Origin of the sequence: Stenotrophomonas sp. SMYL41 (genome assembly GCF_036319965.1) — a bacterium.
Taxonomy (GTDB): Bacteria; Pseudomonadota; Gammaproteobacteria; order Xanthomonadales; family Xanthomonadaceae; genus Stenotrophomonas; species Stenotrophomonas maltophilia_R.
The window spans coordinates 1-57,245 of sequence record NZ_JAWIRX010000012.1 but is presented as its reverse complement, the minus strand read 5'-3'; the positions used below and the strand labels follow the sequence as shown (position 1 = coordinate 57,245).

General features: G+C 67.1%; 46 protein-coding genes, 1 pseudogene and 1 riboswitch (1 of these 48 running past the window's edge). Of the genes and pseudogenes, 25 read left to right on the top strand and 22 right to left on the bottom strand.

All coding sequences use genetic code 11. The features are described 5' to 3' along the window. From V3B30_RS14650 to V3B30_RS14635, 4 genes are all read left to right on the top strand, one after another. Positions 1-143, top strand: the final stretch of a protein-coding gene (locus V3B30_RS14650) for a methyl-accepting chemotaxis protein (RefSeq protein ID WP_262082865.1). 1,894 nt of this gene lie to the left of the window's left edge; the window shows 143 of its 2,037 coding nt (coding positions 1,895-2,037); the start codon falls outside the window, past its left edge; it ends in the stop codon at positions 141-143. Positions 144-243: 100 nt separating this feature from the next. Then, positions 244-6,960 (top strand): Hpt domain-containing protein, encoded by a 6,717-nt coding sequence (locus V3B30_RS14645; RefSeq protein WP_262082864.1) that lies wholly within the window; start codon positions 244-246, stop codon positions 6,958-6,960. Continuing rightward, complete coding sequence (locus V3B30_RS14640; RefSeq protein WP_100473649.1) at positions 6,947-8,284, top strand: chemotaxis protein CheB; 1,338 nt, start codon at positions 6,947-6,949, stop codon at positions 8,282-8,284. The genes V3B30_RS14645 and V3B30_RS14640 overlap by 14 nt, the downstream gene beginning before the upstream one ends. Next, on the top strand, positions 8,281-8,745 hold the full coding sequence (locus V3B30_RS14635) for a chemotaxis protein CheW (RefSeq protein WP_100473648.1): 465 nt from the start codon (positions 8,281-8,283) through the stop codon (positions 8,743-8,745). Before V3B30_RS14640 ends, V3B30_RS14635 begins: the two co-directional genes overlap by 4 nt. 42 nt (positions 8,746-8,787) lie before the next feature. Here V3B30_RS14635 and V3B30_RS14630 read toward each other — a convergent pair whose 3' ends face one another. Beyond that, the gene (locus V3B30_RS14630; protein WP_087923379.1) at positions 8,788-9,525 is read right to left on the bottom strand and encodes a 16S rRNA (uracil(1498)-N(3))-methyltransferase; all 738 of its coding nucleotides are present in this window, start codon (positions 9,523-9,525) and stop codon (positions 8,788-8,790) included. Beyond that, on the bottom strand, positions 9,516-10,907 hold the full coding sequence (bioA, locus tag V3B30_RS14625) for an adenosylmethionine--8-amino-7-oxononanoate transaminase (RefSeq protein ID WP_262082863.1): 1,392 nt from the start codon (positions 10,905-10,907) through the stop codon (positions 9,516-9,518). The genes V3B30_RS14630 and bioA overlap by 10 nt, the downstream gene beginning before the upstream one ends. Positions 10,908-10,984: 77 nt before the next feature. Between bioA and nudE the strand changes: the two genes are divergently transcribed. The 7 genes from nudE (at position 10,985) to gcvH (ending at position 15,773) form a co-directional block, all read left to right on the top strand. Beyond that, positions 10,985-11,548 (top strand): ADP compounds hydrolase NudE, encoded by a 564-nt coding sequence (gene nudE / locus V3B30_RS14620; RefSeq protein ID WP_100473645.1) that lies wholly within the window; start codon positions 10,985-10,987, stop codon positions 11,546-11,548. Beyond that, positions 11,545-12,348: a 3'(2'),5'-bisphosphate nucleotidase CysQ gene (cysQ, locus tag V3B30_RS14615; protein ID WP_100440360.1), complete on the top strand. Its 804-nt coding sequence runs from the start codon at positions 11,545-11,547 to the stop codon at positions 12,346-12,348. Before nudE ends, cysQ begins: the two co-directional genes overlap by 4 nt. Positions 12,349-12,361: 13 nt before the next feature. Then, positions 12,362-13,201: a nucleoside triphosphate pyrophosphohydrolase gene (mazG, locus tag V3B30_RS14610; RefSeq protein WP_100473644.1), complete on the top strand. Its 840-nt coding sequence runs from the start codon at positions 12,362-12,364 to the stop codon at positions 13,199-13,201. Next, positions 13,198-13,527 (top strand): YnfA family protein, encoded by a 330-nt coding sequence (locus tag V3B30_RS14605; RefSeq protein ID WP_100473643.1) that lies wholly within the window; start codon positions 13,198-13,200, stop codon positions 13,525-13,527. The genes mazG and V3B30_RS14605 overlap by 4 nt, the downstream gene beginning before the upstream one ends. A gap of 182 nt (positions 13,528-13,709) precedes the next feature. Continuing rightward, a complete protein-coding gene (locus tag V3B30_RS14600; RefSeq protein ID WP_100473642.1) occupies positions 13,710-14,012 on the top strand; it encodes a DUF962 domain-containing protein in 303 nt (100 codons plus the stop codon). Between the two features lie 159 nt (positions 14,013-14,171). Then, a complete protein-coding gene (gcvT, locus tag V3B30_RS14595; protein ID WP_100473641.1) occupies positions 14,172-15,284 on the top strand; it encodes a glycine cleavage system aminomethyltransferase GcvT in 1,113 nt (370 codons plus the stop codon). 93 nt (positions 15,285-15,377) lie between these two features. Beyond that, positions 15,378-15,773, top strand: a complete 396-nt coding sequence (gene gcvH / locus V3B30_RS14590; RefSeq protein ID WP_100473640.1) for a glycine cleavage system protein GcvH — start codon at positions 15,378-15,380, stop codon at positions 15,771-15,773. A 292-nt stretch (positions 15,774-16,065) separates the two neighbouring features. Here gcvH and V3B30_RS14585 read toward each other — a convergent pair whose 3' ends face one another. After that, positions 16,066-16,365, bottom strand: coding sequence for a hypothetical protein (locus tag V3B30_RS14585; RefSeq protein WP_262082862.1), 300 nt, complete (start codon positions 16,363-16,365; stop codon positions 16,066-16,068). 183 nt (positions 16,366-16,548) lie between these two features. Between V3B30_RS14585 and V3B30_RS14580 the strand changes: the two genes are divergently transcribed. After that, complete coding sequence (locus V3B30_RS14580) at positions 16,549-17,067, top strand: histone (protein ID WP_100473639.1); 519 nt, start codon at positions 16,549-16,551, stop codon at positions 17,065-17,067. 64 nt (positions 17,068-17,131) lie between these two features. Here V3B30_RS14580 and V3B30_RS14575 read toward each other — a convergent pair whose 3' ends face one another. The 3 genes and pseudogenes from V3B30_RS14575 to V3B30_RS14565 form a co-directional block, all read right to left on the bottom strand. After that, the gene (locus V3B30_RS14575) at positions 17,132-17,305 is read right to left on the bottom strand and encodes a hypothetical protein (protein ID WP_262082925.1); all 174 of its coding nucleotides are present in this window, start codon (positions 17,303-17,305) and stop codon (positions 17,132-17,134) included. A 35-nt stretch (positions 17,306-17,340) separates the two neighbouring features. Then, positions 17,341-17,739: pseudogene (locus tag V3B30_RS14570) on the bottom strand (LysR substrate-binding domain-containing protein); the annotation flags it as partial. A 219-nt stretch (positions 17,740-17,958) separates the two neighbouring features. Next, entirely contained in the window at positions 17,959-19,359 is a 1,401-nt protein-coding gene (locus V3B30_RS14565) for a serine hydrolase domain-containing protein (RefSeq protein ID WP_100473638.1), read from the bottom strand. A gap of 337 nt (positions 19,360-19,696) precedes the next feature. On the opposite strand from V3B30_RS14565, the gene V3B30_RS14560 reads away from it, so the two are divergent. The 3 genes from V3B30_RS14560 (at position 19,697) to V3B30_RS14550 (ending at position 22,365) form a co-directional block, all read left to right on the top strand. Beyond that, positions 19,697-20,986, top strand: a complete 1,290-nt coding sequence (locus tag V3B30_RS14560) for an MFS transporter (RefSeq protein WP_262082922.1) — start codon at positions 19,697-19,699, stop codon at positions 20,984-20,986. Between the two features lie 79 nt (positions 20,987-21,065). Next, positions 21,066-21,989, top strand: coding sequence for a hypothetical protein (locus V3B30_RS14555; RefSeq protein WP_099562610.1), 924 nt, complete (start codon positions 21,066-21,068; stop codon positions 21,987-21,989). Between the two features lie 28 nt (positions 21,990-22,017). Further along, positions 22,018-22,365, top strand: coding sequence for a DUF1304 domain-containing protein (locus tag V3B30_RS14550; protein WP_014038168.1), 348 nt, complete (start codon positions 22,018-22,020; stop codon positions 22,363-22,365). 29 nt (positions 22,366-22,394) lie between these two features. On the opposite strand, the gene V3B30_RS14545 is transcribed toward V3B30_RS14550, so the two are convergent. The 4 genes from V3B30_RS14545 to V3B30_RS14530 all read right to left on the bottom strand — a co-directional run bounded on the left by V3B30_RS14545 (position 22,395) and on the right by V3B30_RS14530 (position 26,752). Next, positions 22,395-22,778 (bottom strand): hypothetical protein, encoded by a 384-nt coding sequence (locus V3B30_RS14545; protein ID WP_232289652.1) that lies wholly within the window; start codon positions 22,776-22,778, stop codon positions 22,395-22,397. A 27-nt stretch (positions 22,779-22,805) separates the two neighbouring features. Further along, complete coding sequence (locus V3B30_RS14540; protein ID WP_262082861.1) at positions 22,806-23,285, bottom strand: hotdog fold domain-containing protein; 480 nt, start codon at positions 23,283-23,285, stop codon at positions 22,806-22,808. A gap of 75 nt (positions 23,286-23,360) precedes the next feature. Beyond that, complete coding sequence (locus tag V3B30_RS14535; RefSeq protein WP_262082860.1) at positions 23,361-25,838, bottom strand: acyl-CoA dehydrogenase; 2,478 nt, start codon at positions 25,836-25,838, stop codon at positions 23,361-23,363. Further along, a complete protein-coding gene (locus V3B30_RS14530) occupies positions 25,835-26,752 on the bottom strand; it encodes an alpha/beta hydrolase (RefSeq protein WP_100473634.1) in 918 nt (305 codons plus the stop codon). Before V3B30_RS14530 ends, V3B30_RS14535 begins: the two co-directional genes overlap by 4 nt. Before the next feature lie 153 nt (positions 26,753-26,905). Here V3B30_RS14530 and V3B30_RS14525 point away from each other — a divergent pair, with 153 nt between their 5' ends. Beyond that, a complete protein-coding gene (locus V3B30_RS14525; protein WP_005418411.1) occupies positions 26,906-27,508 on the top strand; it encodes a TetR/AcrR family transcriptional regulator in 603 nt (200 codons plus the stop codon). A 139-nt stretch (positions 27,509-27,647) separates the two neighbouring features. On the opposite strand, the gene V3B30_RS14520 is transcribed toward V3B30_RS14525, so the two are convergent. The 3 genes from V3B30_RS14520 to V3B30_RS14510 form a co-directional block, all read right to left on the bottom strand. Further along, positions 27,648-30,524 carry a TonB-dependent receptor gene (locus V3B30_RS14520; RefSeq protein WP_262082859.1) on the bottom strand — a complete coding sequence of 959 codons (2,877 nt, stop codon included), beginning with the start codon at positions 30,522-30,524 and terminating at the stop codon, positions 27,648-27,650. Positions 30,525-30,905: 381 nt separating this feature from the next. Beyond that, complete coding sequence (locus V3B30_RS14515) at positions 30,906-31,754, bottom strand: hypothetical protein (protein WP_100473632.1); 849 nt, start codon at positions 31,752-31,754, stop codon at positions 30,906-30,908. 116 nt (positions 31,755-31,870) lie between these two features. Further along, positions 31,871-32,764, bottom strand: coding sequence for an Hsp33 family molecular chaperone HslO (locus V3B30_RS14510; RefSeq protein WP_262082858.1), 894 nt, complete (start codon positions 32,762-32,764; stop codon positions 31,871-31,873). A 77-nt stretch (positions 32,765-32,841) separates the two neighbouring features. Here V3B30_RS14510 and mtgA point away from each other — a divergent pair, with 77 nt between their 5' ends. From mtgA to V3B30_RS14495, 3 genes are read left to right on the top strand one after another with little or no spacing between them, the layout of a single operon-like run. Beyond that, positions 32,842-33,585 carry a monofunctional biosynthetic peptidoglycan transglycosylase gene (gene mtgA, locus V3B30_RS14505; RefSeq protein ID WP_262082857.1) on the top strand — a complete coding sequence of 248 codons (744 nt, stop codon included), beginning with the start codon at positions 32,842-32,844 and terminating at the stop codon, positions 33,583-33,585. 57 nt (positions 33,586-33,642) lie between these two features. Then, a complete protein-coding gene (locus V3B30_RS14500; RefSeq protein WP_262082921.1) occupies positions 33,643-34,662 on the top strand; it encodes a glycosyltransferase family 2 protein in 1,020 nt (339 codons plus the stop codon). Further along, on the top strand, positions 34,622-35,053 hold the full coding sequence (locus tag V3B30_RS14495; RefSeq protein ID WP_100473629.1) for a CBS domain-containing protein: 432 nt from the start codon (positions 34,622-34,624) through the stop codon (positions 35,051-35,053). The genes V3B30_RS14500 and V3B30_RS14495 overlap by 41 nt, the downstream gene beginning before the upstream one ends. A 447-nt stretch (positions 35,054-35,500) precedes the next feature. On the opposite strand, the gene V3B30_RS14490 is transcribed toward V3B30_RS14495, so the two are convergent. The 4 genes from V3B30_RS14490 to V3B30_RS14475 all read right to left on the bottom strand — a co-directional run bounded on the left by V3B30_RS14490 (position 35,501) and on the right by V3B30_RS14475 (position 40,928). Further along, positions 35,501-37,474, bottom strand: a complete 1,974-nt coding sequence (locus V3B30_RS14490) for an AsmA family protein (RefSeq protein WP_262082856.1) — start codon at positions 37,472-37,474, stop codon at positions 35,501-35,503. A gap of 82 nt (positions 37,475-37,556) precedes the next feature. Continuing rightward, complete coding sequence (locus tag V3B30_RS14485; protein ID WP_262082855.1) at positions 37,557-38,195, bottom strand: hemolysin III family protein; 639 nt, start codon at positions 38,193-38,195, stop codon at positions 37,557-37,559. Between the two features lie 177 nt (positions 38,196-38,372). After that, a complete protein-coding gene (locus V3B30_RS14480; RefSeq protein ID WP_262082854.1) occupies positions 38,373-39,977 on the bottom strand; it encodes a peptide chain release factor 3 in 1,605 nt (534 codons plus the stop codon). 66 nt (positions 39,978-40,043) lie between these two features. After that, complete coding sequence (locus V3B30_RS14475) at positions 40,044-40,928, bottom strand: M23 family metallopeptidase (RefSeq protein WP_262082853.1); 885 nt, start codon at positions 40,926-40,928, stop codon at positions 40,044-40,046. A gap of 148 nt (positions 40,929-41,076) precedes the next feature. Continuing rightward, positions 41,077-41,195: riboswitch (SAM riboswitch) on the top strand. 77 nt (positions 41,196-41,272) lie between these two features. Here V3B30_RS14475 and V3B30_RS14470 point away from each other — a divergent pair. The 3 genes from V3B30_RS14470 to V3B30_RS14460 are packed head-to-tail and all read left to right on the top strand — an operon-like array spanning position 41,273 to position 44,600. Beyond that, the gene (locus tag V3B30_RS14470) at positions 41,273-42,304 is read left to right on the top strand and encodes a homoserine O-succinyltransferase (protein ID WP_100473625.1); all 1,032 of its coding nucleotides are present in this window, start codon (positions 41,273-41,275) and stop codon (positions 42,302-42,304) included. Beyond that, complete coding sequence (locus V3B30_RS14465; protein ID WP_046432019.1) at positions 42,301-43,536, top strand: O-succinylhomoserine (thiol)-lyase; 1,236 nt, start codon at positions 42,301-42,303, stop codon at positions 43,534-43,536. The genes V3B30_RS14470 and V3B30_RS14465 overlap by 4 nt, the downstream gene beginning before the upstream one ends. After that, complete coding sequence (locus tag V3B30_RS14460) at positions 43,533-44,600, top strand: homoserine dehydrogenase (protein WP_100473624.1); 1,068 nt, start codon at positions 43,533-43,535, stop codon at positions 44,598-44,600. The genes V3B30_RS14465 and V3B30_RS14460 overlap by 4 nt, the downstream gene beginning before the upstream one ends. Positions 44,601-44,656: 56 nt before the next feature. Here V3B30_RS14460 and V3B30_RS14455 read toward each other — a convergent pair whose 3' ends face one another. Both V3B30_RS14455 and V3B30_RS14450 read right to left on the bottom strand, forming a co-directional pair. After that, positions 44,657-45,652 carry an alpha/beta hydrolase gene (locus tag V3B30_RS14455; RefSeq protein ID WP_100473623.1) on the bottom strand — a complete coding sequence of 332 codons (996 nt, stop codon included), beginning with the start codon at positions 45,650-45,652 and terminating at the stop codon, positions 44,657-44,659. A 127-nt stretch (positions 45,653-45,779) separates the two neighbouring features. Further along, on the bottom strand, positions 45,780-47,162 hold the full coding sequence (locus tag V3B30_RS14450) for an L-serine ammonia-lyase (RefSeq protein ID WP_049456519.1): 1,383 nt from the start codon (positions 47,160-47,162) through the stop codon (positions 45,780-45,782). 99 nt (positions 47,163-47,261) lie between these two features. Here V3B30_RS14450 and V3B30_RS14445 point away from each other — a divergent pair, with 99 nt between their 5' ends. Continuing rightward, positions 47,262-47,492, top strand: coding sequence for a glutaredoxin family protein (locus V3B30_RS14445; protein WP_262082852.1), 231 nt, complete (start codon positions 47,262-47,264; stop codon positions 47,490-47,492). An 83-nt stretch (positions 47,493-47,575) separates the two neighbouring features. On the opposite strand, the gene V3B30_RS14440 is transcribed toward V3B30_RS14445, so the two are convergent. The 3 genes from V3B30_RS14440 to V3B30_RS14430 are packed head-to-tail and all read right to left on the bottom strand — an operon-like array spanning position 47,576 to position 49,365. Then, a complete protein-coding gene (locus V3B30_RS14440) occupies positions 47,576-48,148 on the bottom strand; it encodes a YceI family protein (RefSeq protein ID WP_262082851.1) in 573 nt (190 codons plus the stop codon). A 3-nt stretch (positions 48,149-48,151) separates the two neighbouring features. Continuing rightward, positions 48,152-48,724, bottom strand: coding sequence for a cytochrome b (locus V3B30_RS14435; protein WP_100473620.1), 573 nt, complete (start codon positions 48,722-48,724; stop codon positions 48,152-48,154). Then, positions 48,721-49,365, bottom strand: a complete 645-nt coding sequence (locus tag V3B30_RS14430) for a YceI family protein (RefSeq protein WP_100473619.1) — start codon at positions 49,363-49,365, stop codon at positions 48,721-48,723. Before V3B30_RS14430 ends, V3B30_RS14435 begins: the two co-directional genes overlap by 4 nt. 164 nt (positions 49,366-49,529) lie before the next feature. Between V3B30_RS14430 and V3B30_RS14425 the strand changes: the two genes are divergently transcribed. After that, complete coding sequence (locus V3B30_RS14425) at positions 49,530-53,072, top strand: ATP-binding protein (RefSeq protein WP_262082850.1); 3,543 nt, start codon at positions 49,530-49,532, stop codon at positions 53,070-53,072. A gap of 96 nt (positions 53,073-53,168) precedes the next feature. After that, on the top strand, positions 53,169-56,696 hold the full coding sequence (locus V3B30_RS14420; protein WP_262082849.1) for a hybrid sensor histidine kinase/response regulator: 3,528 nt from the start codon (positions 53,169-53,171) through the stop codon (positions 56,694-56,696). Positions 56,697-57,245: the final 549 nt, after the last annotated feature.

Sequence of the window (57,245 nt, the reverse complement as noted above, 5' to 3'; positions counted from 1 at the left end):
TCACCCGCACCATGGGCGTGATCCGGCAGATCACCGGCCAGACGTCACAGGGTGCCGGGCAGACGGCAGAGTCGATCGGCCACCTCGCGCAGCTGGCGGCGGACCTGCGCCGTTCGGTCGCCGACTTCAAGCTGCCGGCGTGACGCGGGCAGGGCGGCGAGCAAGGAACCAGTCGATGAAGCATTTCCATTCCCCACGCCAGAACTCGCGCGGCCACCGCGCGGCGGCGAACGGAGCGCGTCCATGAGCAGTCTGCGCGATGCGATGAGCCACGCAGCGCTGGGCTGGGTCAAGCCCGAGCTGGACGAGACCCTGCGCCAGGTGCGCAACGAGGTCGAGTACTACGCGGAAGATCCCACCGATGCCAGCCGCATGCGCATCTGCGCCGGTTACCTGCACCAGGTGCAGGGCACCCTGCGCATGGTCGAGCTGTATGCCCCGGCGATGGTGGCCGAAGAGCTGGAACAGCTGGCCAACGCCATCGGCGCCGGCCGCGTGGCCGACCGTGACGAAGCCTGCGCGACCCTGATGCGCGGCAGCGTGCTGCTGCCTGACTATCTGGAACGCCTGCAGAACGGCCATCGCGACATTCCGATCGTGCTGATGCCGCTGCTCAACGAGATCCGCGCGGCGCGTGGCGAAGAAGGCGTCAATGACAGCGTGCTGCTGGCCTTTGCGCCGGACAGCGTCACCGCCACCGAGGCCGAGCTGGACCATGCCCGTGGCAGCCTGAGCGGGCGCAACCGCGAGCTGCTCGATACGGTCGGCAGCGCGGTGAAGGAAGAACTGCTGCGCATCAAGGATGCGCTTGACCTGCACCTGCGCACCGGCGGTGCGCCGGAACAGCTGCAGACCCAGGCCAACGAGCTGGGCGCGGTGGCCGACACGCTGGGCATGATGGGCCTGGGCGTGGCCCGCGGCGTGGTCGTGCAGCAGCGCGACGCGCTGCGTGGCGTGGTCGAGGGCCGCCAGCAGATCGACGAGAACCTGCTGCTGGATATCGCCGGTGCGCTGCTGTACGTCGACGCCTCGCTGGACGACCAGGTCGCCCACCTGGGTGCCGGTGGCAGTGGCGAGGACGATCCGAGCGCGGTGGAGAACCGGCGTACGGTGGAGGTGCTGGCACATGAAGCCATCGCCAACTTCGCTGCCGCCCGCGAGCATTTCGTCGCCTTCATCGAAACCAGCTGGAACCATGCCGAGCTGAAGGATGTACCGCGACTGCTGGGCGATGTGTCCGGCGCGCTGCGCATGCTCGACCTGGGCACCGCCGCCGACTACCTGCGCGGCGTGCAGCAGTACATCGAAGCCGAACTGATCGGCCGGCAGCGCGTGCCCAGCGGCCGCCAGCTGGACACCCTGGCCGATGCCATGGCCAGCCTGGAGTACTACCTGGAAGCCCTGCGCGACCGTCGCCCGGGCCGCGAAGACATCCTCGAAATCACCCGCAGCAGCCTCGAAGCACTGCGCTACTGGCCGCTGCCCGAGCGCAACGCCGCTGCGCCGGATGCGCGGGTGGTGCTGCCGGTCGAACCGGAACCGGTCGCCCTGCAGGCCGAACCGCTGCAGCCGGAGCGCATCGAGATTCCGGTGCAGCCTGCTGCGCCCGCTGCCGGCGACGTGCCGACGCCGCTGCCGGACTTCACCTTTGACCCGCCGCCGGCCACCCCGGCGCCAATGGTGTCCGACAATCGCCTGATGTTCGGTGCACTCGGCACGGTGGCAGCCGTGGCCGCCAGCACGGGTGATGCCGATGCCTCGCCGTTGCCGACGCAGAATGAGGCAGAGGCAGCGCTGGTTTTCGCTGCGTCCAGCGCTCCCGCGCCGGATGTCCCGCAGTGGGAGCTGGCGCCGTTCCATCCGGAGACCGACGTGGTCGCGCCTGCCGATGACGAACGCAGCCCGACCTTCGCCAGTTTCGATCCGGTCAGCTTCGAGCTGGCTGACAGCGGTCAGTCCGGTGCACCGCAGTGGTCGCTGTCCGAGGCACCGCAGGTGCTTGAGGAAACCGCAGCGCCTGCCATCGACGAGACGACGGACGTCGTGGGTTCGTCCGCGACCGGATTCGATGCTGCACCGGTGTTCGATCCGGTAGCGGCCGAGCAGGATGCGGCTGCCGTGGCCGACGTGGTGTTCCGCTTCGACGCCGACGCGCTGGATAACGCTGACGACGTGCTGTCGCTGCATGCGATGGAAACGCTGTCGCTGGACGATGACGCCGGGTTGCACCCGTCGCTGGAGATCGTTGATGCCGTGGCGCCACCACTGGCCGATGCATCGCCTGCGTCGCAGGTCGAGGCGGATGAGGCTCCGGATGACCTGCCGGTACCGTCGATCACGCCACCGTTGATCGATGCCGCTCGTGCAACGGAAACGTCCGCACCGGCCGTGTCGATGATCGATATCGACACCATCGCGCCGATCGATTTCAGCGAAGCCGACGCCCAGTTCTTTGCCGAACTGAGTGCAGCCGCTGCCGGCTTCAATCCGCAGGCAATGCCCGCCGCGGCGGCACCGGAGGCGGTGGTTGCGACCGACGCCGACGCCAATGCCGACGCGAATGCGGGCTTCGACGCCGGCTTCGATGACGACGCCGAGAACATCGACGAGGACATCCGCGAGGTGTTCCTGGAAGAGTTCGACGATGAGCTGGCCAATCTCGGCACGCTGCTGCCAGCGTGGCGCATGCAGCCGGACAACATGGACCGGCTGCGCCCGATCCGCCGCATCTTCCATACCCTGAAGGGCAGTGGCCGGCTGGTTGGCGCACGCACGCTGGGCGAGTTCGCGTGGAAGATCGAAGGCATGCTCAACCGCGTGCTGGATGGCAGCCGCGCCGCGTCGCCGGCGGTGCTGGCGATGGTCGACAACGCACATGCGGCGCTGCCACAGCTGAACGCAGCACTGCGCCACGGCCAGCGCATCAGCGTCGACCTGCAGGCCATGCAGGCCATTGCCGATCGTGTCGGTGCAGGCGAGGAAACCTACTACGTACCGCTGCCGGGTGCGGCTGCGCCGGTTGTACCGGTTGCCGAAGCCGACGGCGAAGACGAGATCAGCCGCATTCTCGACGCGGAGGCTGCCGTTTCGGCGCTGGCCGATACCGCTGAGGAGGCCGAAGTCGCCGGCACACCGGCCAACATCGACAGCGTACTGCGCGAGATTCTCGAGGCCGAGGTGGAAGTCCACCAGGCCACCCTGCAGGACTGGCTGCGTTCGGCGCAGCAGGCACCGCAACCGGTCAGCGATGCACTGCTGCGTGCGGTGCACACCATGAACGGCGCCTTCGCGATGACCGAAGTGCCCGAGATCACGGCTGTGACCGGCGGTGCGGAGTCCTACATCAAGCGCGCACTGGCCGCTGAGGTGGTCCCGGGTGATGAAGGCGTGGCCGCCCTGGATGCGACGGCGCAGGCGATCACCGCCACCATGGAAGCGTTGCAGGCCGAACAGCCGCGCATTGCGCCGCAACAGGTACTGGCACAGCGCCTGCAGGCGCTGGCCGGTGCGTTGCCGGAAGCGCGCTGGCCGATGGTGGGCCTGGAGGACGACGAAGACGATCTGGCGCTGGATGACGAACCGGCGGTGGAACTGGACGCGGACGCATCGACGGTCGTCGCGCGTGAAGCCGATGCGGTGCCGCTTTCGTTTGCCGCACCGGAGCAGGAACCGGAGGCACATGTCGATACTGCGCACGCCCCGGTCGCCGACGTGGCGATCGAGGCCGGGCTGGAGGTCGGTGAGCTGACCGCCAGCGACGATCTTTCGCGCTACTTCGATGCCGGATGGCCGTCGGTACCGGGTGAGGGGGAGGCGACGCTGCCGGTGGTCGAATCGATCCAGGTGGCCGGCGATGTTCCGGGCGTCGCCGTAGCCGGCGTCGGGGCGGAGTCCGAAAGCCTGCCGCCGCTGTCCGACGGTGCCGGTCTGACCGTCGTGGACGATCTGTCGCCGTATCTGGATGCCAGTGCGCTGCCGGTCGACGACCGCGACGCCGAAGAGATCCCGGCCGGTGTCGGAGCCGTCGCATCTGACCTGAATGCGCCATCGGCCGACTACGCGCACGTCGCTGATGCCGTGGCGTTCGAAACGCCTGCTGCACTGCCACTCGACAGCGAGCTGTCGAGCCTGCAGGATGAAATGGCTGCGCCGGGGTTTGCAGAACCGGTCTCGCTGGAAGCCGCGCTCGAGGCCGGCCTGCACGTGATCGACGAAGAGCAGCCCCTGGCCGACGACGGGCAATGGCCCGTGCTCGGCCTGCAGGCCAGCGAACTCGCGCCGGGCGAGGCGGAAGCCTTTGCCGAGGATGCGGACGTCGGCGGGGAGGCGGCGATCGGTGAAGGAGAGAGCGCCGATCAGCCGTCCCCGGCGACGGTGAATGAGGAGATCGCGGAGGCCGCTGCGCCGGCCACCGCCGAACCGGTGCGCTTCTTCGAACTGGAAGACGCGCCGGGCCAGGCGGACGTCCGCGTCGAAGCCGTCGACGTCGATGCGGTTGCCGCATCGGATGCCGTGGCCACCGACGCGCCTGACGTCGTCGCACCTGAGACCGTGGCAGCCGAAGTCCTTGCCATGCCGGTGCTCGAAGACAGCGCCGATGCGCTCGACTTCAGTGTCTACGATCGCGAGCTGGTGGACATCTTCGTCGAGGAAGGCAAGGACCTGCTCGACCACTGCGATGGCCTGATCAGCGAGCTGCGCGATGCGCCGCAGGACCGTGAGGTGCTGGCTGGCCTGCAGCGTGACCTGCACACCCTGAAGGGTGGCGCACGCATGGCTGGCATCAACGCCATCGGCGATCTCGGCCACAGCATTGAATCGTTGCTGGAAGCCGTTGCCGCCGGTCGCACCGAAATCGAACGCCGCGATGTCCAGCTGCTGGAGCGCGGATTCGATCGCCTGCACCAGCTGCTGACCCGCACCGGTGACCACCGCGTGGTGGAACCGGCGCAGGACCTGGTCGACGCGTTCGAAGTGCGTACCACCACCGATATCGCTGCGGCTGCCGCAGCCGCAGCGAACGTGGCGAGCGTCGCTGAAACCGCTCCGGCACCGGTCGCCAGCCCGGCACCGGTACTGCTCGATGCGCCGTTGTCGGCACCGCTGCCGGCCGAAGGCGTGGTCGATGAAGATCCGCTGGCGCGCCCGCAGCAGGAGCAGGTGCGCGTGCGCGCGGATCTGCTCGACCGCCTCGTCAACCATGCCGGTGAAGTGGCGATCTACCGCTCGCGCCTGGAACAGCAGCTCGGTGCCTTCCGTGGCGCGATGGGTGAACTGGAGCGCACCAATGCACGACTGCGCGACCAGCTGCGCCGCCTCGACCTGGAAACCGAAGCGCAGATCGTCGCCCGCTACCAGCGCGAGCAGGACCAGGCCGATCAGAAGTTCGATCCGCTGGAACTAGACCGCTTCTCCACGCTGCAGCAGCTCAGCCGTGCGCTGAACGAGTCGGCGGCCGATCTCGGGGGCCTGCAGGGCGTGCTCGACGATCTGTCACGCCAGTACGATTCGCTGCTGCAACAGCAGTCGCGCGTCAGTTCCGAGCTGCAGGACGGCCTGATGCGCGCGCGCATGGTGCCGTTCGATGGCCTGGTGCCGCGCCTGCGCCGTGTGGTCCGCCAGTCCGGCATGGATACCGGCAAGCAGGTGCACCTCACCCTGGAAGGCACCCACGGCGAACTGGACCGCAACGTTCTCGACCGCATGGTCGCACCGCTCGAACACATGCTGCGCAACTCCGTGGCCCACGGCCTGGAAGCACCGGAACAGCGTCGTGCCGCCGGCAAGCCGGAAGAAGGCGAGGTCGCCATCCGCCTGCACCGTGAAGGCTCGGAAATCGTGCTGGAAGTGGCCGATGACGGTGCCGGCCTGGACCGCGAAGCGATCCGCCGCCGCGCCATCGATCGTGGCCTGCTGGCCGCCGATGCGCAGCCGAACGAGCAGGAACTGGACAACCTGATCTTCGCCTCCGGCTTCTCCACCGCCGACCAGGTCAGCCAGCTGGCGGGCCGTGGCGTGGGCATGGACGTGGTGCGCAACGAAGTGCGCCAGCTCGGTGGCTCGGTTGACATCCAGTCGGTGCGTGGCCAGGGCGTGCGCTTCACCCTGCGCCTGCCGCAGACACTGGCCGTCACCCAGGCGGTGTTCGTGCAGATCGGCGAAACCACCTTTGCCGTGCCGGTGGCCTCGGTCAGTGGTATCGGCCGCCTGTCGCGCGAACGCTTCGAGGCCGCCGACAGCAGCTACCGCTACAGCGGCGAGGACTACCCGCTGTATGACCTCGGCAGCCTGGTCGGGCAGGCCCCGGCACGCGCCGATGGCCAGGACCAGGTGCCGCTGCTGCTGGTGCGGGCCGGTGACCTGCGCGCTGCCGTGGCGATCGATCAGGTGCTGGGCAACCGCGAAATCGTGGTCAAGCCGGTCGGCCTGCAGATTGCATCGGTACCGGGCATCTACGGTGCCACCATCACCGGCGATGGCCGCGTGGTGGTGATCCTGGACGTCGCGCCGCTGGTGCGCCGTTTCCTGGCCAATCCGACCGCACCGGTACTGGCCAATGCACCGCGCGACGAACGCCAGGTGCCGCTGGTGATGGTGGTCGATGACTCGCTGACCATGCGCAAGGTGACCGGCCGCATCCTCGAACGCCACAACTTCGAAGTCAGTGTTGCCCGCGATGGCGTGGAAGCATTGGAGCGGCTGGAAGAGCGCGTGCCGGACCTGATGCTGCTGGATATCGAGATGCCCCGCATGGATGGTTACGAGCTGGCCACCGCGATGCGCGCCGACCCGCGCTACAAGGATGTGCCGATCGTGATGATCACCTCGCGCAGCGGCGACAAGCACCGCCAGCGCGCCTTCGAGATCGGTGTCCAGCGTTATCTGGGCAAGCCGTACCAGGAACTGGACCTGATGCGTAACGTGTACGACCTGCTGGGGATCGCCCGTGTCCGTGAGTGAAACCCATCCGGCCCCGGCCGTCGCCCTGCTGGCCCGTCCCGGTGCGGCGCGCGAACGCCTGCGCGAAGCGTTGTCGCATGCAGATGTGCAGCTGGTGCTGGAAGATGATCCGAACGGCCTGGAGCCACAGGTCCTGCAGGCCGCAGACCCACAGTTCGTGGTGATCGCGCTGGAAGCTGCCATCGAGGATGCACTGGAACGGCTGGAAGCCGTGCTCTCGGCACCGGGGCTGACCCTGGTGTTCGATGAGGCTGAGCTGGCCGCGCGCCGCGACGGCTGGGAGGCCCAGCGTTGGGGGCGCCATCTGGCCGCCAAGCTGCACGGCCACCAGCAGGTGTTGCCGCCGGGCGCCGAGGAAGAGCCCAGCCTGCAGCTGGAGCCCGGCCATCCGGCGCCCGCGCCGGTGCCGCAGGAGGAAGCCCTGCAACCGCACCTGGAGCAGGCGCTGAGCTGGGCCGATGAGGTTCCGGCCGACGGGCTGTATTCGCCTCCGGCACACCTGCACGAACCGATCGCGCTGGAGCAGGCTCTGGCGGCGCTGCAGCCGGTCGTGCCCGAACCACTGGATCCGCCTTCGCCGCCGCAGGCGCTGGCCGAACCGGCGGCGCCTGCGGCACCACCGATCTCCTTCGATCACACCGCCTGGTCGCTGGTCGAGGAATCGATCGAAGCGCCGGCACCGGCAGACGCCGTGGCGCCGGTCGCCGCGCCGCAGCCCTCCTTCGATACCGATCATTTGAGTCTGGTCGATCTGGATGCCGCCGCCCCGGCCGGTGCACGCGCCGCATCGTTGCTGGTGCTGGCCGGCATCGGTGGCCCGGATGCCTTGCGTCGCCTGCTCGGCGCACTGCCCGCGTCGTTGAGCGTGCCGGTGCTGGTGCACATGCGCCTGGATGGTGGCCGCTACGGCAACCTGGTCAAGCAGATGTCGCGTGTTTCGCCGTTGCCGGTGCAGTTGGCCGAGGCCGGCCAGCATGCCGTACCGGGCGAGGTCCACGTGCTGGCCGATGATATCGGCGTCCGCGCGGCCAGCGATGGCCTGCATTTCCAGAGCGATGCCACTGGTATTTCGCTCGCTGCATTGCCGGCCGAACACACCGCGCTGGTGCTGCTCAGCGGCGCCGACCTGGCCCATGTCGGCCCGGCGCTGGACCTGGCGGCTGCCGGTGCGTGGGTGGCGGGGCAGGTGGGCGAGGGCTGCTACGACCCGGCTGCAGCCACTGCGGTGGTTGCTGCCGGCATGGTGGCCGGTGAACCGCAGGAACTGGCGCAGGCGATTGCCGCGCGCTGGGGTGAGCAGGACGACAACGGAGAAGCACCATGAGCTACGCCAGCAATGACGAAATCCGCGGCGTCCTGATCCAGGCCGGCAACGAGCGCGTGCTGCTGCCCAATGCCACCGTGGCTGAAATGATGTCGCGCGTGCCGGTGCAGCCGGTCTCCGATGCCCCGCGCTGGCTGGTCGGCGAGATCGGCTGGCATGGCTGGCAGGTACCTCTGGTGTCGTTCGCACGCCTTTCCGGGCTGGGCGAAGAGGCGGTGGCCGGCCACAACAAGGTGGTGGTGCTGAAATCCCTCAGCGGCAATGCGCAGCGCCCGTACTACGCGCTGCTGACGCAGAACTTCCCGCAGCTGATCTCAGTGCCGCGCGACGGCCTGCTCGCCGACGCCTCCGAAGAAACCCTACCGCAGGTCGTGCACATGCGCGTGCTACTGGGTGAGCAGAGCGCGCTGCTGCCGAACCTGGACGCGCTGGAAGCGGCGCTGGATTCGCTGGCGGCCTGATCGGGAATCGGCCGGGCCATGCCCGGCGAGGGGAGCTGCGCCTTACCCCAGATCGCCCAACCGCGCCTGCAACGCCGCGATCGCGGCCAGTCCGGCCGTTTCCGTGCGCAGGATCCGCGGCCCCAGCTGCAACCCCTGGAATCCTGCCGCGGCCAATTGATCGCGATCGCGAGGTGACCAGCCGCCTTCCGGGCCGATCGCAATCACGATGCCGCCCGCGGGAGCGGCTTCCAGCGTCGACAGGCGATGCGCGCCCTGCGGATCCAGGGTCAGCCGCAGCGAATCGGCTGGCAGCGCCGCCGCAGCCTGCGCCAGCGACAGCGGGGAGCCCACCTGCGGAATGCGTGCTCGCCCGGATTGTCCGCAGGCCGAGGTCACCACGTTGTTCCAGTGCGCCACCCGCTTCTCGGCCCGTGCCGCATCCAGCTTCACCTCGGTGCGCTCGGCGTTGACCGGAAGGATCGCGGCCACGCCCAGCTCGGTCGCCTTCTGCAGGATCAGGTCCATCTTCTCGCCACGGGCGATGCCCTGCAGCAGGGTGATCGCCAGCGGGGATTCGTTGCCGATGGCCTGCACCGCGTCGATGCGCACCTGCACTTCGCGCTTGCCGGCCACGGTCAGCGTGGCGCTGTAGTCATGGCCGTCGCCGTTGAACAGCACGCAGGTGTCTCCCTCGCGCAGGCGCATCACCCGCACCAGATGGTTGGCGGTCTCTTCCGGCAGGGTCACGGTCTGACCGCTGTGCAGCGCCAGGTCGATGGGGCAGCGGGTCACGCGCATGCAATCGCCTCGTCGATGGCCGCCAGCGTGGTGTGTGCCAGCAGCTCCAGTTGTTCGTCATCCACGCAATAGGGTGGCATCCAGTACAGCACGTCGCCCAGTGGGCGCAGCACCACGCCGCGCTTGAGCGCGGCCTTGTAGGCCTGCAGGCCCAGCCTCAGGCCCGGGTCAAACGGCGCGCGCTTGTCGCCGTCGCGCGACAGCTCGAACGCCACCACCATGCCGGCCTGGCGCACGTCGGCCACGTGCGGGTGGTCGGCAAACGGCGCCGCCAGCGTGCCCATCACCGAGGCGATGCCCCGGTTGCGCGCGATCACATCGTCGTCGCGGAAGATGTCCAGCGTCGCCAGCGCCGCAGCGCAGGCCAGCGGGTTGCCGGTGTAACTGTGCGAATGCAGGAAGGCGCGCTCGCGCGAGTCGTCGAGGAAGGCGTCATACAGCGCCTGCGTCGCCAGTACGGCAGCCAGTGGCAGGAAGCCGCCGGTCAGGCCCTTGGACAGGCACATCAGGTCCGGCATCACCCCGGCCTGCTCGCAGGCGAACAGGGTGCCGGTGCGGCCGAAGCCGGTGGCGATCTCGTCGGCGATCATGAACGCGCCATGGGCATCGCACAGTTCGCGCACGCGCTGCAGGTAGACCGGGTCATGCATGCGCATGCCGCCGGCACACTGCAGGCGCGGTTCCAGCACCACCGCACAGATCTCGCCGGGATGCTGGTCGAACAGCGTGGCCAGGCCATCGGCCGCCTGCCGCGCGCGATCGGCCGCGCTCTGGCCCGGTTCGGCCAGGTAGGCATCGGGCGAGGGGGCGAACAGGCCTTCGGCCAGCAGCGGCGCATAGACGCGGCGGTACAGCGGGATGTCACCCAGCGCCAACGCGCCCAGGGTTTCGCCGTGGTAGCCATTCTCGAGTGCGATGAAGCGCGTGCGCCGGGGCTCTGCACGGTTCTGGAAATACTGGAAGGCCATCTTCAGCGCTACTTCCACGCCGGCCGAACCGTTGTCGGCATAGAACACCTTGGCCAGCGGTGCACGGCCGGCCTGGCGTGGCGCCAGTGCCAGCAGGCGTTCGGCCAGGGTGATCGCCGGCTCGTGGCCGAAACCGGCCAGCATCACCTGTTCCAGTTGCCCGGCCTGGGCGGCGATGGCGCCACCGATGCGCGGTTCGGCGTGGCCGAACAGATTGGTCCACCAGCTGCTGACCGCATCCAGATAGCGGTTGCCGTCGTGGTCGATCAACCACGCGCCTTCACCACGGGCAATCGGCACCAGCGGCAGGGTGTCCGGATGCTCACGCATCTGCGTGCACGGGTGCCACAGCACCTGCAGGTCGCGCTGCCGCCAGTGGCGGGCCAGCGGGGAGGGGGTTGGGTCTGCTAGCATTTCGGGCTCATGAACATGTTGCTGCCTGCACATTCTATCGGCCCCGGCGCAGCCGCCGGTCGCCGCGGAGATTCCGCATGAACGATGACCGTGCCGGCCGTCGCTTGCCGATCATCCATCGCATCACCGATGAGGAGAACGGGCCGTTCCAGCGCCAGCATCTTGACCTGGAGTTCTCCAACGGTGAACGCCGCCGCTTCGAACGCCTGGTCAGTCGTGGGCACGGTGCGGTGGTGGTGGTGCCGATGCTCGACGACGAAACCGTGCTGCTGGTACGTGAATACGCCGCCGGCATGCACCGTTACGAACTGGGGCTGGTGAAGGGCCGGATCGACGCCGGCGAGACGCCCGAGCAGGCGGCCGACCGCGAACTGAAGGAAGAGGCCGGCTATGGTGCGCGCCGGGTCGACGTGCTGCGCGCGATGACCCTGGCCCCGACCTACATGAGCCACCAGTCGTGGCTGGTGGTGGCGCGCGACCTGTACCCGGAAAAGCTGGCCGGTGACGAGCCGGAGGAGCTGGAAGTGGTGCCGTGGAAGCTGGCCGAACTGGACCAGCTGATGCTGCGCGAGGACTTCTCCGAGGGACGCTCGCTGGCGGCGCTGTTCATTGCCCGGCAGTGGCTGCAGGGACCGCGATGATCAAGCTGACGACGGACCTGCGCGAGACCGCCATCGCCATCGCCCAGGAAGCCGGACAGGCCATCATGCAGGTGTATGCCGATGGCTTCGAGGTGCAGATCAAGGACGACAACAGCCCGGTCACCGCGGCCGACCTGGCCGCCAACCAGGTCATTGAGCTGGGCCTGCGCCAGCTGACCCCGGACCTGCCGATCCTGTCCGAGGAATCGGCGCAGGTGGGCTGGGAGCAGCGCCGCCACTGGGGCGCGTACTGGCTGGTGGATCCACTCGACGGCACCCGCGAGTTCGTCAAGCGCAACGGTGAGTTCAGCGTCAACATCGCCTTGATCTACCAGGGCGCGCCGGCCTTCGGCGTGGTGCTGGCGCCGGTCACCGGCATCGTCTGGCATGCCATGCGCGGCGAGCTGGCCTATCGGCGGCAGGGCCTGCACGACACCGTGCTGCGCACCCGCACGCCGGCCACCGCACCGCTGCGCGTTGCCGCCAGCCGTTCGCACCGCTCGCCGGAAACCGAGGCGCTGCTGGCGCGCATGGGCCGCATCGAGACCATCGCGCAGGGCTCGTCGCTGAAGTTCTGCCGGATCGCCGAAGGTGGCCTGGATGTCTATCCGCGGCTCGGCCCGACCTCCGAATGGGATACCGCCGCCGGCCAGTGCGTGCTGCATGCCGCTGGTGGCGCGGTGCTGTCGGCCGCAACCGGCAAGCCGTTCCGCTACAACCGCCGCGAGACCCTGTTGAACGGCGATTTCATTGCCCTTGGTGATACCAGCCTGCCGTGGCGCGACTGGTTGTCCGATTGAACCTGGAGTCCGCATGAGCGCGCACGACACCCCCACCACCGGCAGCGCCGCCAGCAACGAACTCGAGCGCCTGCTGTCGATCATGGCGCGCCTGCGCGATCCGCAGGGTGGCTGCCCGTGGGACCTGGAACAGAACTTCGCGACCATCGCCCCGTACACCATCGAGGAAGCCTACGAGGTCGCCGATGCGATCGACCGGGGTGACCTCGACGATCTCTGCGACGAGCTCGGTGACCTGCTGCTGCAGGTGGTGTTCCATGCGCGCATGGCCGAGGAACAGGGCGCGTTCGCCTTCGCCGAGGTCGCCCGTGCGATCAGCGACAAGATGCAACGCCGCCATCCGCACGTGTTCGCCGATGTCAGCGTCGACGATGCCGATGGGGTGATGCGCAACTGGGAGGCGATCAAGCGCGCCGAGCGTGCTGCCAAGGGCGAGCAGGACACCTCCGCACTGGCCGGTATCTCGCGCGGCCTGCCGGAATGGCAGCGCGCTGTGAAGCTGCAGTCGCGCGCGGCCAAGGTCGGTTTCGACTGGCCGGGCCCGCTGCCGGTGCTGGACAAGGCGGCCGAGGAGCTGCAGGAACTGCGCGAGGAGTTCGAGCGCGGAGACATCGCAGGCAACAAGGCGCGCCTGCAGGAAGAGCTGGGCGACCTGCTGTTCGTCTGCGCCAACCTGGCCCGGCACGCCGATATCGATCTGGGCGCTGCGCTGCGCGGGGCCAACCACAAGTTCGAACGTCGCTTCCGCGCCATGGAAGCGCAGGCCGACGCGCAGGGCGAGGCATTGGCTGCACTGGACCTGGAGGCGCAGGAAGCGCTGTGGCAGCACGCCAAGGCCGCGGAAAAGGCGTGAAGACGCTCGGCCTGTTCCTGCTGACCGCGTTGGCCGAGATCGTCGGCTGCTACCTGCCGTGGCTGTGGCTGCGCAAGGGGGGCAGCGTCTGGTTGCTACTGCCGGCGGCGGCCAGCCTGGCCCTGTTCGCGTGGTTGCTGACCCTGCATCCCACCGCCAGTGGACGCGTCTATGCCGCCTACGGTGGTGTCTACATCGGTACCGCACTGTTCTGGTTGTGGCTGGTCGACGGCATTCGTCCCAGTCGCTGGGACCTGCTCGGTGCAGCCCTGTGCCTGGCCGGCATGGCGGTGATCATGTTCGGTCCGCGCGCGCCCTCGGTGTAGCGTCGAGCCAGACTCGACCGCTCGCGCGCTCTCTCTCCTGTAGCGTCGAGCGTGGCGCGACTCTACAAAGGCACCGCCACCGGATCATGCGATGCCCTGTCGAAATCGGCCAGGCCGTCCAGACCGCTTTCCCTCCCGGGAAGGCGCATGATGGTGGTGACCCCGCCGCCCGGAGCACGCGCATGACCCGTTTCGCCAGCTTCCGCGAGTTCTATCCGTTCTATCTCAGCGAGCACCGCCATCCGGTCTCGCGGCGGCTGCACTTCATCGGCAGCTGCGGGGTGCTGCTGCTGGTTGCTGCTGCCGTGCTGCGCGGCCAACCGCTGCTCCTGCTCGCTGCTCTGTTCTGCGGTTACGGGTTCGCCTGGGTCGGCCATTTCTTCTTCGAGAAGAACCGCCCGGCGACCTTCCGGCACCCGCTGTATTCATTCATGGGTGACTGGGTGATGTTCGCCGACATCCTGCGTGGGCGGGTGCACCTGTAGCAGGCGGTTGCGGTGCACCGCAACCACTGCCTCGCCCGAAAGGGAAAGGACGGGCCTGGCCGGGCTTCCGCTTCCACGAACCGCTGCGCTGCGGCACGCCTGCGGGCGACCGATCTGGGATAATGGCGGTTCTTGTTTCCTCTGCTGCCGGACCCGGTCATGACCCAGAAGACGCTGCTCAACGATACCCACCGCGCCCTTGGCGCCAAGATGGTCGATTTCGGGGGTTGGGACATGCCCATCCACTACGGCTCGCAGCTGGACGAGCACCACCTGGTGCGCCGCGAGTCCGGTGTGTTCGACGTCAGCCACATGACCGTGGTCGACCTGCGCGGCGAGCAGGTCAAGCCGTTCCTGCGCCGCCTGCTGGCCAACTCGGTCGACAAGCTGAAGGTGACCGGCAAGGCGCTGTACTCGTGCATGCTGAACCCGCGCGGCGGCGTCATCGACGACCTGATCGTCTACTACCTGGGCGACGACTTCTTCCGCATGGTGGTCAACGCCTCCACCCGCGAGAAGGACCTGGCCTGGCTGCGCGAGCAGGCAGCACCGTTCGATGTTTCCGTCGAGCAGCGCCCGGACCTGGCCATCCTCGCCGTGCAGGGCCCGCAGGCGCGCGACATCGTCATCGGCCTGACCCGCGAAGCCGACCGTGCAGCGCTGACCAAGCTGGGCCGCTTCGCCGCCCTGCAGGCGCAGTCCGAAGACGGCGTCGAGCTGTTCGTCGCCCGCACCGGTTACACCGGTGAAGACGGTTTCGAGATCCTGCTGCCGCAGGATGCCGTGGTCGCCTTCTGGAACCGCCTGCTGGCGGCAGGCGTGAAGCCGGCCGGGCTCGGCGCGCGCGACACCCTGCGCCTGGAAGCCGGCATGAACCTGTACGGCCAGGACATGGACGAAGCGATCAGCCCGTATGAAGCGGCGCTGGCCTGGACCGTGTCGCTGGACGAAGGCCGCGACTTCATCGGCCGCGACGCGCTGGAAGCACAGAAGGCCGCCGGCACCGCGCGCCAGATGATCGGCCTGGTGATGGACGAGAAGGGCGTGCTGCGCCACGGCCAGGCGGTGACCACCGCCAGTGGCCTGGGCGAGATCCTGTCCGGTACCTTCTCGCCGACCCTGGCCAAGGGCATCGCCTTTGCCCGAGTGCCGGCCGGCGAGCTCGGCGAGGTCACCGTCGACATCCGTGGCCGGCAGGTGCCGGTGCGCGTGGTCAAGTTCCCGTTCGTGCGCGAAGGCCAGGCCCAGCCCGGCGTGCTCGCCGACGCCTGATCCGAACGTGCCGGTCGTCACTGACAGCAGTGGCGGCCGGTTGGTTACACTAGCCCCGTTTTTTCCACCCCTGCATATCTCTGGAGCAGTCCCATGAGCGAGATCCCCGGCGACCTCAAGTTCCTCAAGTCCCATGAGTGGGCCCGTGTCGAAGGCAATGGCCGCGTCACCGTCGGTATTTCCGACCACGCCCAGGGCCTGCTGGGTGACCTGGTCTACGTCGAACTGCCCGAAGTCGGCGCCGAGGCCAAGGCCGGCGAACAGATCGCCGTTGTAGAGTCGGTGAAGGCCGCCTCGGACGTCTACAGCCCGATCAGCGGCACGGTCGTCGAGGTCAACTCGGCGCTGTCCGACAAGCCGGAAACCATCAACGAAGATGCCTACGGCGAAGGCTGGATGTTCGTGGTCGAACTGACCAACGCCGAAGAGGTCAACGAACTGCTGGACCCGGACGCGTACGCCGAAGTCCTGGAGAACGACGACCACTGAGTCGTCGCTTCCGGGTTCGGACACGGCCACCTTCGGGTGGCCGTTTTTGTTTTGGCGACCGCGTCGGACTCATGACGCGGGGTTCGCTGTGCACCCTCGGCGTGGCATCAGCCGACAGACGAACGGTGCCGATGGACGTGCGCAGTTTTGCGCAAATCCGCGTTTCAGCCCCGCGCCGAGGCGTTCGAATGTGAAAACTTTTCGCCCCCTGTTGCGGTGCCGTTGTGCTGGTGTTGGCGGCGGTGCCGGTGACCATCGCCGATGCGCGCACGCTGTTGTGCCCAACCTGCGCCTATCTGCGCGGAGTGCTTATTTCAAGTGTTTTTTGATCAACGCCTGCATTGGCATCGATGCAGGCAACGCGCGTGCGCGCCGCTTCCACCGTCGTTGCAGGCCGTGCAGAGTGGTGGCGCCGAAGGCGCCCGGAACGGCGCGGATGTGAAAATTTTTCGCGGGGGTTGTTGACAGTAAAAAAAACCGTGATTAGGTTTCGCCTCAGCAGACCTTGCCTGCCCAACCGAGTGCGCAGAATCAATCGTCCGATGCGAAGCAGCCCCTTCAAGACCACCGCGACCCTGATGACGGTGGACATGGCCCCGCTTCCCCCGGAGAAATGCAAGGCAACTCCCGTTCCGATGCCCGCTCCGCCGATCGAGGTGGGCATTGCCGCATCCGTAACGGCGCGCCTGACGCGCCGGCGGTCCCCGCACGCAGCATCCGCGGGTTTGATCCAACTGGGCGTTTCAACTCCCTATCACTGACGAGGAGCCATCCCATGGCAACCAAGAAAGCTGCGAAGAAGAAGCCCGCCGCCAAGAAAGCGGTGAAGAAGGTCGCGAAGAAGGCCGCTGCCAAGAAGGCAGTGAAGAAGGTCGCGAAGAAGGCGACTGCCAAGAAGGCAGTGAAGAAGGCTGCGAAGAAGGTCGCCAAGAAGACCACTGCGAAGAAGGCAGTGAAGAAGGCGGCGAAGAAGGTAGCCAAGAAGTCCGCTGCCAAGAAGGCCGTCAAGAAGACCGCCAAGAAGGCTGTCAAGAAGGTAGCCAAGAAGGCCACCAAGAAGACTGCCAAGAAGGCAACGGCCCGCAAGCCGGCCAAGAAGGTCGCGAAGAAGGCCACTGCCAAGAAGGCCGTCAAGAAGACCGCCAAGAAGGCAGTAAAGAAGACCGCGAAGAAGGCCACCAAGAAGGCTGCCCCGAAGAAGGCAGCGAAGAAGGTTGCCAAGCGCAAGCCGGCCGCCCGCAAGAAGAAGGCCGCTCCGGTCGCTCTGCCGGCAACCCCGGCGCCGCTGATCTAAGTACTTCCCGATAGCCGCATCCTGAAACCCCCTTCCCTGGCTGCCCAGCGGGGAGGGGGTTTTTTTATGCCCGCGTATCGGCGGGCAATGCCAGCGCCGGGGGCGGGAAGCGCTCCACCAGGACGTCGAGGAAGCTGCACAGGCGGGTGGAGTGGCAACGGTCGTCGGGCACACGGTCGAGCCTGCCAGCATCGGCCTGCCGCCACTTGCAGGTGCGCTCGGTTCGAACGACCGGCATTGATGGCCGGCACGTGCCAGTACGCTGAGTGGCGTGCCATGCCTGGCCAGGTACCCCGGCGAGGCACACATCATCAGGCGATAGGCGGGTAGTGCACGCGCCACCAGCACGCTACTGTCGATGCACAGCGCCGCTTCGAAGCCCTCTTCGGCAAAGTCGAGCACACGATCCGCCAGCGTGGCTTCGACCCGGACATCCGGATGACGCGCCCTGTACTCGGCCAGTGCCGGTACCAGCGCATGCGTACCGAAGATCACCGGTGCACTGATACGCAGCGTGCCTGCCGGTGCCAGAGGCGGGTGCTGTGCCTGGGCGTCGCCGCAGGCGCCCTCCCGGCCAACCACGGTCGATGACGCTGACAGTATCCGGGAGGAAGTGATCGCGCTGAACTTCTCCGCCGGGCGATGGCTGACCCAGGCGCTGTTGCCCTGCATGCAGGCGCGGCATGGAAGCGGGTGATCAATTCAGCGGCTCGATGGAACCGCGTGCGGTGAATGCCGCCACCGCGGCGAAGGCGGCACTGCACCTGTGGAGCAAGGGATTGTCGGAGGTGGCCAGGGCATCACGGTGGACGCGATTGCACCGGCTACACATGCCAACAAAAAAGGGCGGCCTGCACGCCGCCCTTTGCGCCTACGGTCGAGCCCGCCAGATCAGCGTGGCGATGCCACCGCACGGTTGCTCGAAGCACCCTTGCCCTTGCGCTTGTCCTGCTGCGCCGGGCTCGCGCCCTCGGCCATCAGGTTGTCGCTGCCGAAGTCGGTGTCCACGTCCAGCCAGCGCTGTGTCGGCAGGCCGAGCGCGGAATCAAGCACGGTCGGCAGCAGGCCGCTGGGCAGGCTGCTTTCGCCGTTCCACATGATGGCGATACCGAGATCGCGTTCCGGCACCAGCGCGACCAGGCCGCGATAGCCCTGCACGGCACCGGCATGGAACACCACGTCGTGGCCGGCGTAATCGAAGGTGCGCCAGCCCAGTGCATAGCCGGCCGAGTGCAGGCGCTCGCGGCGCCAGCCCGAACGCATCTCGCCCGGCGTGTTGATCAGGCTCGAATGCAGGGTGGCCAGCAACGGTGCCGGCAGCACGTCGGGGCGATGGCCGGTGTGGGCCAGCAGCCACTGCGCCATGTCGCTGGCGCTGGCGTTGACGCCAGCGGCCGGAGCAACGCGGTAATAGGTAGGCTTCGGCATCAGCGAGACCCAGCCATTGCGGCTGCGCACGTGCGGACGCGCCCAGCGCGAGCTGGCCTGGATGCCGGCCAGGCCGAGGCTGGCATCATTCATGCCCAGCGGCTTGAAGATGCGGCGCTCGACCGACTGCTCGTAGAAGCTGCCGGAGGCCGCATAGACGACGTCGCCGATCAGGCTGAAGGCTACGTTCTGGTAGGCGTAGCAGTCGCCCGGCAGGCACTTCAGGCTGGTGTTGGCCAGTTTCTGGGTCAGCGCGTAGTACTCGGCATTGCCTTCGATGTCGCGGTCGTAGGCGTTGTACGGCAGGCCGACGCGATGGCTGAGCACGTCGGCCACGGTCAGGCGGTCAGTGGCTTCCGGCGAGTTCAAACGGAAGCCCGGCACATAGTCGGTGACCTTGCTGTCCCAGCGCAGCGTGCCGTCGTTGACCAGCAGGCCAGCCATGGTGCCGGCGAAGGCCTTGGACAGCGAGGCCAGCCGGAACACGGTGTGCGCATCGACCGGCAGCGGGTTGTTGACGTCGGTGACGCCATAGCCGCGCGCGCTGAGGATACGGCCGCCCTGCACGATCGCCACCGCCATGCCCGGCACGCGCTCGCCATAGGTGAGCTGCTGCGCCATCGATTCGATGTTGGCGACGTTGAAGCCAGCCGCCGGCGCCTGCACCTGCGGCACCAGGCCGGTGCGGTAGGCCGCCGGCTGGGTGTGGGCGACGCTGGGAGCCGCAGCGGATTCGATGTTGGTCGGCATCGGCGGCAACGCCGGCGGTGTCTGCGCGGTGGTGGACAAGGCAACGGGCATCAACATGCCCAGCAAACCGGTGGCCGCCGAACGGATCGGACGACGCAGGCTGTTCTTTTTCATCGGTTGGACCCGTGCGCGACTGCTGATGGCGATTCTAGCGCCGCTTTTCCCCTGTGCACAAACAAAGCGAAGATGAATGCGCATCTCGTTGAAAAAGTTGGAGTTTTGGCGCCCGCGAAGTGTGTGTCGGAACGTGTCATCCGGGGCCGGCCTGAGCGGTCTATCCGCAGGCCCATCCGCAGGCGGAAGGGCGCCTCGCGCTGGCGATGTTGCAGTGCATTGGCTAACGTACGCGCTTCACCGCCCCGGAGCCTGCCATGCCGCTGTCCAACCGCCATCTGTGGGCGAGAGGCGCTGCGTGAGCGCGGCACCGGGCAAGGGGCCAGTGCGCGAACTGATGGCGGCACTGCGCGAGTCGCCGGCGCTGTGGTGGTCGTTCCTGTACTTCTTCTGCCTGCTCAGCGGCTACTACGTGCTGCGTCCGGTGCGTGAGGCCATGGCGGCCTCGGCGGACCTGGAAACGGTGTTCCCGCCCGTGCTGATCGCCTGGTTCGCCAGCCACGGCATCGCATTGAAGGACTTCGTCCTGCAGTTCCTCTTCTCCTGCGTCTTCGTGATCATGCTGGTGCTGCAGCCGGTCTATGGCTGGCTGGTCAGCCGCTTCCCGCGCCGTGTGTTCCTTCCCGTGGTGTACGGCTTCTTCATCGTCACCCTGCTGGGGTTCTACGCACTGTTCGACAGTCACGTGCCAGGGCGGGGCATGGCCTTCTTCCTGTGGGTCATGGTGTTCAACCTGTTTGCGGTGGCGGTGTTCTGGAGCTTCATGGCCGATGTGTTCTCCAACGCACAAGCGCGTGCCTACTACGGCTACATCGGTGCGGCCGGTACCGTTGGCGCGTTCCTCGGACCGTTGATCACCAGTGCGCTGGCGCAGCGCGTGGGCATCGCCAACCTCATGCTGGTCTCGGCGGGATTCCTGGTCGTGTGCCTGTTGTGCATCTGGAGGCTCCGGCACTGGGCGGTGCTGCGCGAACGCGAGCAGCAACTGGTGTCCGGCGAGAAGCCGATGGGTGGCAGTGTGCTGGACGGCCTGAAACTGATCGTGCGCGAGCCGCTGCTGCGCTGGCTGGCGGTGATGGTGGTGTTCGGCGTGGGCGTCGGCACGCTGCTGTACAACCAGCAGGCCAGCATCGTGCGCTCGGCCTTCACCGACCCGGCGGCCAGTACCGCGTTCTTCTCGCGCATCGACCTGGCGGTGAACGCGCTGGCGCTGCTGATGCAGGTGGGCCTGACCCGCTGGCTGCTGTCGCGCCATGGCATCGCGCCGGCGCTGCTGATTCCGGGGTTCGCGATCCTGATCGGCTTCTCGGTGCTGGCGGCCTCGCCGATGCCGCTGATGGTCGCGGTGGTGCAGGTGATGACCCGCGCCAGCGAATTCGCACTGGCCAAGCCGGCGCGCGAGACCATCTACACGCGCGTGGACCGGCAGTGGCGCTACAAGGCCGGCGCAGCGATCGACACGGTGGTGTACCGCGGCGCGGACCTGGGCTTCACCTGGATCCACAAGGCGCTGACCCTGTTCGGTTCGCATGTGGTGTTCATCGGCGGCGTGCTGGTGGCCGGCTTCATGACCCTGGCTGCGTTCGGCGTGCTGCGCGAAGAAAAGAAGCTGCCGCGTGATCGATAGAGCGCCGATTGATGCTTGAAGGCCGTGCAACTATAGGCTCATGCAGGGTTGTTGATTGTCTGGTTTCGGGGAGAGTGGGATGATCAAGGGGAGCGCGAAGGACCACGTTCTGGACGAGGCTCAGTTGGAAGCATGGGTGTTTTCGGTACTGGAGCTGGTCAGCCAGCTACGAAATGGGAACCTGGAGAGAACGCTCTTCGCCAACGCCCTTGATGAGGAGGAGGATGTCGGAGGATGGCTCAAGGGCAACCTCGGGCTGATGAACTTCTCGGCGCGTGGATTTGGCGGTCGGCTCATCTTTCCGCACGTTATCGGCCCCAGCTCCCGAGCGTTGGCGAGGGTGGTCGATGCAGCCCGACGCGATCTGGAATTTGATGTTCTTACCCGCACCACACACGGAAAGTTGAACGTCCTTCGCCGCAGCAATGACCTGAAGCCAGACGCCTGGTTGAGTGCTGTTCCCCAACTCACCGCGGGGCGGTTGAAAGGCGGGTCTCGAGCCGGCAGGGGAGGTCAGAAGAGGCGGCAGGGCCCTGGCGGAGGCGAGGAGCAACTCCGTCATGCCGATCAGTGTGCAGGGTACCCGCACAAGCGATCGGTCTACCACGACTCGGAGTTCCTGCTGCTCAACTACTTTGATCTGGCACTTCGGCGGCTCTACCGGTTCTCCCATTGGAGGCGGATGGAGGGGGTGTTGTATCTTTTTACGGAGCGACGCCCTTGCAGTGATTGCTGCCATGTCATCATCCAATTGCTGCGTCGCTATCGCAGGATCCAGTTGGTGATCGTTCGGGCAACAGGAGGGCGCGGCTCTGACGAGAACATGCTGGAACGGTTGTCGCAGCATCCAAGGGTTCATCTGCGGAAAGTGGTGGTCCAGCCAGTAGGTGTGGAACTCTCCTCGCCATTATCCGTCGTGGAGACGGGGCCCTTGGCGCTTCCGTACCCTGATGGGACACCGCGTAGAGGTTGGTCGCCCAAGGGTGCAGAAATGCGGCGTTGACCATCACCATCTGGAGGCTGGATTTGATATGCAAGTGATCGCCCTGTTGCTGACCGTGCTGGTCGCTGTGCTGCACCTGTACTTCCTGGTGCTTGAAATGTTCCTGTGGACCCGCCCGCTGGGCCTGAAGACCTTCCGCAACACGCCGGAGAAGGCCGAGACCACGCGCGTGCTGGCGGCCAACCAGGGCCTCTACAACGGCTTCCTGGCGGCGGGCATCGTGGTGGGGCTGGTGATCGATCAGCCGGTGCTGGTGACGTTCTCGCTGGCCTGCGTGGTGGTGGCCGGGTGCTATGGCGCCTACAGCGTGAGCCGCCGCATTTTCATGATCCAGGCGGTGCCGGCGATCCTGGCGCTGGTGTTGCGAGCGCTCTGAAGTCGGCGCGTGCTGGCAGGCGTCGCCGCTCAGCGGCTGATGGCGCGCATGAAGCCCAGCCACATCGGCACGGCATGCAGTGCCGCACCCAGCACGAACAGGCCCGTCAGCAGGTGTACGCGCCAGTCGTTGATGCGCAGGAAGACGAATTGTTCAAGTGCGCGGCCCACCCAGAACACCGCCATGAAGCCCAGCAGGACCACCCCCAGACGAGTGTCGACCAGGTCCGGGGCAAAGATCAGCGCGATCAGCCCCATTCCCAGGAACACATAGATCACGCGCAGATTGAGGATCTGCATGATCGCGCGGTTGGCTGTGCCGAGCTGGGCGAGCTCGCGTTTCCAGCCGAACAGCCGCCAGAACGCCAGATGGAAGGCGGCAAACCCCAGACTGTGAATGCCTGCCAGGCGCACCAGTAGTTCTGTGGTTGTCATGGTTGATCAGCCTGTGCGCGGAGGGCGCGACGATACCCACATTGCGATGGTCGCATGGAACACCTCGGTCCCTGCCGCATCGGTCACGCTGACCCCCACCGGCAGGTCGTAGCCGTCCGCAGCACTGACGATGGACAACATTGGCGTCGCCACGGCCTTCAACGTGCCCAAGGCCTTGGCCTGGTATTTCACTTCCATGCCCTTGGGGATCCAACGCATGTCTGCCGGCAGGCTGGCGTCCACCATCACTCCGCCGACCAGTTCGGCCAGGTTGCACATCGCGATCGCATGTACCGTGCCAATGTGGTTGTTGATGCGGCGGTGCTGGCGGATCACGCCTTCGCAGCGGCCTGGCTCCAGTGCGGTGATGATGGGCGCGATGCTGGCGAAGTAGGGCGCCTTGAAGCACACCGCGCGCGAGAACAGCCAGTTGCCGGCGGGCCAGCGCTGCAGGCGGTGGTAGAGCGAGAGCAGGGGCGTGGACATGAGGGGCATTCCTGTCGGCTGATAAAGCGACGGCGGGCCAAGGCCCGCCGTCGAGGCAACGCGTTTCGCGGGCGATCAGGCGGCCTGCGAATGCGGGTCCTTGTGCTGGCGGTCGTAGTAGCTGGCCGCGCGCAGTTCGTGGGTGTCGAAGTCGTCCACGGTGATGGTGTCCAGGGTCAGCGTGCGCAGCTCTTCCAGCAGGCTGCGCTCGTCCTGGGTGATCACGCCCTCGGCCACGGCTTCGTCCAGCTGCGCCTTGAAGTCCAGCGCCTCGATACCCTTGCTCTTCAGCGCCTTCAGGAACTTGCGCTCCACCGGCTCGGCCATGATCGCCTTGCTCAGGTAGCTGTTGATGCGGCCACCCGGGTTGTTCTCGCACGGGGTCAGGAACACGCCACTGGCCAGGCGGTCGCGGGCTTCATTCGGCGCCATCAGCAGGGCGGCGACGCGGCGGCTCAGGCGGTCGCCCGGAGCCTCGGCACGACGGCCCAGCGGGAAGATCAGCGCCCACATCAGCCAGCCGATCGGACGGATCGGGAAGTTGCGCAGCGCAGCCGACAGCGACTCTTCGATCTTGTGCACGCTGTCATGGAAGGCCCAGGCCAGCAGCGGCTGGTCGGCCTGCGGTGCGCCTTCGTCGTGGTAGCGCTTGAGCATGGCGCTGGTCATGTAGACGTGACTCAGCACATCGCCCAGGCGGCCGGACAGCGATTCCTTGAACTTCAGCTTGCCGCCGAGGGTCATCATCGAGATGTCGGCCATCAGTGCGAGGTTGGCCGAGTAGCGGTCCAGCTTGCGGAAGTAGCGGCGGGTATAGGCATCGCCCGGTGCGGCACCGAAGCGCGCGCCGGTCAGGCCGAACCAGAACGAACGGACGGCATTGGAGATGCCGAAGCGGATGTGGCCGAACAGGCTGCGGTCGAAGTCCTGCAGGCCGGCGCGGGTATCCGGATCCTGCGCGGCCTTCATTTCCTTCAGCACCCACGGATGGCAGAGGATCGCACCCTGGCCGAAGATCAGCAGGCTGCGGGTCATGATGTTGGCGCCTTCCACGGTGATCGCGATCGGCGCGGCCTGCCAGCTGCGGCCAGCGAAATTGCGCGGCCCCAGGATGATGCCCTTGCCGCCGATCACGTCCATCATGTCCGAGATCACTTCGCGGCTCATGCTGGTGCAATGATACTTGGCGATCGCCGACGGTACCGACGGCACGTCACCACGGTCGACCGCCGCAGCGGTGGCCTGCGAAAGTGCGCTGATCTTGTACGCCTTGCCGCCAATGCGGGCCAGTGCTTCTTCCACGCCCTCGAAGCGGCCGACCGACAGGCCGAACTGCTTGCGGATGCGCGCATAGGCGCCGGTCACGGCGGCGCCGGCCTTGGCACCGCCGCTGGCGGTGGACGGCAGGGTGATCGAGCGGCCCACGGCCAGGCACTCGTTGAGCATGTTCCAGCCCTTGCCGGCCATGGCTGCGCCACCAATCAGCTGGGTCAGCGGAATGAACACGTCCTTGCCGCGGATCGGACCGTTCTGGAACGTCGAGTTCAGCGGGAAGTGGCGACGGCCGATTTCAACGCCGGCGGTGTCGCGCGGCAGCAGGCCCAGGGTGATGCCGATGTCGCGGGTATCGCCGATCAGGCCATCCGGGTCGTACATGCGGAAGGCCAGGCCGATCAGCGAAGCGACCGGGGCCAGGGTGATGTAGCGCTTGTCGAAGGTCAGCTTGACGCCGAGTACCTGCTCGCCGTTCCACTCGCCCTTGCAGACGATGCCGTAGTCCGGGATCGAGGTGGCGTCGGAGCCGGCGAACGGACCGGTCAGGCCGAAGCAGGGCACTTCGCGGCCATCGGCCAGGCGCGGCAGGTACTGGTCCTTCTGTTCCTGGGTGCCGTAATGCACCAGCAGTTCACCCGGGCCCAGCGAGTTCGGTACGCCGACGGTGGAGCTGACCACCGAGGACACCGAGGCCAGCTTCTGGATGACCTTGTGGTGGGCCAGCGCGGAGAAGCCCAGGCCGCCATATTCCTTCGGGATGATCATGCCGAAGAACTTGTTCTTCTTGATGAAGGCCCACAGCTCTGGCGGCAGGTCGGCGTGGACGTGGGTGATTTCCCAGTCGTTGACCATGGTGCACAGCTCTTCCACCGGGCCATCGAGGAAGGCCTGTTCTTCGGCGGTCAGCTGCGGCTTGGGATAGTTGAGCAGGATGTTCCAGTCCGGATCACCGGTGAACAGTTCGCCCTCGAAACCGACCGAGCCGGTTTCCAGCGCGATGCGCTCGGTCTGCGACAGCGGCGGCAGCACCTTGCGGAACACCTTCATCATCGGGCCGGTCAGCAGCGGCTTGCGGATGAACGGCAGCAGCAGCGGCACGGCGATGACGGCCAGCACGGCGGCCGCGACGATCGTGGCGGTCTGGTTGACGTAGGGAATGAACCAGCAGGCGGCCAGCAGGGCCACGCTGATCAGCGTCCAGGTAACCAGCCGCATGCGGTGGTAGGCGACGAACGCGCCTGCCAGCAGCAGGGCGAGGAAGGGAAGAACGATGCTCATGAGCGTGCTCCGGTGACGTGCTCGTTTGTGGCGGACGAAGCCGCAGCGTCCGCTGCGGGCAACACGTCCAGATAGTCCAACACAGTAGCGGTAAAGGCGTCGTTGTCATCGCCGGCGACCATGTGCGTGGCCTGCGGCAGCTGTACATGCCGCGCATGCGGCGCCAATGCCAGGAATTCGGCCACGGTCTGCGGCGTGACCAGGTCGCTGCGGCCGCCGCTGACCAGCAGCAGTGGGCATTTCACCTGGCGTGCGGCTTCGGCCAGTGCGTCCTGGTGCTGTTCGCTGTCGCGGGCCAGCTCGGCCACCAGGCGCGGATCCCAATGCCAGCGCCAACGCCCGTGGCCGTCCTCGCGCAGCAGTGCACGCAGCGACTGCTCGGATTTGCGCGGACGATGCGGCATGTACGCCGAAATCACGTCAGCGGCCTGGGTCAACGAAGCGAAGCCGTCGGGATGGGCCGTCATGAAGGCCAGGATGCGCTCGACGCCGGCGGTGTCCCAACGCGGGGTGATGTCGACCAGCACCATCGCCGAGAACAGGCCCGGCCAGCGCGACTCGGCCAGCAGGCCGAACAGGCCGCCCATCGATGCGGCGACCAGTACCGGCGGACGCGGCTGTTCGCCGGCCAGCACGATCAGGTCGTCGGCGAACTGTTCACCGTGATAGGGCAGATCGGCAGCATTCCAGTCGGAATCGCCATGGCCGCGGGCGTCGTAGGCCAGCGTCTGCAGCCCAGCGGCGTTCAACGCGCGGGCGGTGGCATTCCAGGCATGGCGGGTCTGGCCGAAGCCATGCGCGAACAGCACGCGGCCGCGCCGGCCATGGTCGCTGGCGGTCGCCGCAAGGCGGGCGCCATGGGCGGCGTCCAGGCGCAGGTCATGGAACGCAGCGGAAGTTGGGGACGTAACCATACTTGCTAGTATGGATCGCTTCGGGGGGAAGTCAATACTGCAGGGTATGGTGCGCTGCGGAAGGCGCCTGAATGGACCCTCCTCAGGGTCCTGCGACGCTTTCGACCGCAACCGCGTACTGCAACGAACCCCGGCGTATGGTTAAATCAGTCCATGAATCAACCTGACGCTTCCGCCGGCGAACCGCGCGCCGGCCGCAACAGCCGCCTGAGTGCCGAAGACTGGGCCCAGGCGGCCCTCGATCTGATTGCTGAACAAGGTGTCGGCGCCGTCGCGGTGGAGCCGCTGGCACGGCGACTGGGTGTCACCAAGGGAAGTTTCTACTGGCATTTCCCTTCGCGCGATGCATTGCTGCAGGCGGCGCTGGAACGCTGGGAACTGTTCGAACAGGAACAGGTGTTCGGCAGCCTGGAAGACGTACCGGATCCGCGCGTGCGCCTGCGCCAGCTGTTCCAGATGGTGGCGCATGAAGTGCAGCCGCACATCATCTACAGCGAGCTGCTCAAGGCACTGGATCATCCAATGGTGCGGCCGGTGATCGACCGCGTCTCGCAGCGACGCCTTGATTATCTGGTCGCCTCGTTCCGCCAGGCCGGCCTCAGCTCGACCGACGCACGCCATCGTGCGCGGCTGGCCTACGCTGCCTACGTCGGCTTCCTGCAGTTGTCGTTGCAGCTGCAGCAGCCCAAGCAGGCACGCGAGGATTTCGAAGCGTACGTCGAGCATCTGATCGAGACGCTGATCCCGAACGGATGAGTGCCCGGGAATGATGCTGAAGGAAGGCCGCGGCGATGCCGCGGCTTTTTTTCGCGCGCGGGCCAGCGTGCTTCCATGCACCACAAAGAACAACGGCCCCTTGCGGGGCCGTTGCTGCATCAGCTGATCAGACTGCCGATCAGAACTTCTGCTTGTACTGCATGTACATGAAGCGACCGATGTCGTAGCCACCGTAGTAGGAGTACTGCGAGTTCGGCGCCGAGTACATCTGCGGGCCGTAATGATCGAACACGTTACGCGCACCCACGGCGATGGTTGCATTCCACGGGGCGTTCCAGGAGACCTGGACGTCGTGGAACATGGTCGAACCACGCTTGTTCATCGGCTGGTCGCGCACCGGATCCGGCGAACCGAAGTCCGGCAGGCTGCACTCGTCGCTGTAATAGCAGCGCTCCTTGACGCTGGAGAAGTAACGGGTGCCCCAGGTCACGCCCCAGTCGCCACGCTCCCAGCCCAGCACCAGGTTCGAACGCAGGCGGAAGTTGCTGCCGAAGCCGTTGAGGATCGACACCGGCACCTGCTGCGCGTTGGTGGTCTTCAGCACGTTCTTGGTGACGTAGCTGTTCTGCAGGTTGGCGTTGAAGGTACCCCAGCTGTCGGTCTCGAAGCGGTAGGCCACGTCGAAGTCGAAGCCTTCAGTTTCCTGGTAACCGGCATTACGCGGTGCGTAGGTCAGGTTGATCACGTTGTGACGGTTCGGGTCACGGGTGAACGAGTTGCAGCGCTCGGCGATGCCAAGCACGTAGCAGTCGTTCAGCTGGTCATCCGGGCTGTCGGTGACGATGGTGTTGGTGATCTTGATGTTCCACCAGTCCAGGCTCATGTTCAGGCCCTGGGCGAAGGTCGGGCTCCACACCAGGCCGACCGTCTTGGACTTCGACTTCTCCGGGGTCAGGTCCGGATTGGAGACGGCATTGAACGGATCCGGCGTCTGCTCATCCGGACCGCTGGCCGGCACATAGCCCTGGCGCAGCTGGCGGAAGGTGCTGGCGGTCGGGCCGATGGCCGCGGCACACCGGGCGGCGACGCCCGGCTGATCGGTGGAGCCGAACGAGGTGTCGCACGGATCGGTGAAGTACGCGAAGGTCTGCGAGCTGCCACCGTACAGATTGTCGATGGTCGGCGCACGGAAGCCTTCGGCGTAGGTCGCACGCACCAGCAGCTGGTCGATCGGCTTCCACTTCAGGCCGAACTTGTTGTTGGTGGTGTTGCCGAAGGTGCTGTACTTCGAATAGCGCGTCGCGGCGTTGAAGCTCAGTTCCTTGGCACCCGGCAGGTCGGCCAGGATCGGAACATTCAGCTCCAGGTACACTTCGTTGACGTCGTAGCCGCCACCGGTCGGGCCGGCGGCCAGGTCGGTCGAGTAGCCGGTCTGCGACAGGGCGTCCGGATTGTACGAACCCTTGTCTTCGCGGTACTCGTAACCCAGCGCGAAGCCCAGGTCGCCGGCGGGCAGGGTGAACAGGCTGCCGGCGATGTTCGCGTAGTAGGTCTTGGTGGTGACTTCACCGGTGTTCTTGGTGGTCGGGAACAGGAACTGCTGCAGGTCCGGGTTGCCGGTCAGGCCACCGTCACCGGTACGGCCATACGGAATGGCCGGGTTCCACGGCAGGCAGCCGCCGGCGCCCGGGCCATAGATCGGATTGGAGCCGTCGACCAGGCCTGCAGCCGTGCCGCACTCGACGCGGCCGGTGGCCGGGTTGTAGAACGACGGACCGGTGGCGGCATTGACCGCCAGCACGTTGTAGTTGCCGGTCTGGCTCTGCTGGTTCTCAGAGTTCTGGTAGATGTAGCCCGCTTCCCAGTCGAAGTACTTGTCATTGAACTGGAAGCTGCCCTGCAGGGCGCCGGTGAAGCGGAAGGTGGTCAGCTTGTTGGTCGACAGGCGCGGCACTTCCCAGCCACGGCGCATGAAGCCCATGTCCTTGCCGAAGGGGTTGTAGTAGCTGTCGGCATCCCACGTGGCACCCAGGCGCTCATACGAGGCGGTCTGCAGCGGATAGCCTGCGACCTGGGCCTGCGACTCACGACGGGTGTAAAGCAGGTCGGAGACGAAACGGACGTTGTCGGTCAGGTCGTACTGAACGTTGGCGAACACCGAGCGACGCTTGGTCGGCGTCAGCAGGTGCATCTGCGTATTGGAGTTGCTGGTGTCACCGGTGATGCCGGCGAAGTCCTGGTCGTGGTACTGGTTGACGTCGCGGTAGTCGCCACCACGGTTCAGCACCAGCCAGTCATCGGTATCCGGATCGATGATGGTGCCCCACTGGCTGACCGGGCTCCAGTTCTGGGCCGGGTGGAAGGTGGTGCGCGGATAACGGCTGAACCAGCGGTCCTTGGCCCACACTTCCTTTTCTTCGGCGTATTCGGCGCCGATGGTGATCGAGCCACGGTCACCGGTGAAGCCGGCCACGAAGTCGTAGCTGGTCTTCTGGCCGTCGCCTTCGCCGTACTGGCCGACGTAGGCGTTGGCTTCCAGGCCCTGGAAGTTCTTGCGGGTGATGATGTTGATCACGCCGGCGATCGCGTCGGAGCCGTAGATCGACGACGCGCCGTCCTTCAGCACGTCGATGCGCTCGACGATGGCCGACGGGATCTGCGACACGTCCTGCAGGCCGCTGACGCTGGCGCCGAGGCGCTTGCCGTCGACCAGCACCAGGGTGCGCTCGGCACCGAGGTTGCGCAGGTCGATGTAGAAGCCACCGACGGCTTCACCGGAGGACAGCGGCTCGGAACGGCTGATGGCCGGGCTGCCGGCGGCAGAGATGTTCTGCAGGACGTCGGCCACGGTCTTGAAGCCGCTCTTCTCGATCGAAGCGCGGCTGATGCTCAGGACGGGCTGTGCGGTTTCGGTATCGACCTGACGGATGCGCGAACCGGTGACCTCGATACGGTCGAGGTTGGTGGCTTCCTGGGCGTGGGCCGTCGCGGTGGTGGCACCGGCGACAAGCGCGATCACAACTGCGTCACGCAGCTGGCTTGACTTGAGTTTCATTGGCTCTCTCTCTCCAAGAAATCTTGGCTGGGGTTAATGCCCGGCGGGGGAGCGAAAAAGCGCTCCCAAATCGCGAGGCTGACCCGATAGTAACGGGCGTTCGCCAAGAATTAAAGCTGTGTTAATCAAGTCTGTGATTTTGGTAAAAATGCGCTTTATCCATGCCAATCAATAGGTTGATGGTATGGATATGCGTTCCTGCCTCGATTGTTAACGCAGGATGATGGAAAAAGTTTCGACTGATATGTATCGCACTATGTCGATGTGTTCGGTTTCATATCCCAATAGCGTTATCCATCTGCCGGTGCGTGGCAGGCGCACACATGCGAAGGGCGCCCTTCGGCGCCCTTGGGAACATCGCTACTGAACCTGCGTGCGGGATCAGAGATCCTGTTCGTAACGCACATACGGCACGGTGCCGTCGTCGTTGCTTTCGTTGCGCGGGGAGAACGGATTCTTGCCGCGGCTGATCACATTCTCGGCACCGACGGTGAGCTGGCCGGACCACGGAGTACGCCAGGTCAGGCCGATGCCCAGGCCTTCCCACTTGCCGGGCTTGCCCGGGACGTCGACCACGCGGCCGATGATGCTGCCGGTGAAGTTGCCGTAACCGGCGCCGATGCTCAGGCTCTTGCTGTCCCAGCGATCGACGATGGCTGGCGAGGCATCGGCCAGCGGAACCAGACGCGCCTTGGCGTAGGTACCGGCAATGGAGACGAAGCCTTCGCGACCGATGTTCTTCTGCGCGAACACGGTCAGATCGTTCTGCTCGGCACGCAGCGAGGGCGTCTTGTTCGGGCCGGACAACCAGGCGGGAAGGGTTTCACGGCCGCTGCCGGCGGTGATGCCCAGGCGGCTGTTGCCACGGTTCAGTGCGGCGGTACCGCTGAAACGGCGGCTGTTCAGATCGTCCTCGTCGCCCAGGCTGGCCAGCATGCAATGACTGGCCAGTCCGCTGATGCTGGTCCCGCTGCTGCTGTTGCAGAGCAGGCCGAGCGAATCGCCTGAGGAGAGGCCAAAGGCCGCGTCCAGCGAATTGCGGCCGAAATGCCAGCGGGCGCCGGCGGCCTGTTCGCCAGTCGGTTCCAGGTACAGCAGCGCCTCGACCTTGCCGCTGCCCTTGTTCCATACCGGCAGCACGGTGCGCGTGTCCTTGCTCTGCGCATGCACGCCCGTGATCGCGCCAAGGGCGATCAGCAGGGCCAGCGGTAGACGCAGGTAGGTACGCATCGGACCAGTTCAGACAGGGACGGACAACGGAAGTTCCCGCGGGGACGGGAACCTGATCCTAGGGTGTTTATGAATTCTTAACAAGCCTTGATCCTCCCCAGGTACAAGACTGCCGTTTACTGAAGTCGTTCAGGCGCCGGTACAGCCCCCTGGGCGCCGTGGAACAGTATGCCGAACTCCGTCAATGGAAAGTGATACTCGCGCCCGCAGAATTCGCAACGGACTTCGACGGCGCCGGTGTCCTCGGCAGCCGCACGGGCCTCCTCTTCCCCCAGCGACTGCAGCATGCCGGCAACCCGCTCGCGCGAGCAGGAGCAGGCAAAGGACAGCGGCTTGCCGCCCAGCAGTTCCGGCCGCTCTTCGTGGAACAGGCGGTGCAGCAGCTGCTCGGCCGGGGTGGCCAGCAGTTCCGCCTTGCCCAGGGTCTCGAACAGGGCGCTGGCGCGGGCCCAGCCGTCCTCGTCGCCTTCGTCGCCCGGCAGCTTCTGCAGCAGCAGGCCCGCGGCACCGCTGCGGTCGGCGGCCAGCAGCAGGCGGGTCGGCAGCTGCTCGGACTGGCGGAAATAGTCCTCGAAGGCCTCGTCCAGTTCCGGTGCGCCCAGCGCCACCAGGCTCTGGTAGCGCTGCGGCTCGCGCGGATCCAGGCCGGGATTTTCAATGGTGATGGCGAGGATGGCGTCATCACCGAGGCTGGACAGGTCACGCGGCGCGTCGGTGCCTTCGCTGAGCTGGGCGATGCCGCGCAGGGTGCCGCCGGCGGTGCACTCGGCGAACAGGGTGCGCAGGGCAGTGCTGCTGCGCAGCTGCACTGACAGGCGGCCATCGATCTTGGTGTGGCCGGTGAACAGTGCGGAGGCGACGCAGGCCTCGCCGAGCAGCTCGGCAGCGGCGTCCGGGTACGCGGCGTGGGACAGGATTTCCTGCCAGGTGGCCTGCAGGTGCACATGCACGCCGCGGACGCCGGCGTCGGGAAGCAGGAAACGGATCAGGGAATCGGAGTTGGCGGTCATCGGCTCACATCGCGCGTAAACGGGGGCGGTTGCCGGATAATGCGCCGACAACCAGACAGAAGAAGGATGCACCAGTAATGGGGGCAGTGGGAGAGCAGCACAAGGTAGAGGCGGTGGTGGCCGCCCCGCGCCGGCGGCGCTGGAAGCGGCTGCTGTGGCTGCCGGTGCTGCTGGCCGCCTTCAGCTGCCTGCAGGTGCTGGTGCTGCGGTTCATCGATCCGCCGGTGTCCACGGTGATGCTGTGGCGCTATGGCGAGGCGCTGGGCGAGGCCGACTGGTCCTATCGGCTGCATTACCAATGGCGCGACATCGAGCAGATGGCGCCGAGCCTGCCGATCTCGCTGGTGGCGGCCGAGGACCAGCGCTTCCCGGATCACAACGGCTTCGATCTGCAGGCCATCGAAAAGGCCCGCGACCACAACGCCAGGGGCGGACGCCTGCGCGGTGCCAGCACGATCAGCCAGCAGGTGGCCAAGAACCTGTTCCTGTGGCAGGGCCGCAGCTGGGTCCGCAAGGGCCTGGAAGTCTGGTACACGGTGCTGATCGAGGCGCTGTGGCCGAAGGAGCGGATCCTGGAGATGTACGCCAACATCGCCGAGTTCGGTGATGGTGTATACGGCGCGCAGGCGGCAGCCCAGAAATTCTGGGGCAAGGACGCGGCCCGGCTGAGTCCGGCCGAGAGCGCGCGACTGGCGGCGGTACTGCCGGCACCGAGGCGCTACAACGCGGCAAAACCAGGGCCGTATGTGCAGCGGCGCGCGGCATGGATCCAGCGCCAGGCACGCCAGCTGGGTGGCGCGTCATACCTGTCGGAAGATTGAGGGCAGATGCCCTCGAGGCGGCGGGCCATGCGCCTGCAGGCAACGTACAATCCGGGCATGAACCGCGAACGCCTTACTTTCGTCATCGCCGCCTACAACGAGGCCCTGGCACTGCCGCTGCTGCATCCACGGCTGTGCGCGGTGCTGGACGACATGCCCGACATCGACGGCCACATCCTCTATGTGGATGACGGCAGTCATGACCGCACATGGGAGGTGATCGCGGGGCTGGCCCAGGCCGATGCGCGCGTCTCGGCGCTGAAGCTGTCGCGCAACTTCGGCAAGGAGGCGGCGCTGACCGCAGGCCTGGATCTGGTGCACGAGGGGGCGGCGATGATCCTCGATGCCGACGGCCAGGACCCGCCGGAGCTGGTGCCGCAGTTCGTTGCGTGCTGGCGCGAGGGCCATGACAACGTGTACGGCACGCGCATGGCCCGCGATGGCGAGTCCTGGATCAAGCGCGCCACGGCAGCGATGTTCTATCGGGTGATGGGCCGCCTGTCGCGGACGCCGATTCCGGCCGATACCGGGGACTTCCGCCTGTTGTCGCCGCGCGCACTGAGCGCCCTGCGCGGGATGCGTGAGCGCCACCGTTTCATGAAGGGGCTTTTCAGCTGGGTAGGCTTCAAGCGGATCGCCGTGCCCTATCACCGCCACGCGCGCGTGGCCGGCACCAGTAAATTCAGCCTGTGGCGGCTGTGGAATTTCGCCCTCGAAGGCATCACCGGATTCTCGACCGTGCCGCTGCGGGCCGCCACCTATCTGGGCCTGGCAACCGCAGCGGTCGCTTTCGTGTTCGGCCTGTGGGTGATCGTGAAGGCGGCGTTGTATGGCGACCGGGTGGCGGGTTGGCCGACGATGATGGCGGTGATCCTGTTCCTGGGCGGGGTGCAGCTGATCGCGCTGGGCTTGATGGGTGAGTACCTGGGACGGCTGTACGAGGAGTCCAAGCAGCGGCCGTTGTATCTGGTTGACGCGTGGCTAGCATCCGCCGTGGCAGACTCGGCCCTGCAACCCACCCTCGGAGGGCAGGCAGATGACGACGGTACGGCAACTGTTGGACGGCAAGTCTCCTGAAGTACATGCGGTCGCGCCGGACGCGGCGGTGATCGATGCGATCCGGTTGATGGCGGAGAAGGGCATCGGTGCGGTGCTGGTGATGGACGGGCCGCGGCTGGTCGGGATCCTGTCCGAGCGTGATTACGCGCGCAAGATCGTGCTGCGTGATCGTTCGTCGCGCGATACCTCGGTGGAGGAGATCATGACGGCGCAGGTGGTGACCGTGTCGCCGGGCGAGAAGGTGGAGCACTGCCTGCAACTGGTGACCGACTACCGCATCCGCCACCTGCCGGTGGTCGAGGGTGCTCAGGTGCTGGGGGTGATCTCCATCGGTGACCTGGTGAAGTCGGTGATCGATGCGCAGCGGAAGGAGCTGGACCAGCTGCAGCAGTACATCGTGGCGGGGTGAGGTGTTGCTGGCGGGCCTGCGGCCCGCCGGCCCGCTTTTCGAAGCTCAAAGCCAAAGCCAAAGCCAAAGCCAAAGCCAAAGCAGCGCCTTCCTGATGCGGGGGACACGCCCCAAGTACACCCCTGTAGGCTCGATGGCGCCTTGCTCGTGTGCGTTGTCCTGCGCACACGGCAAGACCGGGGTTGGGCGTCGTACCCAACCCGCCCGAGGCATGCCTCGGGCCCATGGCGCCAACGGTCCTGCACGCCCATGCCCTCAGCCTCTGGACACGTCCCACGGGTGCGGTGGGTTGCAGCGTCGGTGGACTGCCTTTGGTAGCGGCAGGCAGGACCGTGAGGCGCATGGATGCGCCGACCGAGCCTACAGGGACGTATTTACGGCGTGTCCTGCCTGTGGCCTTGCTCCGGCTCTACGCGCGGAAAAACGAGGCGCCGCGAACACCCGCTTCTACTTCGCATACTGCCCACCGCAGTCGGCATCCTTGCCCGGCCCCAGCTCGATGGTCGCCAGCAATGCCGCCGGCGGGGCGATGCTGCCCAGTGCCAGGGCCACCGCGCCGCGGATGCCCAATGCTTTGAAGTCCGGGCGGAATGACGGGTCCTTGAAGGTGCCGGCGATGTGCAGCGGCGAGCGCAGCACCAGGATGCTCTTGTCCTTCGGGCGCGGCTTCAGCAGCAGGTCCAGGGTCTCGTCGCGCAGGCTGACCGTGCCTTCGCCGATGAGGATCGTGTCGGTGGTATCCACCGCCAGCGCCTGGCTGGTCATCAGGCCGTCGCGCACGCCGAAGTCGGCGAAGGCGCAGCGCAGGGGGATCTGCTTGTCGCCGGTCACCAGGAATTTCAGCGACTCGGTGATGTCCAGGCCGGCCAGCTCCATCACCAGGTTGCCGACATGGCCGCGGCCCATCGCCAGGCCGACCTTGCCGCTGCTGCTGCCGAGCATCGCGGCGATCGAATTGCCACGGCCACTCAGGTCCACTTCGCCGCCGATGCCGCCCTTGGCCTGCTCGGCCAGTTTCGCGTCCGGGAACAGCTGGCCCAGCTGCACGCCGCGCACGCTGGCCTTCAGTGCGGTGCTGATCTGCGGGTGGCGCGCGTCCATGCGGATCGTGCTGCGGATATCGCCGCCGGCGACGCCGAAGTTCAGCGGGTCCAGCCGCAGCACGCCGTCATCCAGCAGCAGGTGTGCATCCATGTCGTCAAGCGGCAACGAGGGCGCGTTGATGCGGTGGGCCTTCCAGCGCACGTCGGCATCCATCGCACGCAGCTTGCCGAGGTTGTAGGGGGTATCGGGCAATACCCGCGCGCTTGCGGAGATGCGCGCAGCCTCTGCCTTCTGTTCCGCGTTCGCCGTTTCACCGCCACCAGTCTTTGGTGGGGCGCCGACAAAACCGGCCAGATCGTCGAAATCCAGGCGCTTGGATTCCAGCGTAGCGGTCAGCCGCGGACGTGCTCCGCCCACTTCGAACTGCAGGTTGCCACCAAGGTCGCTGTCGCCGACCTTGCCGGTGAAGGCGTCGTAGCGCCAGACGTTGTGGTCACGCTTGAGGCGGCCGTTCAACGCGTAGGGAGGGGACGGCGGAATGGCGATGCCGAGCAATGGGTAGAGGTCGGCCAGATCCTGGCCGCTGAGTGCGAACTGCAGGTCGAACACACGCAGCTGGAAGGGATTGGTCAGTGTGCCGCTGGCGACGGCGTGGGTGGCGCCGGCGCGGCCGTCGAGGTGGATGCGGAACGGGTGGTTGCTGTCGGTCAGCTCCAGTGGTGATTCGGTGCCACCGCGCAAGGTGAATGGGTTGCCCTGCCAGTGTCCCTTGCCCTGAACCAGCAGCGGTGGCGCGGCGTCTGCCTGCTTTGGCTTGCCACTGTGCACGTCCACGCGGATATCGGTGCGGCCGAGCGCATCGAGGAACTGCAGGCGACCGTCATCGATGCGCAGCCGTTTGAGCTGGGGGCTGGTGCCGCCAGCGCTGTCACCGAGGAAATCCCAATTGCCTGGTTCGCCCTTGCGAGGGGCGGTTTGCAGCAGCACGTCCGGCCGGGTCAGGCGCACTTCGGGCAGCTGCAGGCTGCCGCGCAGCAGGGGCCAGACCCGCACGTCGATCTCGACGCGGTCGGCACTGGCCATGTTCGGTTGTTCCGCCCAGCCTGCATTGGCGAAGGTGATCGCATCGGCCCGGATCGTACTGGTACGGCCGAGGTCGACATCCAGGCGACCGATGTGCAGCGCACGGCCGGTACGGGCCTGCACTGCGCGCTCGACCGGGCCCTTGAACCAGTTCCAGTCCCACAGCGCGATCAGTACCAGCAGCGCGGCCAGCAGGAAGGTGAGCAGGGCCAGCCAGCGCTGGCCTCGCGGGCCAGGGCGGCGGAGGCGCCAGCGAGGCGTGCGCCTTGCAGCAGGGGAGGCGGCAGCATTCACGCTGCCATGGTTGCCCCCTCATCGTCGACGGGGCGCGAAGCGTCCATGTGCGTGGCGTGCACACGCCGCGCGCGGGCAGCTGCTACAGCACCTGCATGGTGACCGCGACGAAGTGGCAGACGCTGCCACCGATCACGAACAGGTGCCAGATGGCATGCGAATAGGGGATCGATTCGCGGTGGTAGAAATAAGTACCCAGCGTGTACGACAGGCCGCCGGCCAGCAGCCAACCCAGCGTCCAGCCGTCGATCGAGGCCAGCATCGGCTTGACCGCCACGATCACCAGCCAGCCCATGGCCACGTAGATGGCGGTGGACAGGCGCTTGAAACGGCCGGTGTAGAACAGCTTGAACACCACGCCGGCCAGGGCCAGGGTCCAGATCGCGGCGAACAGGCCCCAGCCCCACGGGCCACGCAGGCCGATCAGGGTGAATGGGGTGTAAGTGCCGGCGATCAGCACGTAGATCGCGCAGTGGTCGAACACCTTGAGCCGCCCCTTGGCGACCGGGTGCTGGATGGCGTGGTAGAGGGTGGAGGCGGTGTACAGCAGCAGCAGCGCGATGCCGAACACGATGGCGCCGGCCAGCTGCCAGCCATCGCTGTAGATGGCGGCCAGGGTGATCAGCACCGCGCCGGCACCCAGCGCGAACACGGCACCGAGGCCGTGGGTCAGGGCGCTGGCGATTTCTTCGCGGATCGAAGCAGCGGAAGTCGTGGACATGACGTAGGCATCGTTCGCGGGGAGGGGGACCCGCACCCCCCTATCATGGCCGCGATGGGCGACATGTGCACGCCCGTCACCGTATGGTCGGTGAATCCCTGCGTTGCGTGGATGAACCGCCCGCGGCGGCTGGGGTCGGAACCCTTTCCTGGCGGAGACGGCGCCGACCCCGTGGCATCAGCCCACCGAAACGGTATGCGCCGCTTCGCGGGTGGCCGAGAAGCGCACATCGGGCGAGCGTTCCTGGGCCAGCTGCAGGTTGACCCGGGTCGGTGCCAGGTAGACCAGATGGCCGGCCGCATCCAGCGCCAGGTTCAGCGCGTTCTTCTCGCGGAACTCTTCCAGCTTCTTCTCGTTGCTGCAGTGGACCCAGCGCGCGGTGGTCACGCTGACCGGCTCGAAGGTGGCTTCCACACCGTACTCGTCCTTCAGGCGGTAGGCGGCCACGTCGAACTGCAGCACGCCGACCGCACCCAGGATCAGGTCGTTGCTGGTGAGCGGGCGGAAGAACTGGGTCGCGCCTTCCTCGGACAGCTGGGCCAGGCCCTTCTGCAGCTGCTTGAGCTTGAGCGGATCGCGCAGGCGTGCACGGCGGAACAGTTCCGGGGCGAAGTTGGGAATGCCGGTGAAGGTCACCGCTTCACCTTCGGTGAAGGTGTCGCCGATGGAAATGGTGCCGTGATTGTGGATACCGATCACATCGCCCGGCCACGCCTCGGCAGCGATCTCGCGGTCACTGGCCATGAAGGTCAGCGCGTTGGCCAGCTTCATTTCCTTGCCGGTACGTACGTGGAAGGTCTTCATGCCGGCGCTGAAGCGGCCCGAACAGACCCGCATGAACGCCACGCGGTCGCGGTGCTGCGGGTCCATGTTGGCCTGGATCTTGAACACGAAACCAGTCAGCTTGTTTTCTTCCGGGGCGATCTCGCGACCGGTGGTGGAGCGCGCCTGCGGTGCCGGTGCGTGTTCGACGAAGAAGTCCAGCAGCGGCTGCACGCCGAAGTTGTTGACGCCCGAGCCGAAGAACACCGGGGTCTGCTTGCCCTCGCGATAGGCCTGCAGGTCGAACGGGTGGCTGGCGCCCTGCACCAGTTCCAGTTCGTCACGCAGGTCGGCCAGCATCTGCGCACCGATCTTCTCGGCCAGGCCGGGGGCATCGATGGACGGGAAGATGGTCGAGTCCTGGCGGGTGAAGTTGCGGCCCGGTTCGTACAGGTGCACTTCGCCGGTCAGCAGGTGGACCACGCCCTTCAGGCGCTGGCCCATGCCGATCGGCCAGGTCACCGGGGCGCACTGGATGCCGAGCACGGTTTCCACTTCATCCAGCAGCTCGATCGGGTCCTTGCCCTCGCGGTCGAGCTTGTTGATGAAGGTCATGATCGGGGTGTCGCGCAGGCGGCACACTTCCATCAGCTTGATGGTGCGTTCTTCCACGCCCTTGGCCACGTCGATCACCATCAGCGCCGAGTCCACCGCGGTCAGCACGCGGTAGGTGTCTTCGCCGAAGTCGGCGTGGCCGGGGGTGTCGAGCAGGTTGACGATCTTGCCTTCGTACGGGAACTGCATCACCGAGGAGGTGACGGAGATGCCGCGCTCCTTTTCCAGGGCCATCCAGTCGGACGTGGCGTGGCGGGCGGCCTTGCGGCCCTTGACCGAACCGGCCATCTGGATCGCGCCCCCGAACAGCAGCAGCTTTTCGGTCAGCGTGGTCTTGCCTGCGTCAGGGTGGGAAATGATGGCGAAGGTGCGGCGGCGCGACGCTTCGTTGGCGACTTCGGACATGGCAGTGGCGCCCGCCCGGGGCGCTTTTCAAAGAGATAAGCGCCCGATTATACCGGCCGGGGCCGGTCAGCGCCCGGTACCGCCTTCAGCCGCGCCCTGGCGGGCGAACTGCAGTTGGCCCTGTTCGGCGAAGATGCGCACCGGCACCGAGCGCAGGTTCATGCCCCGGTTGACCTGCACCACGAAGTGCAGGTGCGGCGCGCTGCTGTAGCCGCTGTTGCCGGACAGACCGATCGGCTGCCCGGCCCCTATCGCCTGGCCGCGACGCACACGCATGCCGCCGGCCTGCAGGTGGCCGTACAGGGCCATGCTGCCGTCGCTGTGCAGCACGCGGATGAAGTTGGCGCGGGCACCATCACGTTCGCGGTCCTGGCCGTTGCCACGGAAGCCATCCTGGATCTGCATCACCGTGCCCTCGCGCGCGGCCAGCACCAGGGTGCCCTCCGGCAGCGCGAAGTCGACCGCGTCGCGGTTCTCCTCGTCGTCATGGCTGAAGCGTCCCTGCGGCGCCTGGTCCACGCGCAGGCGGGCCGCGTCGAACGGCAGGCGGTAGGCGACATCTTCGGCCTGTGCGGCCGGGTTGCCCGGCACCGACTGCAGGCGCAGATCGAGCATGCGGCCATCGATCGGGGCGGGCAGGTGGCCGACCACCAGGCTGCTGTCGCCCTGGATCAGCGACTCGACCGGGAGGCCTTCAACCGGGTGCCCAGGGGCGGCGCGCAGCTGGATCTGCAGCGGCCCCGCCAGCCCGTTGTCGATGCGGGCCTGCCACTGCCCGCCGACCGGCTGCAGGCGCAACCGGGCCATGGGGGCGGTGACCTCAGCGCTGGCTGCGCGGGTGGCCGGGACAGGCGAGGGAACCAGTCCCCACCCCTGGCGCCAGTCGCCGGCGTGTGCGGTCGCGCTCGCCAGCAGAGTCAACAGCAGGCAGGACAGGGGCAGGCGCGGCATCGGCGTTTCCAGCGAAAAGGACCGCCGGGACTGTAGCTGATCCTGAACGGGACGACCGCGACGGCCTTCGCATAGTGTTCCTGAAAATATTCATCGCTTTATCCGTATGAAGGGATTGACAGTGCGGAAAAGGGCTGGCATCGTGGCTCCACCATCGAGACCGGCAGAGGGACAGGCCCTTTGAAGCCGGGGCAGCCCGCAGGCGCGCAAGCGTCTGCGTAGGTGCCAAATCCTGCGGGGACCGTGGCGTCCACCGAAAGATGGTTCGAACCATGCACCACACGTGCATCTCGAACGTGGGCCCCGCGAAGGCTCGATGGCCGATTCCCCAACCGGATCCCGCCATGAGCTTCGCCGCCAGTACCGCCATTCGCCCCGAACCCTTTGTCCCCGTCAGCGTGCCGGTCGAAGACCGCGTGCATGCCGAGCGCGGTGAGTTCGCCGCGGTGCTGTCGATGCGCCACGCAGGCCCCAGCCCGGTGCGCCTGCGCTATGAGTGGGTCGGCCCGGCCAATGCACCGGTGGTGGTGCTGGCCGGTGGCATTTCCGCCCACCGCCACGTGGCGTCCAACGCACAGTTCAGCGAGAAGGGCTGGGCCGAAGACCTGGTGGGCAGCGGCCGGGCGCTGGATCCGCAGCAGCTGCGCGTGCTGGCCTTCGATTTCATCGGTGCCGACGGTGCACTGGATGTGCCGATCGATACCGCCGACCAGGCCGATGCATTGGCGCTGCTGCTGGACCACCTCGGCATCCGCGCGCTGAAGGCGTTCGTGGGCTACTCCTACGGCGCGCTGGTCGGCCAGCAGTTCGCGATCCGTCATCGTGCCCGCGTGCGCCAGCTGGTGCTCGCCAGCGGCGCGCACCGACCGCATCCGTATGCCGCCGCCTGGCGCGCACTGCAGCGCCGCGCGGTCGCGCTCGGCCAGCTGCAGTGCGGCGAAGACCATGGCCTCGCCCTGGCGCGGCAGTTCGCGATGCTCAGCTACCGCACGCCGGAAGAATTCGGCGAGCGCTTCGATGCCGCGCCGGAGGTCATCAATGGCCGCGTGCGCGTGGCCGCCGAAGACTATCTCGACGCCGCCGGTGCGCAGTACGTCGCGCGCACGCCGGTGACCGCCTACCTGCGCCTGTCCGAATCGATCGACCTGCATCGCGTTGATCCCACCGCGATCCTGCCGCCGACCGTGGTGGTGGCGGTGGAGGGCGACCGCCTGGTGCCGCTGGCCGACCTGGTCGGCCTGGTCGAAGGGCTGGGTCCGCGCGGCAGCCTGCGCGTGCTGCGCTCGCCCTACGGCCACGACGCCTTTCTCAAAGAAACCGATCGCATCGACGCGATCCTCGCCACCGCCTTCCGCACTTCTGGAGAGTCCGCATGAGCCTGCACGCCAACGAGCCGTCCTGTAGTCGTACCACTGCCGCCGTCCGTGCCGGCATCGATCGGGACACCGCGCATGGCGCGGTCACGCCGCCGATCGTGCTGTCGTCGAACTTCAGCTTTGAAGGCTTCGGCAACAAGCGCCAGTACGACTACACGCGCAGTGGCAACCCGACCCGCGACCTGCTCGGCGAGGCGCTGGCCGAACTGGAAGGCGGCGCCGGCGGCGTCATCACTGCGACCGGCATGGGCGCGATCAACCTGGTGCTGAACGCGCTGCTTCAGCCGGGTGACACCCTGGTGGTGCCGCACGATGCCTACGGTGGCAGCTGGCGCCTGTTCAATGCGCTGGCAAAGAAGGGCCACTTCGAGCTGGTCACCGCCGACCTGACCGATCCGCGTGCGCTGGCGCAGGCGCTGGCCACGCAGCCGAAACTGGTGCTGGTGGAAACCCCGTCCAATCCGCTGCTGCGCATCACCGACCTGCGTTTCGTCATCGATGCCGCGCACAAGGCTGGCGCACTCGTGGTGGTTGACAACACCTTCCTGTCGCCGGCCCTGCAGCAGCCGCTGTCGTTTGGCGCGGACCTGGTGCTGCACTCCACCACCAAGTACATCAACGGACACAGCGATGTGGTCGGTGGCGCGGTGGTTGCGCGCGATCCGGCGCTGCACGAGCAGCTGGTGTGGTGGGGCAATGCGCTGGGCCTGACCGGCTCGCCGTTCGATGCCTTCCTGACCCTGCGCGGCCTGCGCACGCTGGACGCGCGCCTGCGCGTGCACCAGGAAAACACTGCGTCCATCGTTGCCCTGCTGGACCAGCATCCGGCGGTCGGCGCGGTGTACTACCCAGGCCTGGCCGATCACCCGGGCCACGCCATCGCCGCGCGCCAGCAGAATGGCTTCGGCGCGATGCTGTCGTTCGAACTGGCGCACTGTGCCGGTGATGATCCGCACGCGGCGGTGCGTGCGTTTGTCGACGGACTGCGCTGTTTCACCCTGGCCGAATCGCTGGGCGGCGTCGAAAGCCTGATCGCGCATCCGGCCACCATGACCCATGCAGCGATGACCGCCGAAGCACGCGCAGCGGCTGGCATCAGCGAAGGGCTGCTGCGCCTGTCGGTTGGCATCGAGGCCGAGCGTGACCTGCTGGCGGACCTCGGCGCTGCGCTGCAGCGCGCCGAAGCCGTGATCGATGCGGCTGCGCGCCGCAAACAGGTGGTGGATGCATGAGCGCGCTCGCCGCTGAAATTCCCGTGCTGGGCGCAGGACGCCTGGCGCTGCTGGGTACCGGCACGGTCGGCTCGGCCTTCGTGCAGCGCTACCAGTTGCTGCAGGCACGCGGGCTGGAACTGCCCAGCGTGCAGTGGCTGGCCAATTCACGTACCGCGCTGGAGATTGATCGCGACCTGGTGCTGCCATTGGAACTGGCACGTCGCGCACCACGCGATGGCCAGAGTTCGCCGCCATGGGCGAGCGCCGAAGGGCTGGAACGGGGCGACGTGGTAGTGGATGCGACGGCCAGTGAAGACGTGGCCGCCCGCCACGTGCAATGGTTGGCACGCGGCGTGCACGTGGTGACCGCCAACAAGCTGGGCCGTGGCGCGCAGCTGGCCCGTGCGCAGGCCATTGCCGAAAGCTGTGCCGACAGTGGCGCGCGTTATGGCGACAGCGCGACCGTGGGTGCTGGCCTGCCATTGCTGAGCAGCCTGCGCGCGCTGGTGGCCGGTGGCGATCACATCCACGCCATCGAAGGCGTGCTGTCCGGTTCGCTGGCGTGGCTGTTCCATCGCTATGACGGCCAGTCGCCGTTTTCGGCTGCGGTGCGCGAGGCACTGGCGGCCGGTTACACCGAACCCGATCCGCGCCTGGACCTGTCCGGCGAGGACGTGCGCCGCAAGCTGCTGATCCTGGCGCGCAGCAGCGGGCTGGCACTGGATGCGTCGCAGGTGCAGGTGGATTCGCTGGTGCCTGATGCGCTGGCGGCGTTGCCGCTGGAAGATGCCGTGGCTGCGTTGGAGCAGCTGGATGCGCCGCTGCAGGCGCGTTGGCAGCAGGCACGTGACAACGGTCGCGTACTGCGTTTCGTTGGCCGTGTTGACGGCGAAGGTGCGCAGGTGGGCCTGCGCGAGCTGCCGGCCGATCATCCCTTGGCGCAGGGCGCAGGCACCGACAACCGCGTGGCCATCCACAGCGATCGCTACCGCCGCCAGCCGTTGTTGATCCAGGGGCCGGGCGCGGGCGCGGAAGTTACCGCAGCCGCGTTGCTGGATGACGTGCTGCGGATCGTGGGTTGATCACATGGTTCCTGTAAGGCCGAGCGCATGCTCGGCGCTACAGAAGCAGCCGTCGGTCAGCGGGACTTCAAGGCCTTCAACAACGCGGCGTTGAACTGCTTCGGGTCCTGTACCTGCGGCGAATGGCCCAGTCCGGCGAACTCGACCAGCGTCGCGCCGGGAATCGCTGCGGCCGCTGCCTTGCCGAGTACCGGATAGTTGCCCAGCGCCGCCTTCACCGCAGGCGGTGCCAGGTCACGGCCGATCGCAGTGCGGTCCTTCTGGCCGATGAACAGCGTGGTCGGCACCTGCAGGTTCTTCAGTTCGTACACCACCGGTTGGTTGAACACCATGTCCGAGGCCAGCGCCTGGCTCCATGCAACGGCCTGCTTGCCCGGGCCTTCGTACATGCCCGACTGCATCCGCGCCCACGGTTCGTAGGCGGGTTTCCACGTGCCGTCGTAGTACACGTCCAGCTGGTAGCGGCGGATGCTGTCATAGCTGGTTTTGAGTTCTCCGGCATACCACGCATCGACGCTGCGCCAGGGAACGCCCAGCGCTTTCCAGTCCTCCAGCCCGATGGGATTGACCAGCGACAGCGTGCGCAGGTCCTGCGGGAACATCAGCGCGTAGCGCACCGCGAGCATGCCGCCCATCGAGTGACCGACCAGGTGCACCGGCGTATCCCCCAACTGCAGCTGCTGCAACAGGGCATGGGTGTTGGCAGCCAGCTGCGCAAACGTGTACTGATAGCGTTCGGGCTTGCTGGACTTGCAGAAACCCACCTGGTCCGGAGCGATCACCCGGTAGCCTGCGTTCAACAGCGGCGCGATGGTCTGCTGCCAGGTGGCGGCGCAGAAATTCTTGCCGTGCAGCAGTACCACCACGCCGATGGCGCGGCGTTTGGGCAGGACGTCCAGGTAGGCCATCTCCAACGGCTGCCGCTGCGACTCCAGCGCGAAGGTCTTCACCGGATAGCCGTAATCGAAGCCTTCCAGCCGCGGGCCATAGGTCGGCGTGGCAAGGGCGGACAGTGGCAGGCAGGCAAGCAGGGCAGCGGCGATCACGCGCATGGGGCAATCCGGGGCAGGGGAAGCCCGAGCCTAACCGGAACGTGGTGATGGTGTCGTCCGATCCAGAGCCGAGCCCATGCTCGGCTGCTCCTGCCCCATCAGCCGAGCATGGGCTCGGCTCTACAGCTCAGCACTCGATGACGTTCACCGCCAGGCCACCGCGGCTGGTTTCCTTGTACTTGTCCTGCATGTCGCGGCCGGTATCGCGCATGGTCTTGATGACCTTGTCCAGCGACACCTTGTGCTTGCCGTCGCCACGCATGGCCATGCGCGAAGCATTGATCGCCTTCACCGCGCCCATCGCGTTGCGTTCGATGCAGGGGATCTGCACCAGGCCGCCGATCGGGTCGCAGGTCAGGCCGAGGTTGTGTTCCATGCCGATTTCCGCAGCATTCTCGATCTGGCTCGGGTTGCCGCCCAGTGCCGCAACCAGGCCACCGGCCGCCATCGAGCAGGCCACGCCCACTTCGCCCTGGCAGCCGACTTCGGCGCCGGAAATCGAAGCGTTTTCCTTGTACAGGATGCCGATCGCCGCCGAGGTCAGCAGGAAGTCGAACACGCGCTGTTCGTTGGCGCCGGGGCAGAAGCGGTCGAAGTAATGCAGCACCGCCGGCAGCACACCGGCGGCGCCGTTGGTCGGTGCGGTCACCACGCGGCCACCGGCGGCGTTTTCTTCGTTCACTGCCAGCGCGTACAGGTTGACCCAGTCCAGCGTGGTCAGTGGATCGCGCATCGCCGCTTCCGGCTTCGACGACAGCTCGCGGTACAGCGCCGGTGCGCGACGACCGACCTTCAGGCCACCCGGCAGCACGCCTTCCTCGCGGATGCCACGCGCGACGCAGGACTGCATCGCGCTCCAGATCTCGCGCAGGTTGGCGCGGATCTCGTCTTCGCTGCGCCAGCACTTCTCGTTCTCGAACATCAGCTGGGCGATGCTCAGGCCGCTGCGTGCGGTCTGCGCCAGCAGCTCGTCGCCGCTCTTGAACGGGTAGGGCAGCGGGGTCTCGTCGGGCACGATGCGGTCATCGGCCGCGTCGTCCTGGTTGACCACGAAGCCGCCACCGACCGAGTAGTAATCGCGGGTGGCGATCACTTCGTCGTCGGCGTTGTACGCGGTGAAGCGCATGCCGTTGGTGTGGTACGGCAGCTTCTGGCGCTTGTTCATGCCGAGGTCGCGCTTCTCGTCGAAGGCGATCTCGTGCTGGCCCATCAGCTGGATGCGCTTGCTGCTGCGGATGCGCTCCAGGGTGGCCGGGATGATGTCCGGGTCGATCAGGTTCGGCCGCTGGCCTTCCAGGCCCAGCAGGATCGCCTTGTCGGTGCCATGGCCGCGGCCGGTCAACGCCAGCGAGCCATAGACATCGGCGCGGATGCGCGCGACCTCGTGCAGGCGGCCCGGATCGAGCAGCCAGCGATGGATGAATCGCTCGGCGGCCTTCATCGGCCCGACGGTGTGCGAGGAACTCGGGCCAATGCCGATCTTGAAAACGTCGAACGTGCTGACAGCCATGGATGCCAAACTGCGGGTACCGGACAAGCGGCTATTCTAGCGGCTTGCCGGGCCATCCGATGGCTGCGGCGCAGCATTTCCGCCACGGGAGCCTGACCGGTGTTGACCCTGATCCAGCGTGACGATTGCCACCTGTGCGACCTGGCGCTGGCCGAACTGGCCAAAGCGCGGGCGCCGGAGTTCGAGTCGGTGTTCCTCGATGACCAGCCGGCGCTGGAAGCGCGCTATGGCGCGCGGGTGCCGGTGCTGCGCGACGAGCACGGCGAGCGCGAGCTGGACTGGCCGTTCGATGCGGCCACGGTGCAGGCCTGGCTGGCCGCAGGGCGTTGAATCTTGCGGTAGTGCCGGCCGCTGGGGGGCAACCCCGCCATGCCCGGTGATGCCGGCCAGCGGCCGGCACTACCAGACCCGCTTTATTTCGCGTCGAACTTCACGATCGTGCTGATTGCGGTGTCGTCCGGGATGGTCTTGGTGTCCGCCCAGTCACCGCCGCCGACGCCGAAGTCCAGGCGCTTGACCGTGGCCTTGCCGGTCAGCACCGGCTGGGTGCCCGGCTTCCAGGTGAAAGTGAGGGTGACCGGCTTGCTGACGCCGCGCAGCTCCAGGGTGCCATCGGCGGCGAACTGGTCGTTGCCCACTGCGCGGAAGCCCTTGGCGGTGTAACGCGCGGTGGCGAACTTGCTGACATTGAAGAAGTCGGCGCCCTGCAGGGTCGAGTCACGATCGCTGTTGCCGCTCTTGGCGCCAGCCAGCGGAATCACCACGTCCAGCGAACCGGCGGCCGGGTTGGCCGGGTCGAAGCTGAGCTTGGTGGCAAAGCCCGGGAAGCTGCCGGTGAACACTTCGCCGTCGTACTTGGTGGCGAACACCAGGATCGAGCCGGCGCCCGGGGCCTGCGCATAGTCCGCAGCAAGCGCCGGGACGGTAGCCAGCATGCCGGCCAGGGCGGCGGCCACGGCGGCCGGAGTGGTCAGTTTCAGGTTCATCGGTCAGTCCTTCTGAGGGGAGGCGAGCCAGCCGCGCGGCAACATGCGGGACAGCGTTGCATCGCGCTGGAACAGGTGGTGGTAGAAGGCAGCGCCGGCATGGGCCAGCACCACCGCGATCAACAGCCAGAAGCCGTATTCGTGGAGGGCATGGGACACCGCGACGACCTGCGGGTCGGGGCCGCTCAGCTTGGGCACGTCGACCAGGCCGAACCAGCGGAACGGGCGCAGGCCACTGGCCGAGTCGTACAGCCAGCCCGACAGCGGGATGGCGAACATCAGCACATACAACAGCACGTGGGTGGCACTGGCGATGCGTTCCTGCCAGCTGGGCACGCCCGGCACCGGCTTCGGTGCCCCGGCATACAGGCGCCAGCCTAGACGGAACAGCACCAGTGCCAGCACGGTGATGCCGATCGACTTGTGCGCGGTGTAGACCCAGAAGTACCTGGGCGTCTTGGGCAGTTCGCCCATGGTCAGGCCAACCACGCCCAAGGCGAGGATCAGCAGTGCGATCAACCAGTGCAGGATCTGGCTGACACTCCCCCAGGCGGCAGGGGTGTTCTTGGCGGTCATGAAGGGTCCTTGGGGGCCGTCGTGTTGTCGGAGTGTGGAACGGGGGCGGGAGTTCCCGGGGCGTCGCTGCGGTCGAGGGTGGCTTCAGCCTCGATCCTCACCTGTACCGCATCACCGATGACGCCCGGCCAGGCGGTGATGCCGAACGCGCGCCGGCTCAGCGTAGTACTGGCGGAAAACCCGGCGGTGCGTCGGAATGGAGGGAGCGGGTAGCGCTTGAGCGCGTTGAGGGTCACGTCCAGGGTGACTTCCTGGCTGACCCCGCGCAGGGTCAGCGTGCCGATCACATGCGCACGCTTGGCGTCGATCGGTTCGACCCGGCTGGAGACGAAGCGTGCGCTGGGGAATCGCTCGCCGTCGAGCAGGCTGCGGGCCAGCGTGGCCTGGTTCCACTTGGCGTCGCCCAGGTCCAGTCGCGACACGGGGATGTCCACTTCCAGGGTGGCGTCGCGCCAGTTGTCGGGATCGAACAGCACGCGGCCTTCGCTGCCGGACACCGTGCCCATGGCCTGCGAGTAACCCGCGTGGTCGATGGAAAACAGCACCCGCGTATGCACCGGATCGAGGCGATAGGTGTCAGCGGCCGCCCAGGCAGGGGCGGTGGCGAGCAGCATCGGCAGCAGGGCCAGGCAGGGACGCATCGATGGCGGGCTCCGGAAGGGGACGCTGTGATCATACGCACAGCCCCCTGCCAACGTTGCGTGCATGGCTGCAACAGTTCGTGGTGGCGCCACCGCTGGAAACACGCTGTTGCAGCCATGAACCCGGCCCTGTGTGACAATCGGCCCAGGACAGGGGGTTCAGGATGACGAGCGGCTGGCGCCGGTGGTGCCGTGGCATCGCAGGTATGGGTCTGCTGCTGGTGGCGATGGCCACGGCGGCTGCAACCCTGGACATGGCAGAAACACCGCGCCTGCGCCGATTCGGTGCCGCCGAAGGCTTGCCGTCGCGCATGGTGGTGGCGCTGGCCGAGGACCGCCAGGGCCACATCTGGGCGGCCACTGACGGTGGGCTCGCCCGTTATGACGGCAACAGCCTGCGGGTCTGGGAGCACGATCCGGAACAGCCGGGCTCGCTGCCTGGAAACGAGATCGAGACCCTGCTGATCGACCCGCTGGACCGGGTCTGGCTGGGCATCAACGGCAAGGGCGTTGCCCGCCTGGATGCCGATCGCGAACGCTTCCGGACCTTCGACACGGTCAATTCCACCTGCCAGGGGCAGTTCTGGGCACTGGCCTATGTCGACGACGCCTTGTGGATCGGTACCAACAACCATGGCGTCTGCCGTCTTGGCGAAGATGGCAGCGTGCGCCTTTTCACCCATGATCCAGCGCATCCGGGTGGCCTGCCCAGCAACAGCATCTTCACCAGCCTGGTCGATGCACAGGGCCGCCTGTGGGTGGGCACCGAAGCCGGTGTGGCACGTTGGAATGGCAGCGGGTTCGAGCCGGTAGGCGCGCGGGAACTGGGTACGCTGAGCGTGCTCCGGTTGAGCCGTGATGCGGAGGGTTCGATCTGGGTAGGCAGCCAGAACGATGGCCTGTACCGCATCGATGGCCAGGACCGGGTCAGTCGCCCGCGCTGGCCCGACAGCGCCCAGCTGCGCTCGGCCCTGGTCCTGGCCGATCGCCAGGGGGGCTACTGGGCTGGCACCTCCGATGGCCTGTTGCGAGGGGATGCGGCGGCGCTGCGCCGGCTGGAAGGCGACCGCGGCAGCGGCTTCCTGACCGCGCACAGCGGCGTGCTCGATCTGCTGCAGGATCACGAGGGCGGATTGTGGGTGGCGCTGCTGACCCAGGGCCTGGCCTATCTGCCGCCGGACTGGCGGCGCTTCTCGATCTGGAACCAGCTCGACGGCAAGCCGCTGGACAGCCAGTACCTGTTGAGCGCGGCCAGCGACGGGAAGAACTACTACGTCGGCTCGGCGCGAGGGGTGTACCAGCTGGATGCGCAGGGCACCCTGCGCCTGCTGGCCAGCGACCGGCAGCTCGGCAATGGCGTGGTGTGGTCGGTGTTGCCGCGCCCGGATGGTCGCCTGTGGCTGGGACGCGGCGGTCGCATCACTGTCTACGATCCGGCCACCGGCGCGCTGCGCGATCTGCGGATCGATGGCAGTGCCGACCTGCGCCAGCGCATCGACCTGATGCGGCAGGCGCCTGACGGCACGGTGTGGGTGTCGGTGATGGGCCTGGACCTGCAGCAGCGCAGTCCGGACGGGCGGCTGCTGCACAGCTATCCGCTGGAGCATTTCCGCGGAACGGCCGATGCGCCGATCGAGCAGATCCGCTTCGACGCCCATGGCCGGCCCTGGGTGATGGGCGACATGGGCATCTGGCGCGAGCAGGCTGGACGCTTCGAGGCAGTACCGGGCGTTTCGCGCGGGCCCATCTACGACCTGGTGTGGATCGATCCGCAGCAGTTGTGGCTGGCGCGCCAAGGTGCGTTCGAGCGCTACCAGTGGGATGGCATGAGCCTGCGCCTGATCCAGCGCATCGACGCCAGTGCGGGCGTGCCGCCGGTCACCATGGGGGGGCTGGCGCTGGCCGACAATGGCCAGCTGTGGGCCACCACGCCGCGCGGCCTGCTGCGCTGGGACCCGAAGACGCGGCGCCTGCAGCAGTTCAACGAACGCGATGGCCTCTCCGATGCGGAGTTCACCGGCCGCCCGCCGGCGGTCAACGCCGACGGCCGCGTGCTGGCCGTCACCCAGACCGGGTTGGTTGCCTTCGATGTGAATGCCGACGACACCGTGCTGCCGTCTTCATCGCTGGTGATCGCCGAAGTGCGGGTGCGCCGCGATGATGCGCGCGGCTGGCAACCGTTGCCGGTCACCGGCACCCTGTTGCTGGGACCGGATGACCGCGATCTGCAGATCGATGCACGACTGCTGTCCTACGCCAGCCCGCAGGGCAACCGTTACCGTTTCCGCGTGCAGGGTTACGATCAGGATTGGGTGGAGCAGGGGGGCGATGGCCAGCGCACCCTGTCGCGGCTGCCGACCGGCAGCTACGTCATCGAGGTGCAGGCGGCGACCGCCCGGGGCGCATGGACGCCTTCGCAGCAGTTGCATGTGAAGGTGCTGCCGCCGTGGTGGCGCAGCGGCATGGCGATTTTCGGTTACATCCTGCTGGGGTCGCTGCTGTTGGTGGTCCTGGTCTGGTCGGTCCGCGCGCGGCTGCGTCGTCGCCAGCAATGGCAGCTGACGGTGCACAAGCAGCAGCTGGCCGAGCAGGCCTCCCAGGCCAAGAGCCGTTTCCTGGCCACGCTTGGCCACGAAGTGCGCACGCCGATGACCGGCGTGCTGGGCATGAGCGAGCTGCTGCTGGCCACTCCGCTCGATCCGGTGCAGCGCGGTTACGCGGGGTCGATCCAGCAGGCCGGCAGCCATCTGCTGCGGCTGGTCAACGATGCGCTGGACCTGGCCCGCATCGAAGCCGGGCGGCTGGAGCTGGACCTGCATCCGTTCGACCTGGAGGAGCTGCTCGACCAGGTGCAGGGCCTGATGCAGCCGATGGCGCAGCAGCGCCAGCTTGAATTCCAGCGTGGTGAGGACCCCGCAGGGCCGGTCAGCGTCAGCGGCGACGAAATGCGTGTGCGCCAGATCCTGCTGAACCTGCTCGGCAACGCCATCAAGTTCACCGAGCGTGGCCACGTCGGCCTGGCCGTACGCCTGGAAGAAAAGGGCGGCCTGTGTTTCGAAGTGCATGACAGTGGCCCGGGCATCAATGCCGAGCAGCAGCAGCGCCTGTTCCATCGATTCGAACAGGCCGACGGCCCGCGCACCGCATCGCGCTACGGTGGCAGCGGGCTGGGGCTGGCGATCTGCCAGGAACTTGCGATGGCCATGGGCGGATGTATCGAAGTGGACAGCCAGCCAGGCAAGGGCGCGCGGTTCCGTGTGCGTCTGCCATTGCCCTGGACGCGGCAGTCCGCCAGCACGGCGGGCGAGGTGGCGGCCCTGCCGGAACTGCCGCCGCTGCGCATCCTGCTGGTCGAGGACGATGCCACGGTGGCCGAAGTCATCGCTGGTCTGCTGCGAGTGCGCGGGCACGAGGTGGTGCACGTGCTGCATGGCCTGGGCGCGCTGTCGGAGATCGCCACCGAGGGTTTCGACGTCGGCCTGCTCGATCTTGATCTGCCCGCACTGGACGGTACGGCCATCGCCCGCCAGCTGCGCACCATGGGCTATGAACTGCCCTTGGTGGCAGTGACTGCCCGTTCCGATGCCTATGCCGAAACCCAGGTACTGGCCGCAGGCTTCGATGGCTTCCTGCGCAAGCCGGTGACCGGCGACCTGTTGGTGGCGGCCATCGCCCAGGCGCGTGCGAAACGGCAGGCGACTGCGTGACTGCGTCGGCGCCGGGCGTGAACGGCGCGACTTTCGGTTTACCATGCCGACGCCCGCAGCGCGGGAATCATCAGGATCAGCGTGAGGAGGCAATCGGTGGTGTATCTGCGGGCGGCGATGCTGCTGCTGGTCCTGCTGTGCTGCGCGTTGCCCGCTGCGGCACAGCCGGTGCCTCCCAGCCCGCGGCAGGTGACGGTGTTCGATGGCTTGCCGTCCAATACCGTCAACCGCATGGCCGAGGACCGGTACGGTTACCTGTGGATCGCCACCAACGATGGCCTGGCCCGTTATGACGGGCGCACCTACCGGGTGTGGCGCTCGGAGGACGGGCTGCGTGACAACCGCATCTGGACGGTGCTGGTCGATGCCCGCAACCAGCTGTGGATAGGGACCGAGAATGCCGGCCTGGTGCGCATGTCGGCCGACCGTCGGCAGCTGCACTTCTACGACCGCAGCAGCCAGCCGTTGATGGGCACCAACACGGTCTGGAGCCTGGCCAGCACGCCTGACGGCTCGATCTGGTTCGGTACCCACGAAGGTGGCCTGTATCGATTGGACAGCCATGACCGCCTGCAGCGCTTCCTGCCCGAGCCGAACAATCCGCGCAGCCTGCCCTCCGCGTCGGTGCCCTACCTGGCCACGCTGCCCGATGGCAGCCTGTGGATCGGCACCAAGCATGGCGTGGCGCGCTGGACCGGGACCGACTTCGAGCGTGTCGGTACGGACGTCATTCCCAGTCTGCTGATCAACGGCTTGACCACCGAACCGGATGGCAGCCTGTGGATCAGCACGTTGGCCGGGGCCACCGTGCGCCGCCCGGATGGGCGCTTCGAGGCACCCCCGTGGAAGCTTCCGCCGGGCGAGCAGGTGCTGGGCATGATGCTGCGCGACGAGCAGGGCGGGCACTGGCTGGATACGCGCACCGGGCTGGGGCGCGCGGTCGATGGCCAGTACCAGACCGTGCCGCTGTACAGCGCGATCGCGCGCGAGCCGGTACGACCGAACTGGACCGGTGCCTATGAGGATCGGGAGGGGGGCATCTGGTTGGCCAGCACCAATGCCGGGCTGTGGCACCTGCTGCCACGCTGGTGGCAGTTCTCGGTGCTGTCGCGCCTGGAGGACGACCCCAGTTCGCTGCGCAATGCGCTGGTGCTGGGCACCAGCCCGTCCAGCAATGGCGGCGTCTGGACCGTGGGCAGCCATGGCGCGCTGGATCGCTTCGATCCGAAAACGGGCAGGATCGAACAGCACCGTACCTGGGTCAACGGCATGCACTGGTTGTCGTCGGTACGTGAGGACCGTCGCGGCCAGGTCTGGATCGGGTCGACCGATGCGCTGGTGCGCTACGACCCGCAACGGCGCGACGTGCGCCGCTGGGGGCGCGACGCCGGTGCCGATGCAGCGATGGAAGGGGTCATCGAAGCGATGATGACCTGCGATGGCGACAGCCTCTGGTTGATGCTGCCCGCAGGCCTGCAGCAGCGCGACCTCGACGGGCGCGTGCGTCGCCAGCTGGACAATGGCCAGCGCGGACTGCAGCAGGGCCAGCTCAACCTCGATGTGGAATGCGGTCCGCAGGACCACATCTGGCTGGCCAGCAGCCGTGGCCTGCTGCAGTGGTTGCCGGAAAGCGAGCGCTTCCAGCCGGTGCCGGGGGCGCCGGCAACCGCCATCCATGCGCTGCATGTGGGCGGCGATGGCCAGGTCTGGTTGTCCGAGGACGGGCGCCTGTCGCGATATCGCTGGAGCCAGGGGCGCCTGGAACGGCAGGCGGTGGTCGGTGCCGAACAGGGCTATCCGGCGATTTCCGCCTCTGGCCTGGTGGTGGATGCGCAGGGCGTGGCCTGGGCGACCAGCGCACGCGGCCTGGTACGTGTCAGCGCCGATGGGCAGAGCGTGCGCCTGTATGGCGTGCACGACGGCCTGCCAAGCCAGGAGTTCCGCGAGCACACCTTGATTGCAGCAGCCGATGGCCACCTGGTGGCCGGAACAGCGGCGGGCGCCGTGGTGTTCGATCCGGAGCAGGTGCGGCCTTCGGTACGTCGCGCCCCACTGGTGATCGAGCGGGTGGAAGTGCGCCGCAACGAGCAGGTGCTGGACATGACCCACGATGCACCGTTGCAGATCGCCGATGGCGACCGCGACCTGCGCATCGTCGCGCGATTGCTGTCCTTCGCCGACTCGGCGTCCAATACCTACCGCTACCGCTTGGCGGGCTACGATCCGGATTGGGTCGAAGTCGGCCCGGCGGGCGAGCGCCTGTTCTCGCGCCTGGCGCCGGGAAGTTACCGGCTGGAAGTACAGGCACGCTCGGCCGACCATGTGTGGTCGCGGGTGCAGAGCCTGGAATTCCGCGTGCAGCCGCCGTGGTGGCGCAGCCTGTCCGGCCTGCTGGTGCTGGCGTCGGTCGGATTGCTGCTGACCAGCTGGTTCGCCTGGCTGTACCGACGCCGCCTGCAGCGGCGCCACGCCTACCAGTTGGCGCTGCACAAGCAGGAACTGGCCGAGCAGGCCTCGGCGGCCAAGACCCGCTTCCTGGCCAACCTTGGCCATGAGATCCGTACACCGATGACCGGCGTGCTGGGCATGAGCGAGTTGCTGCTGGCATCACCACTGGACCCGCAGCAGCGTGGCTACACGCAGTCGATCCGGCATGCTGGCGAGCACCTGCTGCACCTGGTCAACGATGCGCTGGACCTGGCGCGTATCGAGTCCGGCCGCCTGGAACTGCAGTCGCAGTCGTTTGCCTTGAATGGCCTGTTGCACGACCTCGCGGCCCTGATGGGCCCGCTGGCCGCACAGAAGGGCCTGCGCTTCACCCTCGACAACCAGCTGCCGCCGGGCCTGCAGGCGACCGGTGATGCCATGCGCGTGCGGCAGATCCTGCTCAACCTGTTGTCCAATGCAGTGAAATTCACCAGCCGCGGCACGATTACCCTGCATGCACGCTGCGATGGCGAACTGCGCGCGCTGCATTTCGAAGTGCGCGATACCGGCCCCGGCATCAGCCAGGAACAGCAGCAGCGCCTGTTCCGCCGCTTCGAGCAGGCCGACGGTGCACGTACCGCAGCGCAGTACGGTGGCAGCGGCCTCGGCCTGGCGATCTGCCGCGAGCTGGCCCATGCAATGCAGGGGCGGATCCAGGTGGAGAGCCAGCTGGGCCGAGGCACCTGTTTCGGCGTGACCCTGCCGTTGCCACTGGTGGTGGACAGTGATGCCGAGGCGTCCGGGGAGGGCAATCGCGACGAGGCGGCGAACATGCCACCGCTGCGGGTGCTGCTGGTCGAGGACGATGCCACCGTGGCCGATGTGGTGCGGGGGCTGTTGAGCGCACGCGGCCACGAGGTGGTGCATGCGGGCCACGCGCTGGCGGCGCTGCGCGAGATCAGTGCCGGCGATTTCGACGTCGGCCTGCTGGATCTGGACCTCCCGGGCCTGAGCGGCTTCGAACTGGCCCAGCACCTGCGCAACCAGGGCTACATGCTGCCGTTGCTGGCGGTGACCGCACGCACCGATCCGGACCTTCAGCAGCAGGTGGAAGCGGCCGGCATCGGTGGCTTCCTGCGCAAGCCGGTGACCGGCGAGCTGCTGGTGGAAGCGATCGCCAGGGCGATGGGAAGGTAGGGATTCAGCAGGGCCTGCGGCCCTGGTACACGCCATCGCATGCGCGCTGTCGCTCCCACGCTTCGCTGCGCGAAACGCGGGCCCCTCTTACCAGCACCCATACCCCGGCCGCTTCGCGGCCGCCCCCTGACTCAGGGGGCTTTCCCTCGAGACCTGTCCTGGTGGCCAGTAGATCCACGCCATGCGTGGATGAATCTCTGTCAGATATCAAAATGGATCTGACCCTATGTTCATTTCGATTTCTGACCGATGTGTCGACCAAGGTCGACAGCCACCAACAGCAGCGACCATCTGTCAGAGGTGGGGGGGGGGGGGGGGGGGGGGGGGGGGGGGGGGGGGGGGGGGGGGGGGGGGGGGGGGGCGGGGGGGGCGGGGGGGGGGGGCGCGCCCCCCCCCCCCCCTCTTATCCCGGCCGCCCCCCCCCCCCCCCACCCTCTCCACCCAATTCCAGAAGCCGGTGCTTTTCGCGAAAAAAAAAGCCCCGGCAATCACCGGGGCAACATGCTGCGAGGGTTTTGCGTGTAGCGGGGAGCGGGGGCGAAGCCCCCG

Coding starts and splice junctions, on each gene's coding strand:
- V3B30_RS14645 (WP_262082864.1), top strand. CDS start 244: ATGAGCAGTCTGCGCGATGCGATGAGCCACGCAGCGCTGGGCTGGGTC.
- V3B30_RS14635 (WP_100473648.1), top strand. CDS start 8,281: ATGAGCTACGCCAGCAATGACGAAATCCGCGGCGTCCTGATCCAGGCC.
- V3B30_RS14630 (WP_087923379.1), bottom strand. CDS start 9,525: ATGCGCGTGACCCGCTGCCCCATCGACCTGGCGCTGCACAGCGGTCAG.
- bioA (WP_262082863.1), bottom strand. CDS start 10,907: ATGCTAGCAGACCCAACCCCCTCCCCGCTGGCCCGCCACTGGCGGCAG.
- nudE (WP_100473645.1), top strand. CDS start 10,985: ATGAACGATGACCGTGCCGGCCGTCGCTTGCCGATCATCCATCGCATC.
- cysQ (WP_100440360.1), top strand. CDS start 11,545: ATGATCAAGCTGACGACGGACCTGCGCGAGACCGCCATCGCCATCGCC.
- mazG (WP_100473644.1), top strand. CDS start 12,362: ATGAGCGCGCACGACACCCCCACCACCGGCAGCGCCGCCAGCAACGAA.
- V3B30_RS14600 (WP_100473642.1), top strand. CDS start 13,710: ATGACCCGTTTCGCCAGCTTCCGCGAGTTCTATCCGTTCTATCTCAGC.
- gcvT (WP_100473641.1), top strand. CDS start 14,172: ATGACCCAGAAGACGCTGCTCAACGATACCCACCGCGCCCTTGGCGCC.
- gcvH (WP_100473640.1), top strand. CDS start 15,378: ATGAGCGAGATCCCCGGCGACCTCAAGTTCCTCAAGTCCCATGAGTGG.
- V3B30_RS14585 (WP_262082862.1), bottom strand. CDS start 16,365: ATGTCCACCGTCATCAGGGTCGCGGTGGTCTTGAAGGGGCTGCTTCGC.
- V3B30_RS14580 (WP_100473639.1), top strand. CDS start 16,549: ATGGCAACCAAGAAAGCTGCGAAGAAGAAGCCCGCCGCCAAGAAAGCG.
- V3B30_RS14575 (WP_262082925.1), bottom strand. CDS start 17,305: ATGCCGGTCGTTCGAACCGAGCGCACCTGCAAGTGGCGGCAGGCCGAT.
- V3B30_RS14565 (WP_100473638.1), bottom strand. CDS start 19,359: ATGAAAAAGAACAGCCTGCGTCGTCCGATCCGTTCGGCGGCCACCGGT.
- V3B30_RS14560 (WP_262082922.1), top strand. CDS start 19,697: ATGGCGGCACTGCGCGAGTCGCCGGCGCTGTGGTGGTCGTTCCTGTAC.
- V3B30_RS14555 (WP_099562610.1), top strand. CDS start 21,066: ATGATCAAGGGGAGCGCGAAGGACCACGTTCTGGACGAGGCTCAGTTG.
- V3B30_RS14550 (WP_014038168.1), top strand. CDS start 22,018: ATGCAAGTGATCGCCCTGTTGCTGACCGTGCTGGTCGCTGTGCTGCAC.
- V3B30_RS14540 (WP_262082861.1), bottom strand. CDS start 23,285: ATGTCCACGCCCCTGCTCTCGCTCTACCACCGCCTGCAGCGCTGGCCC.
- V3B30_RS14535 (WP_262082860.1), bottom strand. CDS start 25,838: ATGAGCATCGTTCTTCCCTTCCTCGCCCTGCTGCTGGCAGGCGCGTTC.
- V3B30_RS14530 (WP_100473634.1), bottom strand. CDS start 26,752: ATGGTTACGTCCCCAACTTCCGCTGCGTTCCATGACCTGCGCCTGGAC.
- V3B30_RS14525 (WP_005418411.1), top strand. CDS start 26,906: ATGAATCAACCTGACGCTTCCGCCGGCGAACCGCGCGCCGGCCGCAAC.
- V3B30_RS14520 (WP_262082859.1), bottom strand. CDS start 30,524: ATGAAACTCAAGTCAAGCCAGCTGCGTGACGCAGTTGTGATCGCGCTT.
- V3B30_RS14515 (WP_100473632.1), bottom strand. CDS start 31,754: ATGCGTACCTACCTGCGTCTACCGCTGGCCCTGCTGATCGCCCTTGGC.
- V3B30_RS14510 (WP_262082858.1), bottom strand. CDS start 32,764: ATGACCGCCAACTCCGATTCCCTGATCCGTTTCCTGCTTCCCGACGCC.
- mtgA (WP_262082857.1), top strand. CDS start 32,842: ATGGGGGCAGTGGGAGAGCAGCACAAGGTAGAGGCGGTGGTGGCCGCC.
- V3B30_RS14500 (WP_262082921.1), top strand. CDS start 33,643: ATGAACCGCGAACGCCTTACTTTCGTCATCGCCGCCTACAACGAGGCC.
- V3B30_RS14495 (WP_100473629.1), top strand. CDS start 34,622: ATGACGACGGTACGGCAACTGTTGGACGGCAAGTCTCCTGAAGTACAT.
- V3B30_RS14485 (WP_262082855.1), bottom strand. CDS start 38,195: ATGTCCACGACTTCCGCTGCTTCGATCCGCGAAGAAATCGCCAGCGCC.
- V3B30_RS14480 (WP_262082854.1), bottom strand. CDS start 39,977: ATGTCCGAAGTCGCCAACGAAGCGTCGCGCCGCCGCACCTTCGCCATC.
- V3B30_RS14475 (WP_262082853.1), bottom strand. CDS start 40,928: ATGCCGCGCCTGCCCCTGTCCTGCCTGCTGTTGACTCTGCTGGCGAGC.
- V3B30_RS14470 (WP_100473625.1), top strand. CDS start 41,273: ATGAGCTTCGCCGCCAGTACCGCCATTCGCCCCGAACCCTTTGTCCCC.
- V3B30_RS14465 (WP_046432019.1), top strand. CDS start 42,301: ATGAGCCTGCACGCCAACGAGCCGTCCTGTAGTCGTACCACTGCCGCC.
- V3B30_RS14460 (WP_100473624.1), top strand. CDS start 43,533: ATGAGCGCGCTCGCCGCTGAAATTCCCGTGCTGGGCGCAGGACGCCTG.
- V3B30_RS14455 (WP_100473623.1), bottom strand. CDS start 45,652: ATGCGCGTGATCGCCGCTGCCCTGCTTGCCTGCCTGCCACTGTCCGCC.
- V3B30_RS14450 (WP_049456519.1), bottom strand. CDS start 47,162: ATGGCTGTCAGCACGTTCGACGTTTTCAAGATCGGCATTGGCCCGAGT.
- V3B30_RS14440 (WP_262082851.1), bottom strand. CDS start 48,148: ATGAACCTGAAACTGACCACTCCGGCCGCCGTGGCCGCCGCCCTGGCC.
- V3B30_RS14435 (WP_100473620.1), bottom strand. CDS start 48,724: ATGACCGCCAAGAACACCCCTGCCGCCTGGGGGAGTGTCAGCCAGATC.
- V3B30_RS14430 (WP_100473619.1), bottom strand. CDS start 49,365: ATGCGTCCCTGCCTGGCCCTGCTGCCGATGCTGCTCGCCACCGCCCCT.
- V3B30_RS14425 (WP_262082850.1), top strand. CDS start 49,530: ATGACGAGCGGCTGGCGCCGGTGGTGCCGTGGCATCGCAGGTATGGGT.